This window comes from Oceanicaulis sp. UBA6590 (assembly GCF_002433705.1).
Lineage (GTDB): Bacteria > Pseudomonadota > Alphaproteobacteria > Caulobacterales > Maricaulaceae > Oceanicaulis.
In genome coordinates, this window is record NZ_DJIQ01000062.1 from 56,241 (window position 1) to 110,592 (window position 54,352).

At 63.1% G+C, this 54,352-nt stretch carries 60 protein-coding genes (2 of these 60 only partly in view); 30 read left to right on the forward strand and 30 right to left on the reverse strand.

Annotated features, from left to right (window positions below; genetic code table 11):
- The 5 genes from B2Z70_RS12495 to B2Z70_RS12515 all read right to left on the reverse strand — a co-directional run.
- Positions 1–2,519, reverse strand: the 5' portion of a protein-coding gene (locus B2Z70_RS12495) for a hypothetical protein (RefSeq protein WP_292983652.1). It extends 817 nt beyond the left edge of the window; 2,519 of the gene's 3,336 nt are visible here — the first part of the coding sequence; the start codon lies at positions 2,517–2,519; the stop codon falls past the left edge of the window.
- A complete protein-coding gene (locus tag B2Z70_RS12500; protein WP_040612481.1) occupies positions 2,503–3,231 on the reverse strand; it encodes a MotE family protein in 729 nt (242 codons plus the stop codon). Before B2Z70_RS12500 ends, B2Z70_RS12495 begins: the two co-directional genes overlap by 17 nt.
- A 2-nt stretch (positions 3,232–3,233) precedes the next feature.
- Entirely contained in the window at positions 3,234–3,632 is a 399-nt protein-coding gene (locus tag B2Z70_RS12505; protein ID WP_009801372.1) for a DUF6468 domain-containing protein, read from the reverse strand.
- Positions 3,629–4,663, reverse strand: a complete 1,035-nt coding sequence (gene fliM / locus B2Z70_RS12510) for a flagellar motor switch protein FliM (protein ID WP_371262344.1) — start codon at positions 4,661–4,663, stop codon at positions 3,629–3,631. Before fliM ends, B2Z70_RS12505 begins: the two co-directional genes overlap by 4 nt.
- Positions 4,664–4,799: 136 nt before the next feature.
- Positions 4,800–5,396, reverse strand: a complete 597-nt coding sequence (locus tag B2Z70_RS12515) for a flagellar basal body-associated FliL family protein (RefSeq protein WP_009801374.1) — start codon at positions 5,394–5,396, stop codon at positions 4,800–4,802.
- A gap of 264 nt (positions 5,397–5,660) precedes the next feature.
- Here B2Z70_RS12515 and flgF point away from each other — a divergent pair, with 264 nt between their 5' ends.
- From flgF to B2Z70_RS12545, 6 genes are all read left to right on the forward strand, one after another.
- Positions 5,661–6,395 carry a flagellar basal-body rod protein FlgF gene (gene flgF / locus B2Z70_RS12520; protein ID WP_292983656.1) on the forward strand — a complete coding sequence of 245 codons (735 nt, stop codon included), beginning with the start codon at positions 5,661–5,663 and terminating at the stop codon, positions 6,393–6,395.
- Positions 6,396–6,422: 27 nt separating this feature from the next.
- A complete protein-coding gene (flgG, locus tag B2Z70_RS12525; RefSeq protein ID WP_009801376.1) occupies positions 6,423–7,208 on the forward strand; it encodes a flagellar basal-body rod protein FlgG in 786 nt (261 codons plus the stop codon).
- A 14-nt stretch (positions 7,209–7,222) separates the two neighbouring features.
- Entirely contained in the window at positions 7,223–8,170 is a 948-nt protein-coding gene (flgA, locus tag B2Z70_RS12530; RefSeq protein WP_292983658.1) for a flagellar basal body P-ring formation chaperone FlgA, read from the forward strand.
- 3 nt (positions 8,171–8,173) lie between these two features.
- The gene (gene flgH / locus B2Z70_RS12535) at positions 8,174–8,974 is read left to right on the forward strand and encodes a flagellar basal body L-ring protein FlgH (protein WP_009801378.1); all 801 of its coding nucleotides are present in this window, start codon (positions 8,174–8,176) and stop codon (positions 8,972–8,974) included.
- Positions 8,975–8,982: 8 nt separating this feature from the next.
- On the forward strand, positions 8,983–9,414 hold the full coding sequence (locus B2Z70_RS12540) for a hypothetical protein (RefSeq protein WP_292983660.1): 432 nt from the start codon (positions 8,983–8,985) through the stop codon (positions 9,412–9,414).
- Between the two features lie 171 nt (positions 9,415–9,585).
- Entirely contained in the window at positions 9,586–9,984 is a 399-nt protein-coding gene (locus B2Z70_RS12545) for a hypothetical protein (protein WP_292983662.1), read from the forward strand.
- Between the two features lie 5 nt (positions 9,985–9,989).
- Here B2Z70_RS12545 and dksA read toward each other — a convergent pair whose 3' ends face one another.
- Both dksA and B2Z70_RS12555 read right to left on the reverse strand, forming a co-directional pair.
- Positions 9,990–10,412 carry an RNA polymerase-binding protein DksA gene (gene dksA, locus B2Z70_RS12550; RefSeq protein ID WP_009801381.1) on the reverse strand — a complete coding sequence of 141 codons (423 nt, stop codon included), beginning with the start codon at positions 10,410–10,412 and terminating at the stop codon, positions 9,990–9,992.
- A gap of 162 nt (positions 10,413–10,574) precedes the next feature.
- Entirely contained in the window at positions 10,575–10,994 is a 420-nt protein-coding gene (locus tag B2Z70_RS12555) for a flagellar assembly protein FliX (RefSeq protein WP_292983665.1), read from the reverse strand.
- Positions 10,995–11,225: 231 nt separating this feature from the next.
- On the opposite strand from B2Z70_RS12555, the gene B2Z70_RS12560 reads away from it, so the two are divergent.
- From B2Z70_RS12560 to B2Z70_RS12570, 3 genes are read left to right on the forward strand one after another with little or no spacing between them, the layout of a single operon-like run.
- A complete protein-coding gene (locus tag B2Z70_RS12560; protein WP_009801383.1) occupies positions 11,226–12,329 on the forward strand; it encodes a flagellar basal body P-ring protein FlgI in 1,104 nt (367 codons plus the stop codon).
- Complete coding sequence (locus B2Z70_RS12565; RefSeq protein ID WP_009801384.1) at positions 12,329–12,655, forward strand: rod-binding protein; 327 nt, start codon at positions 12,329–12,331, stop codon at positions 12,653–12,655. The genes B2Z70_RS12560 and B2Z70_RS12565 overlap by 1 nt, the downstream gene beginning before the upstream one ends.
- The gene (locus tag B2Z70_RS12570) at positions 12,652–13,089 is read left to right on the forward strand and encodes a hypothetical protein (protein WP_009801385.1); all 438 of its coding nucleotides are present in this window, start codon (positions 12,652–12,654) and stop codon (positions 13,087–13,089) included. Before B2Z70_RS12565 ends, B2Z70_RS12570 begins: the two co-directional genes overlap by 4 nt.
- A gap of 72 nt (positions 13,090–13,161) precedes the next feature.
- On the opposite strand, the gene B2Z70_RS12575 is transcribed toward B2Z70_RS12570, so the two are convergent.
- Positions 13,162–15,930 (reverse strand): hypothetical protein, encoded by a 2,769-nt coding sequence (locus B2Z70_RS12575; RefSeq protein ID WP_292983669.1) that lies wholly within the window; start codon positions 15,928–15,930, stop codon positions 13,162–13,164.
- A gap of 112 nt (positions 15,931–16,042) precedes the next feature.
- Entirely contained in the window at positions 16,043–16,831 is a 789-nt protein-coding gene (locus B2Z70_RS12580; protein WP_292983671.1) for a glycosyltransferase family protein, read from the reverse strand.
- Between the two features lie 131 nt (positions 16,832–16,962).
- Between B2Z70_RS12580 and pseB the strand changes: the two genes are divergently transcribed.
- Complete coding sequence (pseB, locus tag B2Z70_RS12585) at positions 16,963–18,054, forward strand: UDP-N-acetylglucosamine 4,6-dehydratase (inverting) (protein ID WP_009801388.1); 1,092 nt, start codon at positions 16,963–16,965, stop codon at positions 18,052–18,054.
- Positions 18,055–18,057: 3 nt separating this feature from the next.
- Positions 18,058–18,687 (forward strand): pseudaminic acid biosynthesis-associated methylase, encoded by a 630-nt coding sequence (locus B2Z70_RS12590; protein WP_009801389.1) that lies wholly within the window; start codon positions 18,058–18,060, stop codon positions 18,685–18,687.
- Here the strand turns inward: B2Z70_RS12590 and pseC are convergent.
- The 8 genes from pseC to flbT form a co-directional block, all read right to left on the reverse strand.
- Positions 18,684–19,859, reverse strand: a complete 1,176-nt coding sequence (gene pseC / locus B2Z70_RS12595; protein ID WP_292983674.1) for a UDP-4-amino-4,6-dideoxy-N-acetyl-beta-L-altrosamine transaminase — start codon at positions 19,857–19,859, stop codon at positions 18,684–18,686. The genes B2Z70_RS12590 and pseC overlap by 4 nt on opposite strands.
- Before the next feature lie 123 nt (positions 19,860–19,982).
- A complete protein-coding gene (locus B2Z70_RS12600; RefSeq protein ID WP_009801391.1) occupies positions 19,983–20,816 on the reverse strand; it encodes a flagellin in 834 nt (277 codons plus the stop codon).
- Positions 20,817–21,019: 203 nt separating this feature from the next.
- Positions 21,020–21,403, reverse strand: a complete 384-nt coding sequence (locus tag B2Z70_RS12605; protein ID WP_009801392.1) for a flagellar protein FlaG — start codon at positions 21,401–21,403, stop codon at positions 21,020–21,022.
- A gap of 127 nt (positions 21,404–21,530) precedes the next feature.
- Entirely contained in the window at positions 21,531–22,358 is an 828-nt protein-coding gene (locus B2Z70_RS12610; protein WP_009801393.1) for a flagellin, read from the reverse strand.
- Positions 22,359–22,465: 107 nt separating this feature from the next.
- Positions 22,466–23,290, reverse strand: coding sequence for a flagellin (locus tag B2Z70_RS12615; RefSeq protein ID WP_292983677.1), 825 nt, complete (start codon positions 23,288–23,290; stop codon positions 22,466–22,468).
- Positions 23,291–23,628: 338 nt separating this feature from the next.
- Complete coding sequence (locus B2Z70_RS12620) at positions 23,629–24,453, reverse strand: flagellin (RefSeq protein ID WP_440959889.1); 825 nt, start codon at positions 24,451–24,453, stop codon at positions 23,629–23,631.
- A 221-nt stretch (positions 24,454–24,674) separates the two neighbouring features.
- A complete protein-coding gene (gene flaF / locus B2Z70_RS12625; protein WP_009801397.1) occupies positions 24,675–25,031 on the reverse strand; it encodes a flagellar biosynthesis regulator FlaF in 357 nt (118 codons plus the stop codon).
- 15 nt (positions 25,032–25,046) lie between these two features.
- The gene (flbT, locus tag B2Z70_RS12630; protein ID WP_009801398.1) at positions 25,047–25,448 is read right to left on the reverse strand and encodes a flagellar biosynthesis repressor FlbT; all 402 of its coding nucleotides are present in this window, start codon (positions 25,446–25,448) and stop codon (positions 25,047–25,049) included.
- Positions 25,449–25,614: 166 nt separating this feature from the next.
- Between flbT and B2Z70_RS12635 the strand changes: the two genes are divergently transcribed.
- A complete protein-coding gene (locus tag B2Z70_RS12635) occupies positions 25,615–27,417 on the forward strand; it encodes a tetratricopeptide repeat protein (RefSeq protein ID WP_009801399.1) in 1,803 nt (600 codons plus the stop codon).
- Here B2Z70_RS12635 and B2Z70_RS12640 read toward each other — a convergent pair.
- The gene (locus B2Z70_RS12640) at positions 27,414–28,061 is read right to left on the reverse strand and encodes a class I SAM-dependent methyltransferase (protein ID WP_292983681.1); all 648 of its coding nucleotides are present in this window, start codon (positions 28,059–28,061) and stop codon (positions 27,414–27,416) included. The genes B2Z70_RS12635 and B2Z70_RS12640 overlap by 4 nt on opposite strands.
- A gap of 89 nt (positions 28,062–28,150) precedes the next feature.
- Here B2Z70_RS12640 and pseI point away from each other — a divergent pair, with 89 nt between their 5' ends.
- The 5 genes from pseI to hisF are packed head-to-tail and all read left to right on the forward strand — an operon-like array spanning position 28,151 to position 32,700.
- Positions 28,151–29,212, forward strand: coding sequence for a pseudaminic acid synthase (gene pseI, locus B2Z70_RS12645; RefSeq protein WP_292983683.1), 1,062 nt, complete (start codon positions 28,151–28,153; stop codon positions 29,210–29,212).
- Positions 29,209–30,291 (forward strand): DegT/DnrJ/EryC1/StrS family aminotransferase, encoded by a 1,083-nt coding sequence (locus tag B2Z70_RS12650; protein WP_292983685.1) that lies wholly within the window; start codon positions 29,209–29,211, stop codon positions 30,289–30,291. Before pseI ends, B2Z70_RS12650 begins: the two co-directional genes overlap by 4 nt.
- Positions 30,288–31,286 carry a hypothetical protein gene (locus B2Z70_RS12655; protein ID WP_292983687.1) on the forward strand — a complete coding sequence of 333 codons (999 nt, stop codon included), beginning with the start codon at positions 30,288–30,290 and terminating at the stop codon, positions 31,284–31,286. Before B2Z70_RS12650 ends, B2Z70_RS12655 begins: the two co-directional genes overlap by 4 nt.
- Positions 31,287–31,288: 2 nt before the next feature.
- On the forward strand, positions 31,289–31,921 hold the full coding sequence (gene hisH / locus B2Z70_RS12660; protein WP_292983689.1) for an imidazole glycerol phosphate synthase subunit HisH: 633 nt from the start codon (positions 31,289–31,291) through the stop codon (positions 31,919–31,921).
- Complete coding sequence (gene hisF / locus B2Z70_RS12665; RefSeq protein WP_292983691.1) at positions 31,915–32,700, forward strand: imidazole glycerol phosphate synthase subunit HisF; 786 nt, start codon at positions 31,915–31,917, stop codon at positions 32,698–32,700. Before hisH ends, hisF begins: the two co-directional genes overlap by 7 nt.
- A gap of 331 nt (positions 32,701–33,031) precedes the next feature.
- Here hisF and B2Z70_RS12670 read toward each other — a convergent pair whose 3' ends face one another.
- Positions 33,032–33,763: a WbqC family protein gene (locus B2Z70_RS12670; protein WP_292983693.1), complete on the reverse strand. Its 732-nt coding sequence runs from the start codon at positions 33,761–33,763 to the stop codon at positions 33,032–33,034.
- A gap of 120 nt (positions 33,764–33,883) precedes the next feature.
- On the opposite strand from B2Z70_RS12670, the gene B2Z70_RS12675 reads away from it, so the two are divergent.
- The 6 genes from B2Z70_RS12675 (at position 33,884) to B2Z70_RS12700 (ending at position 40,052) form a co-directional block, all read left to right on the forward strand.
- Positions 33,884–35,116 carry an N-acetyl sugar amidotransferase gene (locus B2Z70_RS12675; RefSeq protein WP_292983695.1) on the forward strand — a complete coding sequence of 411 codons (1,233 nt, stop codon included), beginning with the start codon at positions 33,884–33,886 and terminating at the stop codon, positions 35,114–35,116.
- Entirely contained in the window at positions 35,113–36,336 is a 1,224-nt protein-coding gene (locus tag B2Z70_RS12680; RefSeq protein WP_292983697.1) for a DUF4915 domain-containing protein, read from the forward strand. Before B2Z70_RS12675 ends, B2Z70_RS12680 begins: the two co-directional genes overlap by 4 nt.
- Before the next feature lie 2 nt (positions 36,337–36,338).
- Positions 36,339–37,052 carry a pseudaminic acid cytidylyltransferase gene (gene pseF, locus B2Z70_RS12685; protein ID WP_292983699.1) on the forward strand — a complete coding sequence of 238 codons (714 nt, stop codon included), beginning with the start codon at positions 36,339–36,341 and terminating at the stop codon, positions 37,050–37,052.
- A gap of 91 nt (positions 37,053–37,143) precedes the next feature.
- Positions 37,144–37,986, forward strand: coding sequence for an AAA family ATPase (locus B2Z70_RS12690; protein WP_009801410.1), 843 nt, complete (start codon positions 37,144–37,146; stop codon positions 37,984–37,986).
- A 51-nt stretch (positions 37,987–38,037) separates the two neighbouring features.
- Positions 38,038–38,862: a hypothetical protein gene (locus tag B2Z70_RS12695; RefSeq protein WP_292983702.1), complete on the forward strand. Its 825-nt coding sequence runs from the start codon at positions 38,038–38,040 to the stop codon at positions 38,860–38,862.
- Between the two features lie 2 nt (positions 38,863–38,864).
- A complete protein-coding gene (locus tag B2Z70_RS12700) occupies positions 38,865–40,052 on the forward strand; it encodes a vWA domain-containing protein (RefSeq protein WP_292983704.1) in 1,188 nt (395 codons plus the stop codon).
- Positions 40,053–40,106: 54 nt separating this feature from the next.
- On the opposite strand, the gene B2Z70_RS12705 is transcribed toward B2Z70_RS12700, so the two are convergent.
- Positions 40,107–40,730: a glutathione S-transferase family protein gene (locus B2Z70_RS12705; protein ID WP_009801413.1), complete on the reverse strand. Its 624-nt coding sequence runs from the start codon at positions 40,728–40,730 to the stop codon at positions 40,107–40,109.
- Between the two features lie 102 nt (positions 40,731–40,832).
- Between B2Z70_RS12705 and B2Z70_RS12710 the strand changes: the two genes are divergently transcribed.
- Complete coding sequence (locus B2Z70_RS12710; RefSeq protein WP_009801414.1) at positions 40,833–41,177, forward strand: chorismate mutase; 345 nt, start codon at positions 40,833–40,835, stop codon at positions 41,175–41,177.
- On the opposite strand, the gene B2Z70_RS12715 is transcribed toward B2Z70_RS12710, so the two are convergent.
- Positions 41,174–41,488: an Hpt domain-containing protein gene (locus B2Z70_RS12715; protein WP_009801415.1), complete on the reverse strand. Its 315-nt coding sequence runs from the start codon at positions 41,486–41,488 to the stop codon at positions 41,174–41,176. The genes B2Z70_RS12710 and B2Z70_RS12715 overlap by 4 nt on opposite strands.
- 146 nt (positions 41,489–41,634) lie before the next feature.
- Here B2Z70_RS12715 and B2Z70_RS12720 point away from each other — a divergent pair, with 146 nt between their 5' ends.
- Together B2Z70_RS12720 and B2Z70_RS12725 are read left to right on the forward strand one after the other, a co-directional pair.
- Positions 41,635–41,901, forward strand: coding sequence for a CBU_0592 family membrane protein (locus B2Z70_RS12720; protein ID WP_009801416.1), 267 nt, complete (start codon positions 41,635–41,637; stop codon positions 41,899–41,901).
- A 24-nt stretch (positions 41,902–41,925) separates the two neighbouring features.
- The gene (locus tag B2Z70_RS12725; protein WP_009801417.1) at positions 41,926–42,378 is read left to right on the forward strand and encodes a MaoC family dehydratase; all 453 of its coding nucleotides are present in this window, start codon (positions 41,926–41,928) and stop codon (positions 42,376–42,378) included.
- A gap of 98 nt (positions 42,379–42,476) precedes the next feature.
- Here B2Z70_RS12725 and B2Z70_RS12730 read toward each other — a convergent pair whose 3' ends face one another.
- Together B2Z70_RS12730 and hppD are read right to left on the reverse strand one after the other, a co-directional pair.
- Positions 42,477–42,971, reverse strand: a complete 495-nt coding sequence (locus B2Z70_RS12730) for a MarR family winged helix-turn-helix transcriptional regulator (RefSeq protein WP_009801418.1) — start codon at positions 42,969–42,971, stop codon at positions 42,477–42,479.
- 4 nt (positions 42,972–42,975) lie between these two features.
- A complete protein-coding gene (gene hppD, locus B2Z70_RS12735; protein ID WP_009801419.1) occupies positions 42,976–44,040 on the reverse strand; it encodes a 4-hydroxyphenylpyruvate dioxygenase in 1,065 nt (354 codons plus the stop codon).
- Positions 44,041–44,191: 151 nt separating this feature from the next.
- Between hppD and maiA the strand changes: the two genes are divergently transcribed.
- On the forward strand, positions 44,192–44,836 hold the full coding sequence (maiA, locus tag B2Z70_RS12740) for a maleylacetoacetate isomerase (protein ID WP_009801420.1): 645 nt from the start codon (positions 44,192–44,194) through the stop codon (positions 44,834–44,836).
- On the opposite strand, the gene B2Z70_RS12745 is transcribed toward maiA, so the two are convergent.
- Entirely contained in the window at positions 44,833–45,222 is a 390-nt protein-coding gene (locus B2Z70_RS12745) for a gamma-glutamylcyclotransferase family protein (RefSeq protein ID WP_292983712.1), read from the reverse strand. The genes maiA and B2Z70_RS12745 overlap by 4 nt on opposite strands.
- Positions 45,219–46,433, reverse strand: a complete 1,215-nt coding sequence (locus B2Z70_RS12750) for a DUF418 domain-containing protein (protein WP_040612485.1) — start codon at positions 46,431–46,433, stop codon at positions 45,219–45,221. Before B2Z70_RS12750 ends, B2Z70_RS12745 begins: the two co-directional genes overlap by 4 nt.
- Before the next feature lie 183 nt (positions 46,434–46,616).
- On the opposite strand from B2Z70_RS12750, the gene B2Z70_RS12755 reads away from it, so the two are divergent.
- Entirely contained in the window at positions 46,617–46,937 is a 321-nt protein-coding gene (locus B2Z70_RS12755) for a hypothetical protein (RefSeq protein WP_009801423.1), read from the forward strand.
- Between the two features lie 128 nt (positions 46,938–47,065).
- Positions 47,066–49,171 carry a hypothetical protein gene (locus B2Z70_RS12760; RefSeq protein WP_009801424.1) on the forward strand — a complete coding sequence of 702 codons (2,106 nt, stop codon included), beginning with the start codon at positions 47,066–47,068 and terminating at the stop codon, positions 49,169–49,171.
- A gap of 76 nt (positions 49,172–49,247) precedes the next feature.
- Here the strand turns inward: B2Z70_RS12760 and B2Z70_RS12765 are convergent, their stop codons facing one another.
- The 5 genes from B2Z70_RS12765 to B2Z70_RS12785 are packed head-to-tail and all read right to left on the reverse strand — an operon-like array spanning position 49,248 to position 53,998.
- On the reverse strand, positions 49,248–49,883 hold the full coding sequence (locus B2Z70_RS12765; protein WP_292983715.1) for an ABC-type transport auxiliary lipoprotein family protein: 636 nt from the start codon (positions 49,881–49,883) through the stop codon (positions 49,248–49,250).
- Positions 49,880–50,836, reverse strand: coding sequence for an MlaD family protein (locus tag B2Z70_RS12770; protein WP_009801426.1), 957 nt, complete (start codon positions 50,834–50,836; stop codon positions 49,880–49,882). The genes B2Z70_RS12765 and B2Z70_RS12770 overlap by 4 nt, the downstream gene beginning before the upstream one ends.
- An 8-nt stretch (positions 50,837–50,844) precedes the next feature.
- Complete coding sequence (locus B2Z70_RS12775) at positions 50,845–51,621, reverse strand: ABC transporter ATP-binding protein (protein WP_009801427.1); 777 nt, start codon at positions 51,619–51,621, stop codon at positions 50,845–50,847.
- Positions 51,618–52,772, reverse strand: coding sequence for an ABC transporter permease (locus B2Z70_RS12780; RefSeq protein WP_292983718.1), 1,155 nt, complete (start codon positions 52,770–52,772; stop codon positions 51,618–51,620). The genes B2Z70_RS12775 and B2Z70_RS12780 overlap by 4 nt, the downstream gene beginning before the upstream one ends.
- A 50-nt stretch (positions 52,773–52,822) precedes the next feature.
- Positions 52,823–53,998: an MFS transporter gene (locus B2Z70_RS12785; RefSeq protein WP_292983720.1), complete on the reverse strand. Its 1,176-nt coding sequence runs from the start codon at positions 53,996–53,998 to the stop codon at positions 52,823–52,825.
- 107 nt (positions 53,999–54,105) lie between these two features.
- Between B2Z70_RS12785 and B2Z70_RS12790 the strand changes: the two genes are divergently transcribed.
- On the forward strand, positions 54,106–54,352 hold the beginning of the coding sequence (locus tag B2Z70_RS12790) for a glycosyltransferase family 4 protein (RefSeq protein WP_292983722.1). Its footprint extends 1,055 nt past the window's final position; 247 of the gene's 1,302 nt are visible here — the first part of the coding sequence; it begins with the start codon at positions 54,106–54,108; its stop codon lies off the right edge, out of view.

Here is a 54,352-nt window from a genome sequence, read left to right on the forward strand (position 1 = left end):
AGACGCACGCTCAGACGGCGCGCCTCGGGCGTGTTGGAAAAGCGCGACAGGGCGTTGGTCATGGTGTCGAGCGCCTCGGCGTAACGGCCCGCCTCGGCATACACCTCGCCCAGCATGGTGGAGGCTTCCACTTCCACATCATCGCCGCGCCAGCGGAACCGCAGGCTTTCAAGCATCTCGACCGCTTCATCGAGCGGGATGCGCTCATCAGCGACTTCAAGCCGGACCTTTTCCAGCAGCGCCCGCGCATGCGCAGGGCGCCAGTCAGACCGGCTGAGTTCATCGTAGAGCGCAATCGCCTGGTCGATATTGCCGGAGGCGGCCGCCAGGCCCGCTTCGACCAGCCCCGCCTCCGCACGCGCCTCGGGATCGTAATCCTCGGCGATGACCACGTTCAGCAAGGGTTCGACCGCGCCCAGATCATTGGTCTTGAGCGCGGACATGGCGTGAAGCGCCGTCAGACGCGCGCGCCAGACCGGATCCATGAAATAGATGGCTTCCCGCCCCTGCTCGAAGCGGCGGCGCGCCAATGGCCAGTCGCCCAGCTGGGCGGCCGTTGCCCCCCGCCAGGGCTGGGCGGCCGGGTCGTTCACCAGGACCGGGTTGGAGAAATACCGCTCCGCATCCTCATAGCGCCCCATCATGTAGCTCGCCACGCCCCGCAAGGCGGCGATCTCCGGGGTCGCATCCAGCGAGGGGTTCTCCTCGACCGCCAGTTCGACCAGGCCCAGCGCCTCGGCCGAGAGCTGCCAGCCCAGCTGGAAGCGCGCGAGATTGAGAATGGCTTCCGGGTCCAGACTGGACGCCCGTCTCTGCAGCATCACCTTGCCGTCACGATACGGGCGCTCGCCGCGATAGCTGGCCAGGTCCAGAAAACCGGGCGTGACCGGACGGTCGAGCGAGCCCGAAAGCCCCGGGCTGGCCGCCCGCGTCAGAGCGAGACCCCCGGGCCGGGTCAGATCGGCGCCGCCGGGACGCACCGTGAATTCCAGATCATCGGCCAGGGGTTGCAGCGCCACGCCCTGGGTGGAGGGCAACATGATGGCTTCCACATACTGACGCGGTGAGATGACCCCGTATTTCTCGCCATCACTGGTGAGCACCAGAAGCGTGTCGCCGACGACCGGATCCGTCACTTCGCGCACGCTGCGCGCTCCGCTGAAATTGAAGCGCAGGCGGGCGGGCCGGTTCACGCCGGTTTCGCGCAGCACGCGGATGGGCGCAGGCGGCTGATCCACGGTTTCGCCAAAGGTCAGAACCCAGCTTGTTCCCACCGGACGCACATCGGTCTGGGTGGAAGTCGGCGCCTCGATCCGGATCGCGGTGTAGTCCGGCCCTCTCAGCACGTCATAGCTGCGGATGTGCCGCCCCGCGAGGGCGGACAATTCGCCCACGTCCAGATCCGCCGCAGCGTCAAAGACCACCCAGATCGCCGCGCCGCGCCGGAACACCGCCGCGCCGGGAAGCGACTCCCAGGGGACGCTGAGCACGACATCGGTTCCGTTGCGCCGCGCCTCAAGCGGCACGACGCCCGAGGCTGGAACCGGGTCAACGCGATCCTCGATGACGGGCGCGCCCTCATCGCCCAGTCCCTCTGCAGGGTCTTCCGCGATGGACGGATCGTCCTCGCTCTCGCTCTGAGACGCCTGAGTCGACTGCGCCTCCATCTGGTCTGCATAGTCCGACAGGGCGGCAAGAACGGATTCCGCACCGCCTGCCGCGCCCACAGACACGTCAAACACCACGCGGCCCGGCTCATCAGACCAGACCCGCGCCTCTGCGCCCGGAGACAGCAGGAAGGACAGTGACAGGGATTCCGCATCCCTTTGAGTGACCGCATCAATGAAACGCGGCGGAGACGCCGTGAGCTCAGACAGATTGATCTCGGCGGCGCGTGAAAAGGTCAGCACGGCCCGGTCATCGCCCTGTTCGAGCGAATAGGTGACCTCTTGCGGCCACTGGAAGACCAGTCTCGTGTACTCCGTCGCCTCCCCGACCCGCAGATCGACCGGCAAGGCCGGCGGCGGAGCCGCAGCGGCGGCCGCAGCCGCGGCGGCGCGCGCCTGCGCCTGCCGTTCGCGCTCCCTCTGGGCCAGCTCATAGGGGCTGACGACATCCGGCAGGGGGGTCGCGCCAGGCGGGGCGATATCGATGGCGATGATGTTGTGTGACACCGAGACCCGGCCTTCCAGCGTGCGGTTCAGCGCCAGACGCAGGGTCCGGCCATCGGGATCAAGCCGCGCCATGGCGACATAATCCGGCAAGGCGCTCGTGATCTCGGCCGTGTCCGCCTCAATGGCCTCGGACAGACGCGCCACGAGCACCGCGCCGGCGGCGACCTCGGCATTGGCGGTCAGGCCTTCGCCCTCGCTTTCGGGCAGACTTATCTGAACGCGCGCGGTCGGCCCCTGACGCGACACGTCGATGCGCGCCGGCGCCTGAGCCAGCGCAGACGCGGACATCACGACGCCCAGCGCCGCTCCGGCAAGCAGCTGGAGCCGGTTATCCCGCCGCCGCATCAAGGCGGGCCTCCGCTTCCGCGGTGGTTTCTGGCGGTTCGGCGCGCATGCGCAGCATGTAGGTCAGCTCGGCGGCGAAGCTGGGCTGCATCTCCGCCATGATGGCTGCGAATTTCCGCGCATTGGTGTTCTGAAGCTGCTCGGCGACCAGCAACAAGGTGGTCTGATCGGTTTCCCGCATGGAGGTGAGGATGTCGGCAGCAGCAGGCGGTTCGAGCTGGGAATACACCGCCACGATCGCGTCGATCTGTTCCTGGCGACGCTCGTCCAGCATGCCCAGCAGGCCGCGGACCTCGTCGCGCAGCGCTTCAAGTTCGCTCACCCGGTCATCCACGCGCTGCTCGGCCACGGTCAGCAACTGCTCACGGGTATCAAGCTCGGCCTCGCGCTGGTCCAGAGACCGGCGACGCTCCGCCAGACGACGCTCAAGGCCCAGCTGGGCCGTGGTCGGCGCGGCGCGCAAGGCCGGATTGGCCGAGGGCGGCGGCGCAGCAGGCGGCGCCGGGCCTTCATCAACCTCTTCAGCAGGCTCATCCGCGCCATGTGCGTCATCCCCGCCGCCGCCATGGCCGTCATCGGCCGGCGGCGCGCTCGCCGCTTCGGCGCGTTCGGAAATCAGCGTCGCCGCCTCATCCGCCAGCGACAGGGCCTTCAGGCCCAGCAATCCGCCCAGAACGACGGTCAGCAACATGAGGGGACGAACAGCGGTCATGATCAGCGCAGCGCCTTCAACGCATTCAGCCGACGGCGGGACCGAGTGGCTTCCGGGTCATCGTCCTGGGGCTGCGGCGCCTCACGCCGAGGACGCTGCGTCAGCCGTTCCGCGCTGAGTTCCGCCTCGCCGGACAGGAAGCGCAGCTCATCAGCCAGCTTGCGCGCCCGATCGACCTCCTCGCGCAGACTCTCGCCGCCGTCCCGCGTGGCGCGATCCAGCGCGCTCAGCGTGGCGCGGGCGCGCTCAACCGCATCATTGAGACCCGTGATCGTGCCAACCAGCCCGTCCTGACCGCTGCGCAGGGCGCGCAGGCGCCGGTCCACGCGCCAGCACATGATGACGGCCATCAAGAGTAGAACACAGACAAGCGCTTCAAAGGCGAGACCGGCGAGCGTCATGAGAACCCCATCAAACTTTTCTTCGCCGTCGCGCTGAGCGGACGGTCGAGGCGAACGCCTATGTTGTGCCCGATTCGGCCCATATGGCCGTGCGCCAGGGGAACCGTGCCGCAGCGCAGCTCGATCAGGCCGTCCGGACCGGCGTCCAGCATCAGCGTATCCCCGACCTTGAGCTGCATCACTTCGCCCAGGGGCTTCTGCATCTCGTCGAGCACCGCGCTGACTTCCATCTTGGTGGACCAGAGCTCGGTCGCGAGGTGGCTCTCCCAGATATTGTCGCGGCCGAACTTCTCACCCATGAACTGCTGCAGCAGCATTTTCCGGATGGGTTCGAGCGTGGCGTAGGGCAGCAGCAATTCGATGCGCCCGCCACGATCCTCCATGTCGATGCGCAGCTTCACCAGGATCGCGGCGTTCGCCGGGCGTGCAATGGCGGCGAAGCGCGGATTGGTCTCGACGCGGTCGAGGTCGAAATCCACTTCCGTCAGCGGCGCGAACGCCTGGCGCGCATCGGCCAGCACCACCTCGATCATCCGCTGCACAAGCGTGCGTTCGATCGTGGTGTAGGGACGGCCTTCAACCCGCATGGCCGAGGTGCCGCGGCGACCGCCCAGCAGCACGTCCACGATCGAGTAGATCAGGTTGGAGTCCACCGTCAGCAGGCCATAATTGTCCAGCTGCTTGGCGCGGAACACCGCCAGAATGGCCGGCAGCGGAATGGAGTTCAGATAATCCCCGAACCGGATGGAGGAGATGTTGTCCAGACTCACCTCCACGTTGTCGGACGTGAAGTTTCGCAAGCTGGTCGTCATCAACCGCACAAGGCGGTCAAAGACGATCTCCAGCATCGGCAGGCGCTCATAGGAGACCAGCGCGGAGTTGATGATCGCCCGGATGCCCGAGCGCTCATTGGCGTCGTCATCAGAAACCGAGAAGCCCAGAAGGGAGTCGATCTCTTCCTGATTGAGGATGCGCTCGGGGCCGGAAGACTGGTGCTGGGGCAGGAAGGTCTCGCCGTCCCCGTCGACCATGGCCTCCCATTCGGACGCCAGATCATCGCCGTCATCGCCCAAGGAGTCGAAGTCAGGCTGTTCGCCCGCAGCAGCGGCCTCCCATTCAGCCGCCATCGCATCCTGATCGATTTCGTCGCTCAATTCCGGTCTCCGATTATTGCTGCATCACGAAACTGGGCAGCAGCACGCCGTCCACAGTTTTCGGGGCCAGCACCAGATTGGTGCGGCGGATCAACTCCATCCGAATGCGGTGTGATCCGGTCGATCCGTCAATGTCTTCCACCCGCAAGGCCCGGAAGAATTCCACATATTCGTCGCGCAGGAGCATCTGGACGTCCTCGCGGTGCAGCATCTCGCCCACTTCCGGATCGGAAAAGGCCAGCGCGATGCGCACTTCCAGTAGAACCGAACGATTGTCCGGACCGGACATGTCCACGATCAGCGGCTCTTCAAACTGGAAAAGCTCCGCCAGATGCGGGGCCTCATGACCGTCGCCGCCGCCATGGCCATCGCCATGACCGTCAGCGGAGGCCTCGCCATGCGCCTCGCCATGCTCGCCCTCGGCCGCGGCTTCCTCATCGCCGCCGCCCAGGAAGAACAACGCGCCCGCCACCCCGGCCAGGATGACGAGGATCACCGGCAAGCCGATGAAAAGGATCATTTTCTTGAGGCCGCCTTTCTTGGCGCCCTCTTCACCTTCTTCGCCTTCGACGCCGTCTTCGCGGGTCTCGTCTTCGGTGTCTTCAGCCATGAAGCTGATTCCCTTGGCTTGCGGATTTGCACTGTTCCGCCAACGATTAATCAGTGCTGCGGTTAACGATCCGTTTGGAAACGGCTTCGCTGGGCAGATTTTTCCCACGCCCTGCAGTCAGACAGGCAAGGCTCGCCGCCCAAAGCGCCTGATCTCCCAATCACATTTATATTTTTCAATGCGTTAACCATGGCACGGTGTTTGCCATGAGTCTGGTGTCGCTGCCAGAAGCCGCAGCAATCGCGTTCAGAAGGACTACAGGCGATGGACAACACCATGCTGATCGGACTGACCCGCCAGCTGACCCTGCGTCGGCAGATGGATGTGGTCGCCAACAATATCGCCAACGCCAACACCCAGGGCTTCAAGGCCGAGCGCATGATGCTCGAGCCCGACACCTCCATGCGCGCCCGTCACCAGGATGGCCCCAACCGCGCCCGGTTCGTCGATGAATGGGCGATGGGCCGCGATTTCAGCCAGGGCGCCCCCACCCATACCAGCCGCCCGCTTGACCTGGCGCTGCAGGGCGACGGCTTCTTCATGCTGGAAACGGATGCGGGCGAACGCTTCACCCGCGACGGCGCCTTCACGCTGAGCCCGCAGGGCGAACTCGTCGCAGGCGATGGCGCCCGCGTTCTGGATGCAGGCGGCGCGCCGATCATTCTGGATCCGGCGGCCGGTCAGATTTCAATCGGCGAAACCGGGATCGTCACCCAGAACGGCCAGCAGATCGCCCAGGTGGGCGTCGTCCGCTTCGCCGATCAGGGCGTTCTGAACAAGACCGGCGACAATCGCTATGTCGCCCCTGAAGACGCCGAACGCGTGATCGAGGACCTTCCGCAGGTCAAGCAGGGCTTTCTGGAAAGCTCCAATGTGCGACCGATGCTCGAAATCACGTCCATGATGGAAGTGAGCCGGGCCTACGCTTCGGTCAGCCGCATGATCAAAGACACCGACGAGCTTAGCCGCAAGGCGATCGATCGCCTCGGCCGGCCATAATTTTCTGTTCTGAAGGAGGGCGCTCACATGCGCGCACTGTCTACCGCCGCCACCGGGATGGAAGCCCAGTCACTGGCCGTCGAGGTGATTTCCCACAACCTGGCCAACATGAACACGATCGCGTTCAAACGGCAGCGCGCCGAGTTCGAGGATCTGCTCTATCAGACGATCTCCCAACCGGGCGCCAACTCCTCGAACGCCGGCACCATCGTGCCCACGGGCGTTCAGGTCGGCCTCGGGGTGAACGCCGGTTCGGTCTACCGTATTACCGAACAGGGCGGGATGAGCGAAACCAACAACCCCTATGACGTTGCGATTTCCGGCCAGGGGTATTTTCGGGTTCAGCTGCCGGACGGCAATGACGCCTATACCCGCGCCGGCAATTTCTCCCTCAGCCCCAATGGCGAAATCGTCACCGCAGACGGCTATGCGGTCATGCCCGGCATCGTCATTCCCGCCGAGGCGCGGCAGGTGGTGATCAACAATCAAGGGCAGGTCCAGGTCCTTCTGGACGGCCAGCCCCAGCCTCAGGTCGTGGGCCAGTTCGAGCTCGCCACCTTCCCCAACGAGGCGGGCCTGGAGCAGATCGGCGACAACCTGCTTCTGGAAAGCGCGGCCTCGGGCGCGCCCAATCTTGGCGCCCCGACCGATCCGGGGTTTGGCTCCTTGCGCCAGCGCTTCGTGGAAGTCTCCAACGTGGATGCGGTGACCGAGATCACCTCTCTCATCCAGGCGCAACGCGCCTATGAGATGAATGCCCGCGTGATCACGGCGGCGGACGAGATGCTCGCCACCTCCTCCAACCTGCGCTGAGGACGCGATAGGTCATGCTCCGCACACTCACCCTTATTCTGGCGCTCTCGGCGGGCGCCGCGCAGGCGCAGGAGGTCGCAACGCCCGTGGTGCTCAAGGAGCGCCTGGTCAGCGCCGACGGCGTCATCACCCTGTCCGACCTTTTCGACAATGCCGGCGTCGCCGGCGACGTGCTGCTCGCCCGCGCCCCGGCGCCGGGCCGGTCGATTTCTCTGGACCCCAATTTCGTGCGCGATGTCGCCGCCCGTCAGGGGCTGCAATGGGCGAATGCGGGCGGCGTGCTGCGCGTCACCGTGGAACGGGAGGCCAGGACGGTCAGCGTTTCGGAAATCACCGCGATGATCGAAGAAGCCCTCTTTGTGGAGACCGGGCATGTGCATGCGGTCAATCTGTCCAGTCTGAGGCAGGATCTGTTTGCGCCCGTGGACACGCTTGGCGGACCGGAACTGGTCAGCTTTGACCATGACGCCGGCTCCAACCTGTTCCGCGCCCAGATCGCGCCCTATCCCGGCGGTGATCCGCTGACGGTTTCAGGCCGGGCGCAGCGTGTGGCCGATGTGCCGGTGCTGAACCGGACGATCGCCCGCGGCGACACCATCACCGCCGCCGATGTGGACTGGGTTCGCCTGCCTGAGAATCAGGTCCGCGGTGAAATCATCCTGGCGGAAACCGGCCTTGTGGGCATGACGGCGCGACGCGCGCTGACGGCTGATCGTCCGGTGCGCAGCTACGATGTGGAGCCTCCCGTCGTGGTGGAGCGCGGCGAGCTGGTCTCGCTGGTCTATCGGGTCGGCCCGCTGACCCTGAGCGCGCAGGCGCGCGCCTTGGAGAATGGCGGCGAAGGCCAGTTCATCCGTTTCGTGAACCTTCAATCGAACCGCACGGTCGAAGCCTGGGTCGAAGGCCCGGGCCGCGCGAGCGTTCTCGGCGGCCGGTCCGGCGCGTCATCCGTGGAGTCCTGAGCCATGACCTTCAAACGCATTCTTCTCGGCGGCGCCGTCATTCTGGGCGCGTTTTCACTGACCGCCTGCGCCACAACCGACCGGCTCTCCTATGTGGGCCAGACACCGCCGATGCACGATATCGACAATGCGGCGGCGCTGACAGGACAAGCAGGGGCCAATGGCCCGACCGCGGGTCAGGCGGAAGCCGCCCGCCTCGCGCGCGCCCGCGCAATCGCAGAAGCCCGCGCCCAGAGCAACAATCCCAATTCGCTCTGGCGCGCCGCCAATTCCACCACCTTCTTCGGGGATCCGCGCGCCGCGCATGTGGGCGACATCCTGACGGTGAACATCGACATCTCGGACAGCGCCCAGGTCTCCAACCAGACGACCCGTTCGCGCACAACATCCGAGGATTCGAACCTGACGAGTTTCTTCGGCGGAGAAGCAGCGCTCGACCAGTTCTTCAATGACGCGGTCGACCCGGCGAGCCTCGCCAGCTTCGGTTCGGCCTCCTCCACCCAGGGCGCGGGCAATATCAACCGCTCCGAGAGCATCACGCTGACCGCTGCGGCCATCGTGGTCGACGTCCTGTGGAACGGCAATCTGGTCATCCATGGCCGCCAGGAAGTGCGCATCAACAACGAGGTGCGCGAACTCCTGATCTCCGGCATCGTGCGTCCCCAGGACATTGCCGCGGACAATACCATCGACCATCAGCAGATCGCCGAAGCGCGGATCTCCTATGGCGGCCGGGGACATATTTCCGAAATGCAGCGTCCGCCGGTGGGCCAGGAGCTCTACAATCTCCTCTGGCCTTTCTAGGTGCGCTGATGAGCCTGTCAGTTGAACGGACCGAATATGCTGAAGGCCGCGTGCTGGGCATCCACATGCAAGGCCTGAACAAGGCCGAACACAGCCTCATCAACGCGCCAAAACTGTGCGAACGCGTCAGGACCCATGGGTATGAAGGCCTGATCATGAACTATCAGGGCTGCCGGTTTGATCACACCGTCAGCCAGTTCGCCAAGGTCGCCGAGATACTGAGCGCAGGCATGCCGCCCGCCCTGCGCATCGCCTATGTCTATGACGAGACGAACCTGATGCATGCCGCCTACATCACCCGGCTGATGAAATCAGCCGGCCTGAACGCCAGGGCGCTTGGCGGCTTTGAAGATGCGCTGGCCTTCGCATCCGGGGAGGCGGATGACACGTCCCAGACCGTGAAGGCTCAAGGCCCGACCAAGCCCAACCTGCTTCCCTGAGCCGGCCAGAAGCGCTCAAGACCCCGCACAAGGCGTGACCCTCCCCGGTCACGCTTTTTTTGTGCAAGCCCTGGTCGACCCTCGCTAATCCCATTCACTGTAAGGCTTTATCAAGGACGTATGCGTTAGAAATTCCATAGCGTCCCAGTCATCAGACAGGCAATTCCAAGCATGACACCTTACGGCCTCGAACGCATTGAAATGCCGGAGATCGGAGTATTGCGGTACAATATCACCGGGCTGGAAACCAACGCCGAGACCGAACCCGGACTGGTCAATATCTGCCGTCGCCTGGAAGCGGAACCTCAATGGACGGGCGTCCTGTTCGACCACAGCCAGTCCCAGATCAGTTACACGCTCGCAGAATTCAGCGAGCGCGTGGACTACGCGATCAAGCATTTTCCGCGACGCGTCAAAATCGCCTACGTCTTCAATCCGCAGACCTTCGTCGTCTCGGCGCGGGCGTCCAAGCTGCTCTCAAGCTCCGGCATACAGGCGCAAGCCTTCCCGAACGCCAAGGATGCGCTGGACTATCTCGTGTCGACGGAAAACTGGGTCAGACGGGCCTGACAGCCCTAGTCGTCGCGATGGACGCGCTCTGAACGCTCGTGACGTTCCTGGGCTTCAAGGCTCAGCGTTGCTACCGGACGCGCATCCAGACGCGCCAGGGAGATCGGCTCACCCGTCTCCTCGCAATAGCCGTACTCGTCTTCCTCAATACGGCGCAGGGCTGCTTCGATCTTCGAGATCAGCTTGCGCTGACGGTCCCGGGCCCGCAGCTCCAGAGCGCGATCGGTCTCGGTCGAGGCGCGATCCGCAAGATCGGGCAGAGCGCCGATATCTTCCTGAAGGTTTGATAAGGTCGAACGGCTTTCGCGGAGGATCTCCTCCTTCCAAGCCAGAAGCTTACGCCGGAAATATTCTTTCTGGCGTTCATTCATGAAGGGTTCGGACTCGCTGGGACGGTAGCCCGTCGGCAGCTCAATGCTTGAATCCATAACACTCATGAGACCGTCTCCGTATGCAGCCCCCGCCGGCCTGAGCGCGGCGGAGAATATCGACCGTCAAGGTCAAGTCAATCTGCTCATACGGTTGCAACGTTAATTCAGCAGCGTCATGAACAAGCTGTGACAGACGTATTGACCTTTGTCACAAGGGGATCAGGAGCTTAGCTTGGCCAGCTCGACCGCTGCACGGATCTCCACCTCATCGAGCGCCGCTTCCAGACGCGGGTCATGAGTCGCATCGCGGCGCGATTGCAGGGTCTCCATCAGCTTGACCAGGGTCTCGCGCGGCAGGACGCCGTCGAGCAAGGCCAGCTTGAGATCATCAAGAATATCCAGCAAAGAAAAGGCCCGCTCCGTGGCCTGGCGCTTGCCGGACAGGGCGTCGCCTGCGCCCTGAAGCGCGAGCAAGGCGTCAACCGAGCCGATGGCCGAAGCGCTGCTGAGCGCGGTCGTAGAGACCGGCCCGCCAGAAGAGGCTGCGCCTTCGGGCGCAAATGCGCTGGCGCTGGACGCGGAATCCTTCCGCTTCGCGCTGGATGCGCCCTGCAGGGGTCGGGAGGAATTGACCTTCATGATGCCCTTCGAGTCCTCTCAAAGCATGCGGACAGTGTGCTTAATCAAACTTAATGACTGCTTAAACCGAGCCATGGGCAGGTATTGCCCACCCCGGACAAGCTGAAGGCTGGGCGGCAAGGTTTTCCCACTCCTGGTCATTAAAGATCAAATACTTACGGGCGCCCAAACTGGCATGTTTCTAGCAACAGGATCGATGTAGAAATTTTCTTGTCGGAGAACTCCGCCAGCATGACCCGGCTTTTCGTAACGCTTGCCCTGCTCTTTTGCCTCGCCGCCCCGGTCGCCGAGGCGAATCCGCGAATCAAGGATATCGCGGATGTGGAAGGGGTTCGGGACAACCAGCTGGTGGGTTACGGCCTGGTGGTGGGCCTCGACGGCTCCGGCGATACGCTGCGCAATGCGGTCTTCACCCGTCAGGCGCTGAACTCCATGCTGGAGCGTTTCAACATCAATGTGCGTGAAGCCGACCTGCGCACGGGCAATGTGGCGGCGGTGATCGTCACCGCCGAGCTGCCGCCTTTCGCCATGCAGGGCTCTCGCGTGGACGTCACGGTCTCCGCCCTGGGCGATGCGGACAGCCTGCAGGGCGGCGTGCTGATCGCCACCCCGCTGATGGCGGCCAATGGCGATGTCTATGCGGTCGCCCAGGGGTCCCTTGCTGTCGGCGGCTTCTCTGCAGAGGGTGACGGCGCCTCCATTACCCGCGGCGTGCCCACCAATGGCCGCATCGCCAATGGCGGCGTGATCGAACGCGAGCTCGAATGGGATCTGGCCGGCCAGGCGCAAATCCGCCTGGCCCTGCGCAATCCTGATTTCACCACGGCGCGTCGCATGGCGCAGACCATCAACGCCTATCTGGGCGCGGACGCCGCGGCGGCGCAGAACCCTTCCACCGTCGCGCTGACCCGCCCGCTCTATTTTGACGGCGACATGGTCGCCCTCCTCGCCGAAGTCGAGCAGCTGCGCGTCGAGACCGACATGCGCGCCCGCGTCGTCATCGATGAATCCACCGGCACCATCGTGATGGGCGAGGATGTCCGCGTCTCCACAGTGGCCATTGCCCAGGGCGGTCTGACCATCACGGTGACGGAAAGCCCGGAGGTCAGTCAGGCCCTGCCCTTCGCAGATGGCGGTCAGACGATCGAGGTGCCCCGCACCAATGTCACCGCCGAGGAAGAGCTGCGCGAGTTCGGCGTGCTCAACGGCACGGTCAGCCTGCGCGAGCTTGTGGATGGTCTGAATGCGCTCGGGGTCAGCCCGCGCGACATGATCACCATCCTGCAAAGCATCAAGGCGGCGGGCGCGCTGCAAGCTGAAATCGAGGTGCTGTAATGGACGGACTTCTCGACGCCCAGATGCAGAACGCCATGCTCGCCGCGCGCGGCACGGCGTCCACTTCCCGCCCGAACGGTGCGCAATCACCCGAACAGATGCGCAAGACCGCCGAGGACTTTGAAGCGGTCTTCCTCGCGCAGATGATGGAGCACATGCTGGGCGAGACGACAGAGTCCACTTTTGGCGGCGGCCCCGGCGAGAGCGCCTTCAAATCCATGCTCAATGAAGAATACGCCAAGGTGATGGCCAAGGCTGGCGGCATCGGCCTGGCTGACTCCGTCATGCGTGAAATGCTGGCCCTGCAAGAAGGAGGCGCAGAATGACCGAACTCGCGGCCGCCAACCCGACCGAACGCGCCCAGGCGCTGATCCAGCTGACGGGACGCCTGACCGAACTGCTCGAGCAGGAAACCGAACTGTTTGAAGCCCACATGCCCCACAAGGCGGTGGAGTTTCAGGCCGAGAAGACCAAGCTCGCCACGCTCTATCGCACCGAGACCAAGCTTGCGAGCAAGGACCGTTCGCGGCTGTCCGGCCTTGCCCCCGAGCTGAAGGCGCGCCTGAAAGCCTCCACCCAGACTTTTGAAGCCGCTCTCGCCCGCAATGGCGATGCGGTGGAAGCGCTCAAAACGCTGACCGAAGGCCTGGTGAAGGCCATCGCGGATGAAGCTGCGCGCCAGCAGCAAACAGCCGCCGGGTACGGCCCGGGCGCAAAGAGCGCTGGCGTTTCGGCCCTCGCCTACAACCAGACTGTCTGACCCAGAGACCGGACAGACAAAAGCCCCGGAGCCTGGCTCCGGGGCTTTTTCATGTCTGCAGACGTCTTCGGATCAGAACAGGCCGAGCGTGGATCCGCCGCCGCCGCCCAGCAGACGGTCCAGACCCGCCTGATAGTTCTGGACCTGCGCCGTCAGATAGGAGGGCACGGCTCCGCCGCGCTTGCCCGCTTGCGGCCCGTCCAGAAGCGCTTTCAGGGCCGGGTCCGTCGTCAGGTCGCGATAGGCGCGCTGGATGACCGATTGCGCCTTGGTGAGGGCCTCGAGCGCCTTGGTCGCGGCGTCCTTGCTGGAGATGGACATCGAGGTCGGCAGCTCCATGGCGAAGATCTCGGGGGCGTCAGACGTGCTGTCATCCTTGTCCAGAAGCGAGCCCTTGCCAATGATCGCCCCCTCAGGCAGGCCCAGACCGGACAGCGCGTCACGGCCCTGATCGCCTGCGAAGAGTTCGATCTTCACGCCCTCACGCGGCTTGATGCGCAGCATGTCGCCATTGGCCGAACGGCGCACGTCAGACGTGCCGTCGAGCACCAGAACCGCATTCAGCTTGAAGGTCAGAGACCGCATGGTCTCATCCGCATCAATGGTGATCTTCTTCTTCCGGCCGCCATCCACGGAAATATAGAAATGGTCGCCTTCGCGCACGCTGGAGCGCGCCGTGATCACGCGACTGTCGGCATAGCGCACTTCGCCCGTCGGGAAGCCCAGCTTGTCGAGCGCGTTATCGCCGGTGGGATCCACCACAACCGCATTCGCCTCGGCCAGACCGCCGCGGCCTGACAGCTGCTGGGTGAAGGTCACCGCGCCGCTGGTGGTGTCGAACCCGGCCACAAAGGCGTTCCGGTCCCCGGTCTGGGTCTGCCCCGGCAATGCGCCTGAGGTCTTGCCCGACACATAGGCGACGCCATTGCTGACAGTGACAGAGCTGGCGGAATTGTCTTCGGCCGAGCCCAGGAAGGTGGTGAAATCCACGCTGGCGCTCGGGCCGTCGGAAATCTTCATCAGGAAGGCGTCGCGTCCGCCGGCATTGGCCGTCAGGGGAGCCGAAGGCGCAAAGCCCGCGCCCGCGGCGCCCGCCAGATAGATCGCGCTATCATCGCCCACGGTGACTTCGCCAATGCGACCGCCATCCAGATCGCCCAGGTCCATGGACCACACCGCAGCGCCCGTTCCGTCATCGCCAGCGGCATACTTTGTCAGGACAGCGCGGCCTTCAACCTCGCTGGCGATGATAAGGCCGCCATCGGCCGCCTGGGCGATGGACTGGGCGCTGTCTTCCCCCGCGCTGGCGCCTGCCGCACGCGTATAGATGACATTGCCGTCGCCATCGATGGCGCGCAGATAGCCGTCGGACTTGCCCGCATTGACCACGCCGCCCAGGGGGGCGTCGGTCTGACCCGCGACATAGATGGTCCCGTCTGCGCCGACGCTGACCGCCGTCGCGCTGTCATCCTGATTGCCGCCAAAACGCTTGGTCCATTGCTCGACGCCATCGGCGGAGAATTTGGACACCAGCGAGTCCGAACCGCCCAGCTGGGTCGTGTCGCCCAGCTCGCCCTCGATGGACCCGGCGACGACGACATTGCCATTGGCGTCCAGTGCAATGGACGCGCCTTCCGCGCTGCCCGCAGCGCCCAGCGTCCGGGCCCAGACCTGCTTGCCGGTCGTGTCATAGCGCATCAGGATCAGATCCTGTTCGCCCTTGATCGTCTGACCGGCCACGCCATTGGAGGCATAGCCCACCACATACAGGCCGCCATCTGCGCCCTGCACGGAATCAAGGATGCGCAACGGATTGGATTCGGTCTTGGTGCGGGTCTCGGTTTCGCCCTCTTCGCCGCCCGGCACCGCCACATCTTTCGTCGTGACGCTGCCTTCGGCCTCGATGCGACGCATGAACGCCGCCTCGCCGCCATTGGCGATATCGACATACTTGGTCAGCTGTCCGCCCGCGCCCTCGCGGTCGCCGGACACCCCGACCATATAGACCGCCGGATTGCCGCTGGCGGGCTCAAAACTCAGGGTCTCCGTCAGAATGCCCTTGATCTTGAAGCCGAAATCATTGCCAGGAATGATTCCGTTCTCGTCCTTCTCGCCAATCTTCACCCGCTCGATCCGGCTCAGCATGCCGGCGGCTTCAAGCTCGGTATTGATGTAATCGGCGACATTGTCGAGCGTGCGCGGGGTCGCGCCCATATTCGCCAGATCAATGGCGACAGGGGTGCTGACGCCGGACTTCTTCACATTGATGGTGAAGGAGACATCGCCCTGGAAATTGTCCACTTCCGCATCAAATGCGCCCGAGTGGACAATACCGGTCGTGTATTCGGAAACGCCGCGGGAAATGGCGAGCGTGCTCTCCGCCTTGGACAATTCCTCACCCTTGAGGACGGTCACGCCTTCAAGATCGAGTTCGCCAAAGAAACTGTTGAGCTGCTCAAGCCCTTCCTGGAACCGGCGGTTCAGGAAATCACGGCGCGTGTCGGTGGTCGTCTTCTCGGTCGCTTCCGCCCCGAGCGCCTGCAAACGACGCAGGCCCTGATACATGGCGAAGAGCTGTTTTTCGTCCTCGCCCACATCGAGCTTGGCGAAATCACCCAGCTTCTTGTCAAAGAAGACGCCGTTTGCGAGGGCGCTGCGCTTGAGCACATCCAGCGCCTCGATCTCGCCGCGGGCATCCCAGGGCGGCAACACCTCGCTCGACCGGGACTGGCTGGCGTTCTGGGCATTGGACGCAGAGGAGGAGAACGCTGTCGTCCGCGACAGCGCCACTGCACTCTGCGCGCCATACCAGGCGCTGAGAAGGTTGGACGAAATGACCATCGTCTACAGCCTGAATCCCGAACGAACGACGCACCTTTTGCATCGAAAGGCAGATTACGCCCCGACGAGCAAACAAATCGTTAGGATTTAGAGTAAACGCCCCGGCAAGCCTTTATGCGGCGAAGGGAAACCGCATGGGGCGGGTTTCAACGCTGGCGCGCTCAGAGGACACCAGGCGTGCATAATCCACCCGGTCGGCATTAAGCTCGCTCAGATCAGGGCGCCGCAGGCAGAGCGCCGCGATTTCCGCTGCGCTCGCCATCAGGGCCTTGCCTCCCAGCTCGGCGAACAGCGCCTGCAGGAAGGCGGCGTCCTCCGGCGTCTCAAGCATCCAGCGCAAATGCTCCAGCCCGCCGCCCGGCCCGGTCAGGTTGGCGCGGGTCAATCCGTGATGGCGGCGGATCCAGCCGGTCACCGAGCGGCGTTCGGCCAGCGTATCGGCCCTGCGATCGGCTTCCGCCAGGAGAATCGCTGAAAACGCTTCACAATCAAGCCCATGAGGAAAACGCGCCGGCATGGTGTTGGAGGCGTAATCCGCGCTGGCGTCAGTCAGAAGCGCCAGAACGCCTCCAGCGATCACCGGATCGATCAGCGGGCACTGGCTGGTGATGCGCACCACGGTTTGCGCTTCCGCCTCCCGCGCCGCCTGAGCCATCAGTCCCAGAGGGTCAGCCGCAGGGCCGCGCACGACCATGACGGCGCAATCTGCGGCCTCTTCAGCGACAAGATCATGGTCCCGATCATCCGGCGCCGCACAGACGACAAGGTCTACGCCGGGAATGCGGCGAGCGCGCTCCAGCGTGCAGGCCAGTGCAGAGCGGTCGCCCAGGAAGACAAGCTCGCGGTCGGGCAAGGCGTTAAGGCCGCCCCCCGCCTGTACGATCACTGTCGCGCCCATCATGTCCCCCGAGGCTGGAAAGCTGTCGCTTCCTTCGAATCCCAGTATCAGTTTTACCCGCCTAACGGGCCGTTAACCGACACCACTGATCGTGGCCTGAATACTTGATCCATGAATGATGGAAAGTCGTCTCGATGAGCCAGCCGCCGAATAGCCCGAAACGCGCGTCTGATGACGTGGATCGCCTGTTTCTCGGGCGCGACTTTCGCAGCCCCCGCATCGACCTGAATGGCAAGACCATCCTCATCACGGGGGGCACGGGTTCTTTCGGGCATCATTTCGTCCAGACCGTCATCAACGAGTACAAGCCGAAAAAGCTGATCGTGTTCTCGCGCGACGAGCTCAAGCAGTACGAGATGGCCCAGCGCTTCAATCCCGAAGAGCACCGCTTCATGCGCTATTTCATCGGCGATGTGCGCGATGAGGGCCGGCTCGACATGGCCATGCGCGGCGTGGATGTCGTGGTTCACGCGGCTGCGCTGAAACACGTGCCGATCGCGGAGTACAATCCGTTTGAATGCATGCGCACCAATGTGTTCGGCGCCGAGAATGTCGTCCGCGCGGCGATCAAGCGCGGCGTGAAGCATGTGTGCGCCCTGTCCACCGACAAGGCGGCGAGCCCGATCAATCTGTATGGCGCGTCCAAGCTGGCGTCTGACAAGATCTTCACCGCGGCCCAGCATATGGGCGGGGAAGACGGCCCGACCTTCTCGGTCGTGCGCTATGGCAATGTGGTCGGCTCACGCGGGTCGGTCGTGCCCTTCTTCAAGAAGCTGGTAGCCGAAGGCGCAGACCATCTGCCCATCACCGATCCGCGCATGACGCGCTTCTGGATCACGCTCGAGCAGGGCGTGAACTTCGTGCTGTCCGCGCTGGAAATGGCCAAGGGCGGCGAGGTCTTCGTGCCCAAGATCCCGTCCATGAGCACGGTGGATCTGGCTCGCTCCATCGCGCCGAACCTGCCGCACAAGATGGTTGGCATCCGCCCCGGCGAGAAGCTGCACGAGGTCATGGTGCCGGCGGACGATTCCCGCGCCACGGTGGAGCTGGAGGATCGCTATGTGATCCTGCCGCACAATTCAGAACGCCTGCGGGCGGAATGGTTCGCTGACGGCGCCGTGCCGGTGCCCGAAGGTTTTGAATACCAGTCCGATTCCAACCCCGAGCGCCTCGATGCGCGGGCGCTGCAAAGCATCCTCAACGAAAAACTCGCCCTGAAGGCCTGATCCATGTCCCATGATCCCGTGAACACCTGGTCGGGCGAATTCGGCGACGAATACACCCAGCGCTGCAGCCCGGAGGAATTCCGCATCCGGGCGCGCACCCGTCTGTGGTCGCGCTGGCTGGACGCCTTTGGCACGCGTGAACCGCAGACGATTTGCGAAGTCGGTTGCAATCTGGGGCTCAATCAACGCGCCCTCCAGCGCCTGTGCGACGCCGAGCTGTTCGCGATCGAGCCCAATGACAGCGCCCGCGAAACCGTGATCAAGGATGGCGTGCTGCCCGAGAGCCATATCCGCGCTGGCCGCGGCGAGGATCTGCCCTTTGACGACGCGAGCATGGATCTGGTCTTCACCAATGGCGTGCTGATCCACGTCCATCCTGACAATCTCGGTCAGGTCGCCGACGAGATGTATCGCGTCTCCAGGCGTTTCATCCTGGTGTCGGAATACTTCAATCCGGATCCCGTCGAGCTCGTCTATCGCGGCATGACCGACCATTTGTGGAAGCGCGACTTTGCAGGCTTCTTCCTGGACCGGTTCAAGGACCTTGAAGTGGTGGCTGACGGCTTTGCCTGGAAACGCACCAGCGGTCTGGACAACCCCACCTGGGCGCTGATGGAAAAGCGTCCCGCCTAAAGCCCCAGAACGACCTTCAGCGCTGAAACCACCCGCTCCGGGTCTTCGTCCGCCATCATCGGATAGAGCGGCAAAGACAGCGTGCGCGCGTAATGATGCTCGGCTCCCGGCAATGTCCGCTCCCCGTTCAGCCGCACATAATAGGGGTGCTGGTGCACAGGGATGTAGTGAACCTGGGTCCCGATACCCTGCTCGCGCAGCTCGGTCATCACCTGGGCGCGCGGCTTGCCGAGGGCCTGAAAATCGATCCGGATATTGTAGAGATGCCGGCAGGGATCAACGCCAGCGCGCCCGGCAGACGGCGCCAGGAGCGACCCCTGCCCCTCCAGCAAATCGTCATAGGCGCGCGCCAGCTGGCGTCGGCGGGACGCGAACAGCTCCAGCTTGTTGAGCTGGGACAGTCCGAGCGCCGCATTGATGTCGGGCATGCGGTAGTTCCAGCCCAGCGCCTGCATCTCATACCACCAGGGCTCGTCCGCGCCTGCGGACCGTTCGAACCGGTCAGCCTCGCGCACGACGCCGTGAGAGCGTGTCAGCGCCATGCGCTCGGCCAGCGCCGCATCCCGTGTCGTCACCATACCCCCCTCCCCGCAGGCCAGCGTCTTGACCGGGTGGAAGGAGAACACGGCAGCGTCAGAATGCGGGCATGCGCCCGTGGGCGAGCCGGCCTCATCCAGACTGCCGACCGCGTGGGAGGCGTCCTCGACGACCGACAGGCCGTGCGCCCGCGCCAGCTCAGCAAGTGCGGGCATGTCACAGGGAACGCCGGCCAGATGGACCGGCGCGACCAGGCCCGGACGGCCCACCAGTTGCTGCAGCGCCTCAGACAGCGTGTCCGGCGTCATCAGTCCGTTATCGGGATCCACGTCGCACACGATGACATCCGCACCGCAATACCGTGCGGCGTTGGCGGTGGCGACAAAGGTGATCGCGGGCACGATGGCGCACTGGCCCGGCCCCAGCCCCAGCGCGTCATAAGCCAGGTGCAAACCGGCCGTGGCCGAGTGACAGCTCACGGCGTGGGGCGCCTGAACGACAGTCGCGAACGCGCGCTCGAAAGCGGAGACGGCAGGTCCCGTCGTCAGATAGTCCGACTTGAGGCAGGTCGTGACGGCTTCGATATCCGCGTCGTCAATCCACTGGCGTCCGTAAGGCAGAAAGCCGTCGCTCATTCCATCCGCTCCCTGAGGCTTCGCATCAGAGTGTGCTGAGTCCGCCCCGCCCTGAAAACAACAAACCGCCCGACATCGGGAGAAGTCGGACGGTTCGCCGTGGTGGTGATGTCAGAAAGGCGATTAGCCGCCGAAAAGATTGAGGATGATCTGAGGCTCGGAGTTGGCGATCGACAGCGCCTGAACGCCCAGCTGCTGCTTGACCTGAAGGGCCTGCAAGCGTGCGGATTCCTTGGCGAGATCGGCGTCCACCAGATTGCCCACGCCTTCGGTCAGACTGTCAGTCAGCTTGCCCACAAAGGTGCGGTGGGCTTCCATCTTCTTGAGGTCTGAGCCCAGATTGGCCAGCGCCTGGTTCACATTGTCGAGGCTGGTCTGGATGGCGCTGACCACATTGCCCGCAAGCGTTACGGTCCCGAGGCTGGCGTTATTGGCCAGGGTGATGATGGCTCCGGAGATGGACAGGTTCTGGCCTTCAAGCGTCACGGACCGCGTCGCGTCCGCATCGGCGAGGAAGGCAATGCCGTTCGTCAGGGAGCCATTGAGCAGGTTGGCGCCGTCGAATTCGGCGTTGGTCAGGATGACCTGCACCTGATCCAGCAGCTCCTTGAAGTCGCTGTCATAGGCCTGACGGGAGAAGGTGTCGATTGAAGGGTCCAGCGCCGCGGTCGCCTTCTCCCGCATCTGGATGAGAAGGTCTGAGATGGACTCCCCGGCCGCGATGGCCACGTCGCCGATCGAGACCGCCCGGTCGAGCGAGGACTTCACCGAGCCCAGTGCGCCGATATCCGAGCGCATGCCCTGCGCCACAGCGTACACCGAGGAATTGTCCTTCGCGCCCGCAACGCGCAGGCCGGTGTTGATCTTGTTCTGAACGCCCTGGATGTCCTCATTGGTCTTGTTGAGGTTCTGCAGGGCGATCATCGCCGAGGTGTTGGTGTGGACGCTGAGCGCCATTGGTCTTCTCCCGATTGCAATTCTGCGCCGCATTCGACGGCCGCTCATCACAGTTAGGAGCAATCCATGGGCCAGTTCGGCCAGAGCGCTCAAGTCGCAATTAAAACAATGCTTTGAATCAAAATCTCGTCGAGCTGCGATCCGCAGCCGACGACCTGCATGGTTAATTTTTGCCGATGCGCCGGTTCAAATCTGCCGACAGGTCAGACCCGCTCATCCACCACGCCGCCCTGCTGGTCCTTCAGGAAGGCGATCAGGTCGAGATACTTCTCTGGCGGCCAGCGCCGCATGACCTCGCCGGTCTCCGGATCGAACAGGCGGTAGATGAATTTACCGCTCTCTTCTTCGCGATCGATCTGCAAACGGGTCCGAAGGCTCGCATTCACACGATCGCGCAGCGACTCGATGCGTTCGAGGTCTGCGGATTTCTGAACCACGGCCGAGCCCTGCTCGGCGACCGACTTGTCGGTCTCTTCTCCGCCGATCTGGCCCCGTTTCGACAGCGAGGCGACAGCCTTCTCTGACGGATCAGGTTCAGGGGCGACGCCCTGGGCGTTGGTAACCGGTAAGATGTTGCCGATATTCATGTTCTTCTCGTCGACGCTTTGGCGGCGTCGGCGCCTCCTACTTTCTCCCTATGCTCTCTGACATGTCACCTGGGAAAGTCGGCCGGGGCGGAACCCCACGTTACACCCCGGCCGATTTCACTATGGATTACCGGAAGTAACCCAGGATGTTGCTCGGCGCAGAGTTCGCGATCGAGAGCGCCTGGGTACCCAGCTGCTGCTTGACCTGCAGCGACTGGAGACGGGCGGATTCTTTCGCCAAGTCTGCGTCGACCAGGTTGCCGATGCCTTTTTCCAGAGAGTCAGACAGTTTGCCCACGAAGGTCTTGTGGACTTCCAGAGACTTCGAGCCGGTGCCCAACTTGGCCAGAGCCGTGTTGAGGTTGTCCAGCGAGGTTTCAATGGTGGCAACCAGACCGGAGGCCGCGGCGGCCGTGGTGAACGACGCCGTCGCCGCCACAGTCACGTTGGTGCCGCCCAGCGACATGATTTCCTGACCCACATTGAGGGTGTTGGAGCCGTCAGCATTGGCCAGAGCCGAGATGCCGCCGGTTTGCGTGCCGTTGATCAGGTTGGTGCCATTGAATTCGGCATTCGCCACGATGGTGCCGATCTGGTCACGCAGCGCCTTGAAGTCTTCGTTCAGGGCATTGCGCGATGCGGTGTCCAGAGAGGAGTCCGCGCCAGCCAGCGCCTTTTCCTTCATTTCCACCAGAAGATCGGAGATCGCTTCACCTGCAGCCAGAGCCACGTCCACAGTGGACTGCGCCAAGTCGAGAGACTGACCCACCGCCTTGTAGCCCGCCACGTCGGCGCGCATCGACTGGGCGATGGCGAACACGCCGCCATTGTCCTTGGCCGAGCTGATCGCCAGGCCGGTGTTGATGCGCTGTTGAACCTGCTGCAGATCCTTGTTGGTCTGGTTCAGGTTCTGGAGGGCGACCATGGCCCCCGGGTTGGTATTGATCGTCGCCATTTCTTGGCTCCTTCAAAATTTCCGTTTCTACGGGTACGACGCACTTTTTGTGCGACACTTCCGAAGGCGGGCCATTTTCTATGAGCCCGCCTCCGAAGCCTTAGGGATTACCGGAAGTAACCCAGGATCGAGCTCGGCGCAGAGTTCGCGATCGAGAGCGCCTGCGTGCCCAGCTGCTGCTTGACCTGCAGCGACTGAAGACGGGCGGATTCTTTCGCCAGGTCTGCGTCGACCAGGTTGCCGATACCGCGCTCCAGTGCGTCAGACAGTTTGTTGACGAACGTGGAGTGGATCTCCAGAGACTTCGAGCCGGTGCCGAGGCGGGCCAGCGCGGAGTTCAGATTGTCCAGAGAGGTCTCGATCGCAGACACCGCAGCATTCGCGGTGGTCGTCGTGTTGATGACGCTCGCAGCGGACAGAGTGATCGTGGTGCCGGTCAGGCTGAGGTCTTCCGCACCAATGGTGATGGTGTTGGAGCCGTCCGCATTGGCCAGCGCCGTGATGTCGGTCGCGCCATTCTGGATGAGGTTGGTGCCGTTGAACTCCGCGTTCGCCACGATGGTGCCGATCTGGTCACGCAGCGCGGTGAAGTCTTCGTTCAGGGCATTGCGGGACGCGGTGTCCAGCGAGGTGTCTGCAGACGCCAGCGCCTTCTCTTTCATTTCGACCAGCAGGTCGGAGATGGCTTCGCCGGCGGCCAGCGCCACGTCCGTGGTGGACTGGGCCAGATCCAGCGACTGGTTGACGGCCTTGTAGCCCGCCACGTCTGCACGCATCGACTGGGCGATGGCGAACACGCCGCCATTGTCCTTGGCCGAGCTGATCGCCAGGCCGGTGTTGATGCGCTGTTGAACCTGCTGCAGATCCTTGTTGGTCTGGTTCAGGTTCTGGAGGGCGATCATGGCCCCCGGGTTGGTATTGATCGTCGCCATTTCTTGGCTCCTGTAACGTTTCTACGTTTGATGTGACGTGCTTTTTGCGCGTCAGACCTTCTGGTCCGAGTTCTAAGGAGCAAAGCTGGGGCCAGATTCACCCTTTGCTGCAGGATCACCCCCTAAGCCATTGATTGTTCGTCGAGCGGCACATGGAAATCCGTTTACCCTACGCGGGCAGCGCGGCAGTTCTTGCCGGCTCGAGCAGGCAAATATTGCCGGGCGCGGCACTTTTTGCCGACAGAGGCGCGTCGCCAGACGTTTGATTTGGTTAATGAAATATTGAAGCAAAGAAAAAGCCGGGATTGCGGCAGCAATCCCGGCCCGATCCGTTCGCCCTAGCCGAAATAGGACAGAATCGACTGCGGCTGCTGGTTGGCGATCGAAAGCGCCTGAGTGCCCAGCTGCTGCTTGACCTGCAGCGCCTGCAATTCAGCAGACTCCTTGGCCAGATCCGCATCGACAAGATTGCCGATCCCGACTTCCAGAGCGTCGGAAAGTTTTGTGACAAACGTGGAGTGAATCTCCAGCGACTTGGATTTGGTGCCCAGACGCGCGAGCGCCGAGTTCACCGAATCCAGCGTGGTGCCGATCTGAGAGGCGATATTGCTGGCCTGGGTGGCGGTCGCGAACGACGCCGTGGCCGACAGGGACACGATCGAGCCGGAGAGCGACATGTTTTCCGCACTCACGGTGATGGTGTTCGAGCCGTCCTGATTGGCCAGCGCCACGAATGAGTTGGTCGAACCATCGATGAGGTTCACGCCGTTGAACTCGGCATTGCTGACGATCGTGGAAATCTGCTGACGCAGGGCTTTGAAGTCTTCATTCAAAGCACTGCGGCTCGCCGTATCCAGGGATGCGTCTGACGCCGCCAAGGCCTTCTCATTCATCTCGATCAACAGATCCGAGATCGCTTCGCCGGCGGCAAGCGCAACGTCGAGCGTCGCTTCGCCCCGGTCCAGAATCTGACCGACAACCCCATAGCCTGAAACCTGGGAGCGCATGCGCTGGGCGATGGCGTAGATGCCGCCATTGTCCTTTGCGCTGGACACTTCCAGACCGGTGTTGATCCGGTTCTGTGTGGTTTGCAGGTCCATATTGGTCTTGTTCAGATTTTGGAGCGCGATCATGGCTCCAGAGTTGGTGTTCACAGAAACGATCATTGTGGGGTTCCTCCGTTCTGGAAGCGAACGGCCTGTTCTTGGCCGGCGGACATTTTGTCCCGCTCTAGCCAGAGCAATCCCCATGCCGCGCACTGCGCGGGTGCGGCATAAATTACGGTATATTTTTCAGATGCTTGAAATTAGCCCGCGCGGGCGCAAAGCCCTTGCACCCCGATCGGCCCGGCAATTTCGACCGGCTGGGTAAAAATGCCGCTCGATCAGCCCCCCGAGGGGGAAAGGCCCTGCATGATGGTGCGGTTGATATCGATCAGCGTTTCGACATCGGTCTCGCCGCGCATCGCAGCGCTCGTCTCCTTGGAGACAAAAATGGACAGCGAGATGATCCCGGCGCGCAAGGAGTCGGGCAGATTATTGTGAGAGCTTGCGCAATCCGCCGCAAAGGCGGACCAGACCCGCCGGTTCCGGTCCAGCGCTGCAACGCGCTGGCGAATCTCGGACTTGGGCGCATCCCGCACTTCCATGAGCCCGCGCGTCACCTCGCCCAGCAGGCGGTACTCCGTCTGACGCGGATCTTCTGTGCGCGAAGATGCGGTTTTATAGGCCTGGTACGACATGAACGCTTCGCCTCTTTAAGCCCCGTCCGGTCCAGCCAGAAGCTTGGCTTCGTACTGGATCAGCTTCCGGCAACGCAGCAACGCCTTGTAGAACTCCCCCGCCATGACCTCGCGGCTTACTGACACGCATTCGGACAGGACTTCCGACGAGCCCACGGCGTTCATGAACTCTGTCATACGCAGGACGAACTCGTCATATAATCCGTCCTGACTGGTTGATGAGAGGTACATCATCATGACCGGGAAATAGATGCGCTTGGCCGGGGTATCGACTTCATGCTCCTGCATGATGTCCTTTTCCCGCAGGACGCTGGCCTTGTTCTGCAGCACCAGGGTCGCCCGGCGGTCCCCGTTTTCAACGACGGCGCCGTTCAGAACGAACTTCTCACCCGGCTTCAAAGAAAGCTTTAGCGGCATGGCTGGTCTGACCCTTCATCGTCGGCGCGGCCCGACGGTCACCGACCTCGCCACTCAAGCAGGACAGAGTGAAGAAACCGTTGCTGAGCCGCAGTCGCTCATTATTAGCACAACCTTAATCGAACCATCCGTTGCTGGCCTCGTAAACTGCAAGGGATAATGCGTGATGAGCGAATTGCTCGATCTTGAAGCTGAGCTGGCGGCTGGAGAAGAAGAGGCCGTGCGCATCATTCAGGGCCGGCGCGACGAAGCCGCCTCCACAGAAGTTCAGCGCGCCCTGTCCTCGGCCAAGAGCAAGGACGACAATCTGCCCCCCAAGGCGATCGGCCTGCTCAAGCGCGCCATGAAGATTGTCGATGATGATCGCGCCGCAGCGGCGAAAGCCGCCAAGCTGTGTCTGGATGCGGTGGATATTGCGCCGGAAAGCTCTCTGGCGAACCATGCGCTCGCAATCTGTCTGGAAAGACTCGGGCGCCTGGCCAAGGCGCTGCAATTTTACGAACGCGCTTGGCAGTTCAATCCGCACAATTCGGAGATTTATCTCAACCTGGCCATGCTGGCGTGGAAGCTGGACATGCTGCCGGCGGCAGAAAAATTCCTGCGGCTGTTCGTGCAGATGGCGCCCAACCACCCTGCGGGGGTGATCAATCTGTCCGGCGTCCTGCGAGATCAGGGCAAGTTCGAGGATTCCATCGAGATTCTGCGCGCAGCGATCTACGCCAATCCCGAGGAGAAGGATTTCTGGAATTCTCTCGGCACGACGCTGCTCGAAAAGGGCGAACCCGATCAGGCCCTGACCTTCTATGCCGAAGCGTTGCGTCTGCAGCCCGACTTCGCGCGCGCCCACCATAACACCGCCTTCGCCTATGAGCTCCTGGGCGAACCGGAAAAGTCCGCCCATCATTTCCGCGAGGCCCTGAAGACCGCCGCCTCCCAGAAGGACGTGATCATCATGTCCCATGGACTGGCCCAGTCCCTGCTGGCGCTCGGCGAGCTTGAAGAGGGCTGGGAGCTCTACAAGAGCCGGCTGGAGCCCGAATACTCCCAGGTCACCCATTTCCTGATCGACGCCCCCCGCTGGGATGGCGATGACGTCGATGCATTGCGCGGCAAGAAGGTGCTGTGGGTCGGCGAACAGGGGCTGGGCGACGAGATCCTGTTCCTGCAGCTCGGTCGAGACCTCATCGACGCCATCGGCCCGGACGGCCAGCTTTACATCGCCGTCGAAAAGCGACTGATGAGCATGGTTCAGGCCACCTATCCCGAAGCCATCGTCGGCTCCCACCGCACCATCAAGCGCGAAGGCAAGGATTTGCGCGGCGTGACGGGCTTTGAAGACGGGCTGAAGTTCGATTTCTGGACGCCCTTCGGTCAGCCCGCACGCGCGTTTCGGACCTCGCTGGACTCTTTCGCCAAGACGCCGACACTTCACCCGCCGCAAGCCGACGTGGATCACTGGCGTGAAAAGCTGGCGGAACTGCCCGAAGGCCTCAAGGTCGGGATTCTGTGGAAGTCGCTGAAGATGGACGCCAAGCGCTCCAAGCACTTCTCGGCCTTCGAACTGTGGAAGCCTGTCCTCAAAACGCCCGGCGTCACCTTCGTGAACCTGCAGTACGGGGATGCGGAAGAGGATATCGCCTTCGCCAGGTCAAAGTTCGGCGTGGATGTGCACACGCTGGACGGCATCGATCTGAAGAATGACCTCGATCAGGTCACGGCGCTGGCAAAGGCCTGCGACATCGTCATCGGCCCCACCAACGCCACCACCTCGCTCGGCGCCGCGGCCGGCGGCAATATCTGGTATATCCACCCCCATGGCCGCATCTGGAGCCATATGGGCGCCGGCCGTTCGCCCTGGTTCCCCACGGCGCGATCCTTCTTCGGCAAGGGCTATGCGGACTGGATCGCGATCCTCAAACAGGTCGCGCGGGCGCTGGCTGAGGAAGTCGAAGCCGCAAGAGCCGCCTAGGCCGGCTTTGTCAGGTGAAGCTGAAAGGCCGCTTCGTCATAGACGGGGCGGCCATTTTGCAGCTCGGCCCCAGCCACGCGAACCCTGCGGCGGTCAAAGACCTGATCAATATCGAAGCCCTTGAACAGCGCCTTCAGTTCTTCCAGATCGTAGAAAACGCGATGGCCGAAGACCGGATCCTCCGAGCCGTCCCCCATCCGGGCATAGCCGTGATCAGTGCTGGCGATTTCGAAGAAGGCCCGCCCGCCCGGTTTGAGCGCTGTGAGCATTTCCTGCACATAGGCCGCCGCCAGGGCTTTCGGAATATGCTGCAGCGTAGCGCGCTCGATGATGACGTCGATGGATTGCGGAGCGAGCGCCAGCGCATCTCCGCTGACAAACAGGCCCAGACGCCCATAGGTCTGACGCCCCTTGATCAGGGCCTGCTCGGACACGTCGCATCCCAGAAGCGCCGCATCCGGATACAACCCGCGCAGGAAGCCGAGATTCTGGGCATTGCCGCAGCCGAACTCGAACACGACGGCGTCCGGATCTCGCGCCAGCGCAATCAGGGCGAAGACCGTGGCGTCGGTATAGGGCACGCGCGTCTGGGAGGTCTTGTAAAACGCATCCCATTGACGGGCATTGTGGGCGCTCAGGCTCATCTGACGCGGTCTCCATCTGGCTTCATTCTTAATGAACCAAGACTCCCCATAACAGTAAACAAGCCCCCTCAACCGGCAGGAGCGTTGTCATGGCCGCCCCCTCTTCCGTGTTTGACCAGATCGAGGATACGAGCCGCCCGCCCGTCATCGTGGCGGAATTGTCGGCCAATCACAGCGGGGATCTGTCACGCGCGCTCGAGATCATCGATGCCTGCGCCGAAGCCGGCGCGGATGCAGTGAAGCTTCAGACTTACACCGCCGACACCATCACGCTCGACCATGACGGTCCGGGTTTTGTGCTGAAAGGCGGGCTGTGGGACGGGCGCAAGCTCCATGACCTCTATGAAGAGGCGCACACGCCCTGGGACTGGCACGCCGCCCTGTTCGAGCGCGGTCGCAAGCACGGCATGGAGGTGTTCTCCTCCCCGTTCGATTTCACAGCTGTGGACTTTCTCGAACAGTTCGAACCGCCCGCCTACAAGATCGCATCCTTTGAGCTGATCGATCTGCCGCTGATCGCCTATGCGGCGCAAACGCGGCGTCCGCTGGTCATGTCCACCGGTATGGCGACCTGGGACGAGATCATCGAAGCGGTGCTGACCGCGCGCCAGGCCGGGTGCGAGCGCCTGTGCATCCTGCATTGCACCTCGGGCTATCCGACCCCGATCGAACAGGCGGATCTGAGATCCATACCGGACCTGATCACCCGTCTGCAGCTTCCCATTGGACTCAGCGACCATACGCCGGGCATCGCGGCGCCGGTGGCGGCGACCGCGCTTGGCGCACGGATGATCGAAAAGCATGTCACCATGCGCCGCTCGGATGGCGGGCCGGACGCCGCCTTCTCGCTGGAGCCGAATGAGTTGGCGAGCCTTGTGAAAGAAACCCGCAACGCCCATGCCGCGCTTGGCGGCGTGCGCAAGGGCCTGGCCCAATCCGAAGTCGGCTCGCGCACCGTGCGCCGCTCGCTCTATGTCACGCGCGACATCAAGGCGGGGGAAACCCTGAGTGAAGACAATATCCGCTCGGTGCGTCCGGGCGGCGGTCTGCATCCGCGCGAATGGACGAAGGTGCTGGGCCGCACGGCGGCGCGCGATCTCAAATTCGGCGATCCGCTGGACTGGTCAATGATCACTGACGGGACCGCATGACAGAACGCGCAGAGCAAGCCATCTCCCAGGCGTTTGACGGCGGACAGGCCATCCTGTTCGGGCGGGCGCGCTCGGCGCATCTGGCGCTGTTTGAAGCGCTTGGCCTGCATGGCCGCTCCTGCATCCTGATCCCGTCGAACGCCTGCCCCAGCCTTCTGGCTTGCGCCTGGGCCAGCGGCGCTGAGGTCCGTCTGGCGCCCGTCAGCGCCGAGACCGGCGTGAACGCAGACGCGGCCCTCGCCAGACAGCTTCGTATCCTGTCCCGACCGGGGCGGAGGGGCGCGGTGCTTCTGACCCATCTTTACGGTTTCCGGCTCGACTTCACGCAGACCCGCAAGGCCGCGCAGGAACTGGGCTGGATCGCCATAGAGAACGATGCGAACGCCTCAAGCTTTGCGCCGAAGACGAAACTCGAGGATGCCGCGCGAATAGTCAGCTTTGGTCCCGGCAAGGTGCTGGACGCAGGATCCGGCGGCGCCGTGATCACGCGTGACGCCAGGCTGGCCGATGAACTCAGACGGATCGCCTCGCGCTATCCGGCTCTGGATGACTGGGCCGAGCGTGACGAGGAGAGGCTGATGCTCGATCGCCGCGCCCTGCGCAATGCCGGGCGCTCTTCAGACATCGAGGCCACCCTCGTCCGGGAACTGCGCCAGCTTCGCTTCAGCTTCGACCCGGAGGCGGAAGAGCCGCTTCTGGGCGCCCTTGCCCACTTGCCGACCCGGCTGGCCGAGCGTCAGGACCGCCGTGACAACTGGATCGAGGCCCTGAGCGGTCTGGAGCCCCAGCTTCAAATCGTTGACCTGAATCAGACCGCGCCCTGGCGATTGATCGTACGGGCCAACCCGAAGGTGAGAGACCCCGTGGTGAACGCCCTGCGCAAGGCCGGCATCGATGCGGGAACCAATTACCCGTCGCTTTCCCATTCCTTCCCTATGCTGACCCGAGAGGACGCGCATCCTGATGCGGACGCCTGGAGCCGGTCAGCCATCAATCTCTGGCTCGATGCGCGGTATGATGCGGCGAGAATCAACACGGCGCGCACCGTGATCGAGACCGAACTGGAGGCGCTGACATGACTTCGCTGATCATCCGCGTGGACGCCCTGCACGAGACCGGACTGGCTCACGCAGCGCGCTGTTCGCGGCTGCTGGAGCTCCTGCCCCAGCGCCCGACGGTTCATGTGCTGGGCCAGGGAGAAGCGCTGTCGGACTTCTTCCCCTATGACAAGATCGTACCGCTCAAGGGGCCGGTGGATGTCTTCCTCAAGGCGCTGGTCATTGAAACCGAGGCCCAGGCCGTCCTCGTCGACCAGCCGACGAAAGACCCGCTCCTGTGGTCCGCGCTCGAGGCTATGCCACAGCTCAAGCGCATACTGATTGATGATTTCGGGTCGGATGCGCCGGCAGACCTCGCCATAAACGGCACGGTCATTTCCGATTATCACGCCTATCCCAATCTGCGGGACGGCGGGCAGGCGCTGTGTGGCGGAGACTACGCCCTGATCGCGCCGGTCTTCGCCAAATCCCGTCACGATGCGCCCCGCAAAGGCCCCGTCATTGCGGTGTGCGGCGGCGGCGAACGCGCGACAGATTGGGCGATGATGCTGGCGGAACACGGCCCGGCGCTCGCAAAGCCCCATCCCTTCATCATCATCGTGGGATCGAGCTTTCCCGACTTTGAGGCGCTCCGCCAGATGGCGGTCTATAATGGCGGCATCGCCAAGAAGGGTTTGCCGGTTCATCAGCTCGCCAGCCATCTGGCCCGCGCGCCGGTCGCGATCATGACCGGCGGGATGGTGGTCTACGAGGCCCTGGCCGCCGGAACGCCCGCCCTCGTCTTCCCGCAGCTTGAAAACCTGATCCTCGAAATCGACTGGTTCGCGGACCATGGCGCCTTGATCAATCTGGGGCATGAGAGCGGGGACAATCTCGAGCAGCTCTCCTCGCACCTCAACAGCTTGCTCAAGAACGAAGACGCCATTCAGGCGCTCAGTCACAAAGGGCCCGAACTGATTGACGGGCTGGGCATGAGCCGCGCCGCCGAGGCGATCAGCGCCTTGCTCGAGATTTAGTCATGACCATCGCGATCATCGACTATGGCATGGGCAATCTGACCTCTGTCCGGAACGCGTTGGCCCATCTCGGCGCTGATGTTGTGATCAGCCATGATCCGGGCGTGCTGCGCGCCGCCAAAGGCGTGGTGCTGCCCGGCGTCGGCGCCTATGGCGAAGGCATGGCGCATTTGCAGGAGCTGGGTCTCGCCCAGCTGCTGAAAGACGAGATCGCAGGCCAGCACCGCCCGCTTCTGGGCATTTGCCTTGGCATGCAGCTCCTGCTCGATGAAAGCTCGGAACACGGCCAACACGCAGGTCTTGGGATCATTCCCGGCAAGGTGCGCCGTCTGGCTCCGCCGCCCCATGATCCACCCTATCGCGTGCCGCATGTAGGCTGGAACCATGTGGAGGCGAGCAAGACCGACGGCCTGTTCAAGGGCCTACCCGAGAACGAAGCCTTCTACTTCGTCCATTCCTTTGTCTGCGAACCTGAGCGCCCCGAAGACGCTGCAGGCTGGTCCGAGCATGGCGAGCGCTTTGTCTGCGCGCTGGAGCACGACTCGGTCTGGGCGGCGCAGTTTCATCCCGAAAAGAGCCACAAGGCCGGCCTTGCCCTGCTGACCAACTGGCTGGAGTTCGTCGCCTCATGCTGATGCCGCGCCTGATCCCGGTCCTTCTGCTGATGAACGGTCAGCTGGTCCGCTCGGAAACATTCACCACCCACCAGATCATCGGCGATCCGCTGCACGAGGTGGCGCGCTTTAACGAGTGGAAGGTGGACGAGCTCATTTATCTCGACATCTCCCGCACCGCCGGACTGGCGCAAGGCCGCCGGGATGCCGGCAATCGCGCCTATGCCGACGCGATGGAAGTGCTCGAAGCGGTCGCCAGCCATTGCTTCATGCCTTTGACCTGGGGCGGGCATGTGACCTCGCTCGATCAGGTGCGCGACATCTTCAAGCGCGGCGCCGACAAGGTCGCGATCAACACCGCCGCCTATGAAACGCCCGATCTCATCACCCAGGTCTCCAAACGCTTCGGCGCGCAGGCCATGGTCGTCAGCATCGACGCGCGCCAGATCGAGAATGGCTATGAGGTGATGACCCAAGGCGGACGCACCGCAACGGGTCGTGATCCGGTGAGCTGGGCGAAAGAGGCGGAAGACCGCGGCGCGGGCGAGATCCTCCTGCAGAGCCTAGACCGTGATGGACGCGGCACGGGCTATGACACCACCCTGATCGAGCAGGTCTCACAGGCTGTGACCATCCCCGTCATCGCCTGTTCGGGGGTCGGGGTGTACGAGCACTACGCCAAGGGCCTCAAAGCCGGCGCGGACGCTGTCGCCGCCGCCAATATCTGGCATTTCAAGGAGCTGGCGGACCGGGGCGGCAAGCGCGCTTTGCAACGCGCCGGGTTCGATGTGCGGATGTAAACGCCTTTACCCCTCTCAAAGCGTCATTCACCGGTTTATCCGGTGAACCCATGCCGTGACCTATCATACGACCAACCGGCATGGATCCCCCGCATGAAGCGGAGGATGACAGGCTGAGGACATTTAAAAATGTTCTCTTTCTCGGCTAAGGCCGGGACCCAGAGATCATGGAACGCCGCATATCCGTCTCTGGGTCCCCGCCTGCGCGGAGAAAGAGGTAAAATGACACGCCCTCGTCATCCTGACGAACGTCAGGACCCAGGGGATGGCAGGGCGTCGTATTTCCGGCTCTGGGTCCCGGATCAAGTCCGGGATGACGAGAAAGAGTTCTCTAGCCAGACGCCAAAGCCGCCTGCGCCACGCCCAGATGCCGTGTCATCTCTCCGCACCCGCGCACGAGCTTCGCCGTGTCCGGGCCCAGATTGAACAGGGCGTCAACGATGGACAGGTTGGGGATGAAGGCCTTGCCCTGGCTGTATTCAGGCGGCGTGAACGCCTGCCAGTAATGGGTGACGCCCTTGGCGGAAAACCCCGCCTCATCCACATAGCTCGCAGCCCCCACATTGGAGACATAGGCGTCGGCGTCGGCCGCATGACACAGGGAAATGAGCCGGTCCTGGCTCTCGCCCTCATGGTTCAGCTCGGCGCTGTCGATAATCTGCGCCTCAAGCTCCAGGACGGCGCAGACATGCCGGATCAGCGCACAGTTGAGGTCTGACAGGTTTTCGTACTCCGCCTCGATCAGCGCCTCGATGGCGGGAAAATACCCGTCGAAATGGGGGCGCTTTCCATAGACCTGTTTCAGCGTGGTCAGATGCTTCTTGCGCCAGGGCTCATCGGCGATTTCGGTCTGGCGGATCGTGCGGCTGAGATCGCCGGATTTCTTCACCGGCACCGACAGGAAGATCGCGTCCTTGCCATTGCGCACCCGGTTGCGTTGCTGCCAGCTATGGCGCTGGAACTGCACGTCGGGCAGCAGCACGAAGACATCGCTCAGGGCGATCTTGTGAAACAGGATCAGCCCCGGCAGATAGACCGGCTGGTGTGCGCTCAGGGTTCGCAAGGGCCCACCCTTCCCGTTTGTGGTGCATCGCTTGGGCTAAACTTAACGATTCAGGCGTTTTGTTAGCCTTAAGCACGGCGATGATTCGTCTCCGCTACGCTCCAGCCTGAGGGAAGCGCCATGAGTGTCCAGTTCTGCAAGACCTGTTTTTATCCCAGCTCGTCAGCGGCGCCGCTGACCTTTGACGAAAACGGGGTGTGCTCGGGCTGCCGTGTGGCCGGCCAGACGGTGGATATCGACTGGGACGAGCGCTGGACCATGCTCGAGGAGCTGGTCGACGATTATCGCAACCCCAAGGGCTATGACTGCGTCATTCCCGTAGGCGGCGGCAAGGACAGCTATTACCAGACCCATCTGGCGGTGAAAAAGCTGGGCCTGCGCCCGCTTCTCGTGACCTATCACGGCAACAATTTCCTGCCCGAAGGCGAGTATAACCTCCAGCTCATGCGCGAGGCCTTCGGCGCGGATCACATTATCTATCGCCCCGGCCTGGACGTGCTGATCAAGATGAACCTTCTGGGGTTCAAGCTGCATGGCGACATGAACTGGCACAATCATGCCGGCATCAAGACCTATCCGATCAAGCAGGCTGTCCTGCATGACATCCCGCTGATGCTGTGGGGCGATCATGGCTGGGTCGATCTGGGCGGCATGTTCTCTTACTCGGACTTCCCCGAATTCACCGCCAAGACCCGCAAGGAACACGACCTTCACGGGCTGGACTGGGATGATTTCACTGATGAGGGATTGGAGCGCCATGGGCGTCCGGACCTGAAAATGGGCCTGACCGAGAAGGAGCTCGACTTCGCCGTCTACCCGTCTGACGAGGAGATCGACCGTGTCGGCGTGCGCGGCGTGTATCTGGGCTTTTACGAGAAGTGGAACGGCAACAAGTGCGCTGCCGTGGCCGAGGCCGAATATGGCTGGAAGAAAGCCGAATACCCGTTCGAGCGCACCTACCGGAAAATCTCCAATCTCGACGACATGCACGAGAACGGAATTCACGACTATCTCAAATTCATCAAGTTCGGCTATGGCCGCGCCACCGACCATGCCAGCCAGGACGTGCGTCTGGGAGTGATGGACTACAAGACCGGGCTCGAAATGGTCAGAAAGCATGACCATGTCAAACCGCGCCGCGATCTCGAGCGCTGGCTGAAATATGTCGATATGAGCGAAGCCGAGTTCGACCAGATCTGCGACACCTTCCGCGATCCGCGCGTCTGGCGCATCGAGAACGATCAATGGGTCAAGGATGATGTCTGGGGCGGCGCGTCGAGCTATGGCCCGGTGCATCTGGAGCCCAATGATCCGCGTCGCGAGCAGTACATGGTCAAGGGCGCCGAGGTATGAGCCACACCAATACGACCGAATTCACGACCTTCGCGGATGTGAACATGCGCGGCCGGGGCCGTCCCATCGTGCTGGCGGGCGCGGGCAATATCGCCGACAAGACCCTGCGCCGGATCAAGGGCGTCACTGGTATTGTCGACAACAACCCCAATCTTCATGGCGAGACCCAGGCCGGGCTGAGCATTCGCCGTCCTGACAGCCTGCAGGAGGCGACGCCCCGCCCATTCGTGGTGATCTGCACCACATCCTTTGTGGAAGTGGGTGAACAACTGGCCGGGATGGGCCTTGTCCCCGGTCAGGATTTTGTCGTCAGCCCCGTGCTCAACGATCTGCGTATCATCGCGGAAATGGAGAGCCTGGAAGAAACCGTGCTGTTCACCTGTGGCCTGCCGCCGCTTGATGATCCCGAAGCGGGCGGCGGGCTCTATGAGCTGACCATTGCCGGCGCGAAGCACAGTTTTCGCAAGGTGTTCAAGGGCAATTTCCACGGACTGCGCCCCCATGGCGAGCACTTCATCGCCATTGATGATGAGCGCGGCCTGATCACCTTTGATCGCGATTACACCATCCTCAAGGCCTTCGCCCTGCCACAGGGCGCGCGCTGTCATGGCGTGAGCTGGTCCGAGGAGAAGCGGCAATACTTCATCGCCTGCTCCTATCTTGATGCGATCCTCGTCTATTCAGAAGATGGCGACGAGATCGACCGCATCCCGATCAGCCCCAAACAGGCGCGCTCCGGCTCGGCGCAACACCATTGCAATGACATTCTGGTGCTGGGCGACAGCGTGTACCTGTCCATGTTCTCCGCCACTGGCAACTGGAAGCGGGACGTTTTTGACGGCGTGGTGCTGGAATACGATCTGGCCGATCGACGCTGGGTCGGACCGGTCATCTCGGACCTCTGGATGCCGCACTCAATCGACTTCGTGGACGGCTCGCTGGTGGTGCTCGATTCCCTGCGCGGACGCCTTCTGAAGAACAACGCCCAGAGCGTGGGGCAATTTCCGGGCTTCGCCCGCGGCCTCGCCCATGACGGCGCGCGCTTCTTCATCGGTCAGAGCCGGAACCGGAACTATTCCGCCGCCATGGGCGTGAGCCAGAACATCGCCATCGACACCGCCATCACCGTGTTTGACGAACACACCAAGGTGTCCAAGAGCTTTCACCTGCCCTCCACGGTGTCGGAAATCCACGGCATCGCGCTGAACACAAAGCGCTGAGCATGAAGATCGCGGTCATCCCCGCCCGCGGCGGCTCCAAACGCATTCCACGCAAGAATGTCCGCCCCTTCCACGGCCGGCCCATGATCAGCTGGCCGATCTCAGCCGCGCTTGAGACGGGCCTGTTTGATCATGTGGTGGTCAGCACCGATGATCCTGAAATCGCGGAGGTCGCAAAGGCCGCCGGCGCCAGCGCGCCCTTCCTGCGTCCGGCGGAGCTTGCGGATGACTTTACCGGCGTCATTCCCGTCATCGCCCACGCCATGGCGGCGATGGAAGAGGTCACCGGCCACGCGCCGGAGCTGGTCTGCGCGATCTACGCCACCGCTCCGTTTCTGAGCCCGGCGGACCTGGCGCGCGGACATAACGCTCTGGTTGAAGCGCCAGAGCAGGATTACGCCATCTCGGTCACCCCCTTCGCCTTCCCGGTGCAGCGCGCGCTGAAAGCTGTCCACAGCAAAACCGGGCCCGGTCTTGCGCCCATGTATCCTGAATTCATCAGCTCACGGTCGCAGGATCTCGAAGAGGCCTTCCACGACGCCGCACAGTTTTTCTGGTGCCGCCCCAAGGCCTTGAGCAAGCAGGCTCCGGTCTTTTCACCTCGCTCCATACCGATCATGATTGCACCTGAACGCGTTCAGGATATTGATACCGAGTATGACTGGCGCCGCGCCGAGCTTATGTTCGAGGCGCTGCGCAAGGATGACGCGCGCTAGACCCACCGCTAGAGTGCACACGAATGCGCTGCAACCGGTCGTGGGGGACGACCGGACGAGAGAGAACACAAAACAGGGAAAACACCCGATCATGCGTTTTGAAGGCACCAAGGATTATGTGGCCACCGAAGAGCTGGCCGCTGCAGTAAACGCCGCCATCATTCTCGAACGCCCGCTGCTGGTGAAGGGCGAGCCGGGCACCGGCAAGACCGAGCTGGCGCGTCAGGTCGCGGCCTCGCTCGGCGCGCCGCTGATCGAGTGGCACATCAAGTCCACCACCAAGGCGCATCAGGGCCTTTACGAGTATGACGCCGTGGCGCGCCTGCGCGACTCCCAGCTGGGAGACGACAAGGTCCACGACGTCAAAAACTATATCCGCAAGGGCAAGCTGTGGGAGGCGTTTGATTCCGATGTCCGCCCGGTCCTGCTGATCGACGAGATCGACAAGGCCGATATCGAATTCCCCAACGACCTCCTGCAGGAGCTCGACCGGATGGAATTCTACGTCTATGAGACCGGCGAGACGATCAAGGCCGAGCAGCGTCCCATCGTGATCATCTCGTCCAATAACGAAAAAGAACTGCCGGACGCCTTCCTGCGTCGCTGCTTCTTCCACTTCATCGCCTTCCCTGACGAGGAGACGATGGAGCAGATCGTCAATGTCCACTTCCCGGGCATCAAGGGCGATCTTCTGGCCGAGGCGCTGGAGATGTTCTTCGAGGTGCGCAGCGCGCCGGGCCTGAAGAAGAAGCCCTCCACCTCCGAACTGCTGGACTGGCTCAAGCTGCTGCTCGCCGAGGATATTGATCCCGCCATCCTGCGCGAACGCGACACCCGCAAGCTGATCCCGCCGCTCCACGGCGCCCTGTTAAAAAACGAACAGGATGTTCAACTCTTCGAGCGCCTGGCTTTCATGACGCGTCGGGAAGGGTAAGGCTCGGATCATCAGAGCCTTTACCGAGTTCCCAGACTGAAAGCCATGTTTATGAAGCCTCTCCTCCTCGCCGCCGCCCTGAGCCTGTCAACACAGCCGGACCCCAGCTTCATGGAGCCCCTGCGCGGCGCCATGCAGGCGATGTTCGCCAGCCAGTACGACCAGGCTGAGGACCAGGCCCTGCTGGCGCTGGACGCGGCGCCGGACGCGCTGTCGCAATACCGGGTCCGGCACATGCTGACCGATATCAATGCGCGTCAGTCCGATTGGGAAGAGGCCGCGATGCACGCAGCCGCCGGCCGGGACATCCTGAGCGAAATGGGGGAGCTGCCGCCTCCTCTCGCGGCCAACCCCGCCCATCTCGCCGCCGAGCAATGGCGCGGCGTGGCCATGGCCGGCGGAGACGGGACGGCGCTGACCGGGCAATTCGTCAGCCTGCATCCCGAGAATGCGGGTTGGCATGCGGACGCCAATACGGCGGTGCATGACCAGCTCAGCTGCGCGATGATGGAGGACGGCTTCCTGCTGTTCGACATCTACGAAGCGCCGGGTTGCCAGTACTGGTCTCTCGATGATTTCGGCCTGCGGGTGCAGTTTGTGGACGCTGACGACAGCCCCGCGGCGATGGACGCCCTTCTGAACGCCATTCCCGAGGCGCGCCGCGAGAGCTGGACCGAGCTTGAAAGCGCGGATGGCGTCAACATGTATGAGCGCGTGTTCGAACATCCCGCGCCGACCGGCGTGCAACGGGTGGTTCTGGGGACGCGCACCCATGACGGCGCCCTGGCCGCGTATATGATGCGCTATCCGGCAGCAGACCAGGACGCGGCGCGCGCCGATCTGTTCGCCCTCGTGGACACCTTGCTCGCGGAGTAGCCATGGCCCTTTTCCACCGCTTCTTCACCGATCTGCGCGCCGCCAAGATTCCGGTCTCCACCCGGGAATATCTCACCCTGCTCGAAGCCCTGAAAAAGGGCGCGATCGAGCAGGAGGTGGACAGCTTCTATGCTGTCAGCCGGGCGGCGCTGGTCAAGGATGAGCGGAATTTCGACAGGTTCGACAAGGTCTTCGCCCATCATTTCGAAGGCATCGAGGCCCTGGGGGATCTCTTCAAGTCTGACGAGATCCCCGAGGACTGGTTGACCGCCCAGATGAAGCGCCATCTCACGAAAGAGGAGATGGAAGCGCTGCAGGAAATGGACTTCGACCAGCTCATGAAGACGCTCCAGGAGCGCCTGAAAGAGCAGGAGAAGCGCCATGAGGGCGGCAATAAATGGATCGGCACCGGCGGCACCAGCCCCTATGGCAATTCGGGCTGGAGCCCGAACGGGGTGCGGATTGGCGGCAAGTCCAAGAACAAGAAGGCCAGCAAGGTCTGGGAAAACCGCCGGTTCAAGGACCTTGATTCCGAGCGTGAGCTGGGCACCCGCAATCTGAAGGTGGCCTTGCGCCGTCTGCGCCAGTTCGCCCGTGACGGGGCCGAGGAAGAGCTCGATCTTGAGGGCACCATCCGGGCCACCGCCAACAAGGGCTATCTGGATGTCCAGATGCGGCCCGAGCGCCGCAATGCCGTGAAGGTGCTGGTGTTCTTTGATGTCGGCGGGTCCATGGACCCCTATATCGACCTGACAGAACGCCTGTTTTCGGCGGCGCGGGGCGTGTTCAAGAATCTTGAGTATTTCTACTTCCACAACTGCATCTATGAGGGCGTGTGGAAGTCCAATCTGCGCCGCCGCACCGAAACCCGCTCCATGTGGGACGTGCTGCACAAATACCCCAGCGACTACAAGGTCGTGATCGTGGGCGATGCCGCCATGTCGCCCACCGAGATCACCCATCCGGGCGGGTCTGTCGAGCACTGGAACGAGGAAGCCGGCGGGGTCTGGCTGCGGCGGATCAAGGAAACCTATCCGCACATGGTGTGGCTGAATCCCACGCCCGAAGGCTGGTGGCCGCATACCTATTCGGTTCAGCTGGTGCGCGAGATCATCGGTGATGAGCGCATGTTCCCGCTCACCCTGTCCGGCGTCGACAAGGCGATGAAGGAACTGGCCAAGCGGCGCTAGACACAAGAAAGTGGCGGTTGAACCGCCCCTTTTTCAATGCCCGTTCAGCTCGCCCTATTCGGGGTCGCCATGCACGGCCGCCTGACCGTGCTCGATCCCCAGCGCGCTCTCCACCCGGCGCACCCAGCCGTTCACGGCCGGAAACTCCGAGAGGTCAAAGCCGCCCTCATCGGCGACGCGGGTATAGGCCACCAGCGCAATGTCGGCCGCGGTCATTTCCTCGCCCACCATGAAGCTCTGCGAGATCAGGTTCATCTCCATCACCCCGAGCGCGCGGCGCCCCTTGGCATAAAGATCCGGATCAAGATCGGCCTCGTTCGCGCCCTTGAAGCGCAGAGCGCTGCGACGCACCGCGATATAGGGCTCGTGGGAGTATTGCTCCCAGAACAGCCATTGCATCATCACCGCGCGCTTGAACGGATCGGACGGGATCAGCGCGGTGCCATCCAGCAGGTAGAGCAGAATGGCGTTGGACTGCGCCAGGGTGCGGCCGTCCTCATGGCGCAGCACCGGCACCTGACCGGCCGGATTCAGCGCCAGGAATGAGTCGCTGCGCGTCTCTCCGCCGAAAATGTCCACTTCAACCCACTCATGGGGCACGCTGGCGATCTTCGCCGCCCACAGGGTCTTCAGACAATTGCCGCTTTCGATGTTGCCATAAAGGGTGACGGGCTGCATGACGCTCTCCAGAAAACCTGATCCCGTTTTAGCTGCACCCTCGCGCGATGCAATGCGACGAAGGGGTTTGGAGCGCTGGAAGTTCAGCCTATAAACGCCGCCATGACCTCACAGACGCCCCCTCATTTCGATCTCGATGACCTCAATGCCCGCACGGCGCCGGAAGCCTGCGAGACCATGATCGAGGTGCGCGATGGCGTGGACCGCATGGACCGGGCGCTGGTCGCTCTGATCGCCGAGCGCTCGCGCTACATGCAGGCCGCCGCCCGGATCAAACCCAGCCGGGATGTCGTCCGTGATGAAGACCGGATCGAGGATGTGGTCGCCAAGGTGCTGAAAGCGGCGGACGCCGCGGGCCTTCCCGCCGAGATCGCCGAGCCGGTCTGGCGCGAGATGGTCGAGCAGTCGATCGCCTACGAATTCAGGGTCTGGGACAAGACGCGCTAGCCGCGCACCGCCGCCATGGCGTTGCTGGCGCGGTCCGCTGCGGTCTCGACCGCCTGCATCGCCTCCGCATCCTTGTAACGCCCTTCGGCCAGCTCACACGCCTCGCCGAGCTCCATGGCGCCGACCCCGCGTGATGCGCCCTTCAGCGTATGCGCCGCTGTGCGCCACTCCGCCTCGCTCGTCGCCGCCTTCATGGCGCTGATGCAGGCTTCCATCTGGCTGGACAGAAGGCCGAAGAGCTCTGCTTCAAGCGCGGTGTCACCGGCGGTGTATTGTTCGAGATGGTCTCGATCCAGTACGGGTGCGCTCATGACGCCTAGGCCCTCCTTCCAGTCAGTGACGCCAGCCTAGGCGGAGGGCCGTTAACAGACTTTCACGCAGCAGTGAGGCTTGTTCAGCGTCTGTCAGGGCAGTAAGGCCAGTCCGGACCACCATTCGTGTACGAGGACGCCCTTTCATGACGCTGACAGACATCATCGGACTGATGGGCGTGGCGTGCGTGCTGTCGGGCTATTTCCTGCTGCAGATCGAGAAGGTGAAAAGCGATGGTCTCGGCTATCTGCTGCTCAATCTGTGCGGCGCGCTCCTGCTGATCGTCTCGTTGATGGTGACGTTCAATCTCGCCAGTTTCGTGATCGAGGTCTGCTGGCTGTCCATTTCCATATTCGGTCTTGTGAAATGGGCGCTGAAGCGGCGCCGGAGCCAACAGTCTCTTGACGGTTAAGGGCTTTAGCGTTCAAGTGACGCCATGAGCTTGCTAGACACATACAAGGCCCGCGTGGGCCAATCGCACTCGTCGGACTGGTTTGAGGTGACTCAGGATCAGGTCAACGCCTTTGCGGACGTGACCAGGGACCACCAGTTCATCCATGTGGACCCGGAACGCGCCCGGACGGAAAGCCCCTTTGGCGGACCGATCGCCCACGGCTTCCTGACCTTGTCCATGCTCAGCCATTTCGCCGAGCAGGCGCTGCCGCCTTTCGCCGAAGGCGTGATCGGCATCAATTACGGCTTCGAGAAGGTGCGCTTCCTGACCCCCGTGCGGGTCGGTTCAAAGGTGCGCGGCACGTTCACGCTGGCCAGCGTCACCGAACGCAAGCCCGGCCAGCTTCAGCTGGTTCAGGACGCCGTTGTGGAGATTGAAGGGTCCGAGAGCCCGGCTCTGATCGCCCAATGGCTTAGCCTGGTCGCTCAGGGCTAAAGCCTTTCCTGCGAGAGCGGGACCCGGCTTCGCGGTTCGGAGGCCCCGCCCTCAAGGCCTGGAGCCTGTCAGGTCGAATAAGATCGACCAGGGCGGTTCTATCGGTCGAACGCCTGCCCGACTTCATCCAGTTGCGCTTCCAGCTTGTCGAGCAGACTCATGAGCTGGTCGCGCTCCGCATCGGTAAAGGCTTCGAGCAGCTTCTTTTCATAGTTCAGGGCCAGAGGGGCGACTTCAGCGTAGATCGCCTGCCCCTCCGCGGTCAGCGACACATCGCTGGCGCGCCGGTCCTGCTTGTTGCGGATACGCATAACAAGTCCGCGCTCATCCAGCGCCCGGATCGCGCGACTGACGCTCACCTTGTCCATGGCGGTCGCCTCGCAAACCGCCTGAGCCGTCATCGCGGCCCCTTCGCCCAGCACCGCAATCACCCGCCACTCCCAGATCGTCAGTCCGAACCGGGCCTGATAGGCCTTGGCGATCAGGCTCGACGCCTTGTTGGACGTCACCGACAGGCGGTAGGGCACATAGGACGGCAGGCGAAGGCTTGCGCCCTCGCCTGCGTCCGGGGTTATGCGGGCGTCTTCCGCCAAGTGCTTATTGCGCCGGCTCGGTCTTGATCACGCCGCGGCGGATCTGGTCGAGCTCGATGGATTCAAACAGGGCTTTGAAATTGCCCTCGCCGAAGCCTTCATTGCCCTTGCGCTGGATGATCTCGAAGAAGATCGGACCGATATTGGTCGTGGTGAAGATCTGCAGCAGCAGGCCATCGCCGGTTTCGGGATTGCCGTCCACCAGGATGGAGTTCTTCTTCAGACGTGCGAGATCCTCGCCATGGTTCGGCACGCGCTCGTCCACCAGCTCGTAATAGGTCTCCGGGGTCGACTGGAACACCACGCCATTTTCGCGCAGCTTCTCGACAGTCTCGTAGATGTTCGGCGTGGTCAGGGCGATGTGCTGGATGCCTTCGCCATTGTATTCACGCAGATATTCGGAAATCTGGGACTGGTCGTCGGAGCTTTCGTTCAGCGGAATCTTCAGCTTGCCGCACGGGCCGGTCATGGCGCGCGACAGAAGGCCGGTATGCTGGCCCTTGATGTCGAAATAACGGATTTCGCGGAAGTTGAAGACGTTCTCGTAGAAGCTCGCCCACTTGTTCATATTGCCGTTGATGACGTTGTGGGTCAGGTGGTCGAGCACCTCAAGGCCCACGCCGCCGGTGTCCTCGGCGCCCGGGAGAGCTTCGAACAGATCGTCATAGATCGTTTTCTCGCCATAGGTGTCGACCAGATAGAGGACCGAGCCGCCGATGCCGACGATCGCCGGGATTTCATCAGTCCAGACACCGTCGCCAAACGGCTCCGCGCCGCGCTCGATGGCGTCGGCATAGGCCTTCTTGGCGTCCTGCACACGGAACGCCATGGCGTTCGCGCTCGGGCCGTGCGCCTTGCGGAAATCCGCCGCCTGGCCGGTCTCTTCCTTGTTCACAAGGAAGGTAATGTCGCCCTGCTTGTAGCGGATGATGTTCTTGGTCTTGTGCTTGGCCACGGCGGTGAAGCCGAGGCTCTCAAACAGCGCTTCGAGCTTTTCCGGTTCCGGGCTCGTATACTCGACGAACTCGAAGCCGTCGGTGCCCAGCGGGTTCTCAAACAGATCGGCCATGGGGCGCTCCCTTAAATCAATCGTGATGCGCCGACAGGCTTGATCAGCCCGGTTTCGGCGCGCATCGTCGTGTGGCGGAAGATAGTATCATTTGCAACTAAATTCACCCCCTATCTCAGCGAACAGCCCCCAAACTGCGGAGAATTGATCCATGAAACTGGTCCTGCACGGTTATTTTCGCTCCGGCACCAGCTATCGCACGCGCCTTGCGCTGAACTGGAAGGGCGTCCCGTATGAGTATGTGGGCGTGAATCTGGTGGAGGGCGAACAGCATTCGGACGCCTACAAGGCCAAGAATCCGCAAGGTCTCGTCCCAGCGCTCGAAGTGGATGGGGAGATCCTGACCCAGTCGGTGGCGATTCTTGAATGGATCGAGGAGACCTTCCCTGACCGCCCGCTGCTGCCCTCTGATCCGATCAAGCGTGCGAAAGTTCGCGCCTTCGCAGCCGCCATCGGCTGTGACATTCATCCGCTGCAGAACCTGCGCATCCTGAAAAAGGCGCGCGAACTGGCTGGTGATGATCCCGAAGCCGGCCCCGCCTGGGCGCGTCACTGGATCAGCCTCGGGTTTGAGGCTCTCGAAAAGCTGGCGGAACAGGGGGATGGCCAGAACGGCTTCCTCTTTGGCGACGGGCCGACGCTGGCGGAAATCTATCTCTTGCCGCAAATGTTCAACGCCCGCCGCTTTGGCGTCGACCTCACGCCCTATCCTCGGCTCGTCGCCGCGGACGAGGCTGCGCGCGCCCAGCCCGAATTCGAGCGCGCCGCGCCCGAGAACCAGCCCGACGCGGTCTAGCGTTTGAACCAGTCCCCGCTCTCGATCAGCCGGGCGCCCTCGACGCCCAGCACCCAGACATAGACCCAGGCGTCCCGGTCCGGCTCGATGAGCCGGACCTTGCGCCGCTCATAACGGGAGCGGGCCGGGTCCTCGGGCCAGTAATCCTCGAACGCGTCCACGCGCGGAATCACCGACGGATCCCGGACCTCGAAGATTTCACCGATCACCTGCCCCTTACCTTCCACAAGGCCGGGATAGGCGCCCAGATCATAGAGCTGCCCGCGCAGCGTGCAGGGACCGAGCGGGGCGAAGGCCTCTTCCAGTCCGAATTGTGCGAAGCCGCTTTCCCCCGCCCTCAACAGGCCATAGACCGCGAAAGCGTCCCCGGTCCGGACGCTGTTCATGCCTCGGATTTCTTCATGAAGGGCTGGAGCTTGCCATAGCTGAGGCTCCGCCACAGCCACTCGAACGGACCAAAGCGGAACACGCTGAGCCAGATCGGCGAGACGATGAGCTGGATGATCCAGATCAGGATGACCAGCCGCGCCTGGTCAACGCGCTCAAGCTGGCCGAACAGGCCCAGGCCAACGCCGCCCACCGTCAGGAAGACCATGGTGATCGTCTGAGTGAGATAGTTGGTGAAGGCCATGCGCCCCGCCGCAGCCAGCGGCAGGCGCGCCAGCTTCAGCCAGGGCGCCTTGCAGGCGAGATTGATCAGCGCCGCATAGCCGAAGGCGACAAGCAGGCTGCCGGCGTAATTGGTGGCGGTGTGAAGCCAGAGCGTGTCCAGGGCGAAGTCATGGGCGATCGCCTGTTGTCCGCCCCAGGCGACGATGGGCAGGCCGACGCCCAGACCGATGGCGGCTGCGATGACGTAATTTCGAACGCTCCACCGGCCGAGCAGAAAGCCGAGCTTGAAGAGCGCCATGCCGACCAGCATCACGCCGACAATCCGGCCGCCGAAGAACCCGAACATCAGGATATTGCCCAGGCCATTCAAGGCGTTGGGAATACGGCTCTGCAGATAGCCGCTCTGATAGGCGTTCACGAGATCGGCCAGCTGCTCATCGGTATAGGCCATGCCCACATCCACCGCTGTCATGTTTTCGGGCAGCAGGACGAAGCTGGCGAAAATCGCCACCATCAGGAGCCCTGACAGCGTAATCCAGAACAGGCCCCAACCGATCAGCTTGGCGGGCGACATGCGCCTGAAGAAGACGATGATGAACCCGGCCAGCGCGTAGGTGACGAGGATATCGCCGAACCACAGCCCGAACATGTGGATGAGACCGATCACCAGCAGCCAGGTCATGCGCGAGAAGTGCAGCTTGCGTGAGGCGTCCGGCTCATCGCCCACCATCAGCATCACCCCGGCGCCGAACAGGGCCGAGAAGATGGTGATGAACTTCATCTCGAAGAAGACGTGCGTGAGAAACCAGACGGTCAGATTGGCGCCGGACACATCCATGTGCGCCGGCGGATAGACATAGGCGTTGGACGCCATGGTGAAGGCCTGGACATTGACCATCAGGATCCCCAGCACGGCGAGGCCGCGCAGGACATCAAGGCTTTCAAAGCGGTCCTTCACGGCCACTGGTGCTGTATGCTGGTTCACGACGCCCCCCGTCTTCCTGTTCAGAGCCCTCAAGCTCGACGCATTTTGACCGATGCGCAAGACTGTTATCCGCCCCGAACCGGGCTTGCTTACCAAGAGTTCATGAAAATCCCGCCCCTGTGAACTTGTATCCCGGAGGCGCTCGGCGCATAGATTTTTTGCGCATACATATCCGGTTCTGTCATGACGCTTCTGGTCGACATCGCACACATGATCCTCGCCGCGACCCTGTCCTTTCTCGGACTGGGATATGAGCGCGCGCAGGACGCCCATGCCGTCCAGGTGTCCCCCAAGGAAATCCGACAGGACATGGAAGGCGCCTTGCTCTCGCCGGCGACGTTGTCTGTCACGATCCAGAACGCCCAGAGCCTGTGCAGCCCGAACCTCGTGATCCAGGCCGACGCCGCCTGTTCACAGGAGCGTCCCCTGAACGCCACGGCGCAATTCATTATTCTTAATGATTGCGAAACCATACCGAGCCGACCGGCGCTTCCCACGCTTTGAACGACTCAGCATCTGGCTTTAAACACGAGGTCTGAACAAACAGGCCTGCAGAGCTGCGCGTTTCTGTTAGGATAGCCAATTCACGGCGGTATCCGCATGTGCGAACGCGCCAAACCAGACGAGACGTCATGGCTGCCAACGACTCGAAAGAGACTGAAAAGCTTGAGGAAAGCGTGATCACCGAAGCGTCCGGCGGCATGCTGGACACGGTTAACCGCAAACCCCTCGCTCCCTTGATGGATGCGCCAGCACCCAAGACCGAAGGCGGCGGATGGCTGGCCTTTGGCGGCGCGGCCTTTGGTCTTCTGTGGTTTGGCGGCGCCGCGGCCTATCTGGCCGGCTATACGGACTTGACGGCGCTGAGTCCGGCGCAGCTGGCCGGCCTGTCGGTCTTCGCCGCCGCGCCGGCTCTGTTGTTCGTACTGGCGGGGCTTCTGGGGCGTGAAGTCTCGCGCGCCGGGTCCCGCGCCCGGCGGCTGGACGCCGCCGTCCTGCGCCTGGCGACCCCGACCGAGCATGCCGAAGAGGACGCCTCGCGCCTCGCAGACGCCATCACCATGCAGGTCGATCGGGTCAACAAGGCGATGGAAAGCGCCCTGGCGCGTCTTGCGGCCATGGAAGAGGTGATCACCCACCATGCCGAAAGCCTGGAGGACGGCTCCACCCGCGCCCGTGAGCGCGCCGAGCAGCTGACCCGGGAACTGCGCGAGGAACGCCTGCGCCTCAATGACGTCTCCGAAGGGCTCGATGACAAGGCGGCGATGATCGCCGCCGCCATTCAGGACCAGTCCAAGATGGTCGCCGCCGCCGCAGAACTGGCCGACGCCAAGGCGGCTGCGGGCGAACGCCTGATCAAATCGGGCGCCGAACGCCTGAGCGCCGCAGGCCAGGCCGCCGAGGAGGCTGGCGACCGCGTGGCGCTGTCGCTGGATGCCCGGGCGACCGAATTGCGCGATTTCTCCGACATGCTGCGCAACCGCACGGACGGTCTGGAAGAGGCCTATCTCAAGCATCGCGACCGCTTGCAGGACGTGACCGAAACCCTGCGCAAGGAGCAGGAGAAGATCGGCGCGGCGCTCGACTTCCACAAGGCCGAGCTGGAAACCATGACGCGCAAGGCGCGCGATGGCGCCGAAATCCTTGAAAGCACCGCCAAGAATTCCGGAGAGGTCTTCCTGGACGCAGTCGACAAGGCGCTCGGCCAGGCCAAGGATCTGGCCAATTCCCTGTCTGAACGCAGCGAGGAGGCCGCCCGCGCCCAGGAGCGCGCGCTGGACCGCATGCGCGACGCCGCCCGGGCCGCACGTGAAGCCGCCGAGGAAGCGGGCGAGAGCCTCAAGAAACAGGCTGATGACGCAGAAGCGGCGCTGGAGCGCGTCAGCGAAAGCGGGTTTGAAGTGGCCCGACGCTCGGACGAGGCCTATCAGGCGCGTCTGCGAGAGGCCGAGGATCTGACCGCGCGAGCGGAGAAGGCCGCCGAGGAAGCCGCCGAGGCTGTGCGCAAACAGCTCTCTGAAACCCTCGACGCCGCGCGCCGCGAAAGTCGGCGCATCGAGGACGAGCTGTCCGGCCTGCGCAGCAAGCTTGAAGACGCGCCGGATGCGGCCCGCGACGCCGCCAAGGCCATGCAGCGCACACTGGAAGACGGACTGGCGCAGCTCAATGAGACCGCCCAGACCGCATCCGACCAGGCGCGCGATATTGATGCGCTCTTCCAGTCGCGCATTCGCCAGAACTATGAGCTTCTAAGCGACTTCATCCTGCGTATGGGCGCCGTGGCGGGCGGACACAAACCGCTGGATCTCAACATCAATGAGCTGCCCGATCCGCTGAGTGCGCGTCGCAAGGACGAGGATGCGCCCAGAAAGGACGGCATCGACAAGAAACCGACCTCCAAACGTCTCGAGAGCGAGAAGCGCGACGAGGACTGGGAGGCGGCCAAGGTCGAGGAGCGCAAGGCCGAACGCGCTCGCCGCAAGGATGAGACCAAACCGGCGCTTCGTTCGATTGAACCGGATCGCAGTCGCGAGGATGAAGAGAGTGAAGAGGCCGACTTCGTCGATGACGAGGACGATCCCGTGCGCGACAGCATCCGTGACGGCGTCGCCAAGGCGCGCAAGGAAGCCAGCTGGCGCTGGCGTGACCTGCTGGCGAACATGGATTCAGACTCAGGCGACACGCCGCCCGCCAACAAGAATGGCGACAAGCGCAATCGCGGCGGTCGGGACAACTAGAGCCCACTTCAGCACGCACAAGAAGGCCGGCTTCCATCAAAGCCGGCCTTCTTCGTTTAAGATCAGGCTCCGGGCGTCAGCAGCCGCTATCGGCGCACACCACTTCGGCGGACCACTGCGCCAGGGAACGCGCGGTATCATTGGTCGCTTCGCTGAAGGCGGCGATCAGTGCGCTCTGACGGTTGTCGCTGGCCCGCACGCTGACATCAAACCGCCGCGCCGCCGCAAGCGTCCGCTCTTCGCGATCGATCAGACGCGCCATCACGCGCATCTGGATGACCGGCGCCCGGCTCGGCCCCTGATCATATTCGGCCTCGAACCGGCGCAGTTCGATCTGCAGGCGATAGCGCCCATCCACGCCGTCTTCGGTGCGCGCGGGGATCAGCTCCGGCGTTTCGCTCTGCAAGACGTCCAGGATGCGGTCCTGCACCATCACCGGCGCCGGCGACAGCCAGGCTGCGCCCGCCATATAGGCCAGCTCGCCCTCACGCAGCAGCGCGACCCGGTCCACGGCCAGCCCGCGCGGCGCCGTGATGCGCTCGATCACCAGCGTCTGGGCGTTCGCGGACGGCGCCTGTTCCTCATCCACCAGAGCGTTGAGGCGATAGAGCGAAACAGGTTCGCTTTCCGGCAGCAGGGAAATACAACCCGGCGTCGCCACAAGGCTGATCGCCGCGAGCGCGCCCAGCGCGTTTTTGCTCATCGTGCTCATCGCGGCACCTCCACTTCAGCGCCTTCAGGTTCGGCGATAAATCCGGCCGGATCCGCCTCCAGCTCCAGGGCGACACGTTCCAGCGCAGCCACCAGAGAGCGCAGATCCCGCAAGGTCGCGGTCAGCTGGGTCAGGCCGTCTTCGGAAAACTCTTCCACGCCGGGCCGGATCGCTGTGAGTGCGTCATAGGTTTCCTGCGCGGTGCGATCCACTTCCTGGGCCGCCGCTGCGGTATCCAGCGTCGCGGGGGTCAGGTCATTGACCACATAGCGCTCGGTCACTTCGGCGAATTGCTGCATGGCGCTGGCGGCGACGGACACATCATCTCCAGCCTGGCGGATGGAGTGAAGCGCGGCGCGGGCCTCAGACATCAGCAGCTCCCGCTCGGCCAGATTGCCGGTGATCGTCTCGATATGATTGAGCGTGTTCGTCAGGCTTTCGAGATTTTCGTCGCTCAGCAGGCGGCTCACCCGAACAAAGCTGAGCTGGGCGGATTCCAGAAGGCTTTCGCCCCCTTCCACCAGTTGATCGATCTGGGCCTGTGTGGCGTAGATGCGCGGCGCGCGATCGCCCTGCCGGCTTTCCAGCCGGGCGGCGTCCGGCGAGCCTGCGGAAATCTGGATGTAGGACAGACCGGTCAGCCCCTGAGGTTCAAGCTGGGCTTCGGAGTCCGACTTCACCGGGGTTTCCACATTCACACGGATGCGCGCAATGACCTGGCCCGGATTGTCCGGATTCAGTCCCAGTTCGGTCACCTCGCCGACCTGGATGCCGTTGAAGCGCACTTCGGACGCCGGTCGCAGACCGCGCACGGCGCCATCAAAGACGACATCGTACTCGCGGAACTCCTTGTCGAGCGACGCGCCCGAGAGCCAGAGCGTGAGCATCACCCCCGACACCGTCAGGAAGACGACGAAGAAACCGACAATCGCGTGATGGGCTTTGGTTTCCATGACCTGTCCTAGTCCTCGGCCGCTTGTCTTAACACGGCGCGTCCGCGCGGACCGCCAAAATATTCCTGGATCCAGGGGTGCTCATTGCGGGTCAGCTCCGACAATGGCGCATTTGCAATCACGCGCTTGTCCGCCAGCACCGCCACCCGGTCGCAGATCGCATGCAGGCTATCAAGGTCATGAGTGATCATCACCACGGTCAGCCTGAGCGTGTCCGAGAGCTCCTTGATCAGACTGTCAAACGCGCTCGCGCCGATCGGATCAAGCCCGGCGGTCGGCTCGTCCAGGAACAGGATGTCCGGGTCGAGCGCCAGCGCCCGGGCCAGGCCGGCGCGCTTCTTCATGCCCCCAGACAGCTCGGCCGGGAACTTGCCGCCCGCCTCGCCAGCCAGGCCGACAAGTCCGATCTTCAGGTCGGCGAGCTCCTTCATCAGGCTCGCCGGCATGCGCAAATGCTCCCGCATCGGCGCCATGACGTTCTCCTGCACGGTCAGCGATGAAAACAGCGCGCCCGACTGGAACAGGACGCCCCAGCGTTTTTCCAGCGCCAGCCGGTCCTTGCCGCTGAGCCGGGACATGGCCTGGCCGCGAAAGTAGATCTCGCCGGCGTCAGGTTTCTTCAGACCCAGTATGGTGTTGACGAGCACGGACTTGCCGGTGCCGGATCCGCCGACAATGCCCAGAATCTCGCCCTGACGCACTTCAAGGTCGAGATTGTCGTGAACCACATGGGAGCCGAACTGGCTGCGCAGGCCGCGCACTTCGATCAGGGGAGCATCGGTCATATGTCGAGCTCCAGATACATCATGGCGAACAGGGCATCGATGACAATGACGGCGAAGATCGCCTGCACCACCGAGGTGGTGACGCGTTTGCCCAGGCTTTCGACATCGCCGCCCACCTGCAGGCCATGACGACAGCCCACAATGGCGATGACCAGACCGAAGACCGGCGCCTTGGACATGCCCACGAGGAAATGCTTGAGGTCGATCGTGTCGTTGAGGCGCGTCAGGAAAAAATTGGGCGAGATGTCCAGCGTCATCCAGCTCACCAGCATCCCGCCGAACACGCCCGCCACCATGGCCGACAGCGTCAGCAGCGGCGCCATCACCACACAGGCGATCACGCGCGGCAGGACGAGCACTTCATAGGGGTCGAGCCCCATCACCTTCATGGCGTCGATTTCCTGCTGCATCTTCATCGAGCCGATGGCGGCGGTGAAGGCGGAATCTGATCGCCCAGCCAGCAGGATGGCGGTGATGATGACGCCAAACTCGCGCAGCACCGCAATCCCCACCAGGTCCACGGTGAACACCGAGGCGCCGAAGGTCTCCAGAAGGCTCGCGCCCATGAAGGCGACCACCGCGCCGATGAAGAAGCTGAGCACGGAGATGATGGGCAGGGCGTCCACGCCCGCCGTCTCCATCAGATGGATCGTGGAAGTCCAGCGCATCTTGGTGGGATTCACCAGCACGCTCAGACCGGTGGTGAAGGTGCGCCCGAAGAAGGCGAAGGACTCAACCGTTTCCTTCAGGCCGTCCTCGACGCCCTGTCCGATCCGCGCCAGCGTGCTGATCACGCCCCGCGGCTGGATCTCGTCCTCGGGACAGTCGGCGAGACGCTGCAGCATTTCGCCCATCATCCGGCGGGCGATCTGATGCTCGCCGATGAAATGGCGGTCTGCATCGGGTTCACGGCATCGGCTCAGGGTCCGGCCCAGCACATAGGCCCCGGCCGTATCGATGCGGCCCAGCCCGGACAGGTCAATGACCAGATCCTTGGGGTCGGTCTCGCTCTCGATGCGACGCAGGCGACGATCAAATCGTCCCACGGCCTCCATCAGCCAGTCGCCCTTGGGCTCGACGATCAGACGGGCGCCGTCCTGACGCGTGGTCAGCTCCGCCGGCTGACGCTCCTGGGCGATCGCTGCTGTCATGGTCCCCGTCTTCCCCTGCATCCCTGACGATAACCGGGAGTATGGCCCCATTATGTCTGTGTTCGCGACGATTGCACGAGCCAGAGTGCGAAGATCAATCCCAGACCGGAGGGAAGGGCCATGAGGGCGAACCCGCCCACGCCAAACGCCTTGAACGCAAAGCCGGAGGCATAGGCCGCCAACGCCAGCACCAGACCGCCTGAAAACGCCGAGTTGATCGCCTGGGCCATGGAGGCGAACCGTTGCGGACTGTGGTCTGCCGCGTATCGCAGGAACCCCAGATAAGTTGCGCTGAAGCTGAGCGCATGCAGCAGCTGCAGGGGGAAGAGGAGCCAGAGCGGCGGTGAGGCCGCAAGCGCGAGCCAGCGCAGGATCGAGGCCGCGCCTCCGAGCGCCAGCATGAGAGCCGGACTGAGCCGCCCGAGAAGCCGTCCTGAAAAGGTCAGGAACACGATTTCAGCGCCCACCCCGGTCGCCCAGAGCAAGCCCACTGCGCTTGAGGGCACGCCTTCGGCGCGCCAGGCGACTGCGGAAAACCCGTAATAGAAGCCATGGGCGCCCTGGATCAGGGCCGAAGCGGCGAAGGCCAGCGGCAGACCGTTCGAGATCATCGCGCGCAGCACGCCATGGGACTCGTCCGGGGCTGGCAGGCGATGATGGGGCTGGTTGCGTCCGACCGGCAGCATCAACGCCGTGAGCACCGCGAGCGCCGACCCGACCAGCGTCCAGCCCAGGGCCGCCTCGCCGCCCAGCTGTCCGATCAGCCAGCCTGCGCCCACATTGCCCAGGATGAAGGTCGCCGAACCAAACGCGCGGGGCGGCCCGAAAGCGAACTTCTTGCGGGTGGATTGCTGGATCGCGAAGGCGTCGATGATCGGCATGATGCCGGTGAAGGCGCCCCCGGCGATGCCCGCCAGCACGATGATCGCCCAGGGGTTTGTCGCAGGCACGAAAGCGGCGAAGGCGAAGAAGGAGACAAGGGTATAGGTCAGCACCGCCCATTGCTTCTTCGGCGCCCGATCCGCCAGCATCGCGCCGAGCGGCGCTGCGATCATGCGCCCCGCCATGGACGCCGCCGCGGCCGCGCCGATCATTTCCGGACTCAGCCCCCGCGCTTCATACCAGACGGGCATGTACGGCAGGTAGGCGCCGAACCCCAGATAGAAGGCGCCATAGAACAGCGCGAAGCGCACGGGGCGCGGAATCTGGACCAGCAATGCGAACATGGACTTGGCTTACCCTGAGCGCGGACAAGAAGAAAGCATGCAAGACGGTGGAGTGAACACTGTTTGCTCTTGGTTTCCGGAGCGGCTGGCGATAGCTTCGCGCCCTCATGAGAGACGCCGTCCCAGATCCGACCCAGACCCGCTCCGCGCGCCTGCGCGTGCTGGTCTCCAGTTATCGCTCTGCGCCCCATGTGGGCGGTCAGGGCGTATATGTCCGCGCCCTGTCGCGCGCCCTCGCCGATCAGGGTTGCGAGGTGTCGGTGATTTCCGGCCCGCCCTATCCCGATCTTGACCCGGATATCGGACTTATCGAACTGCCGTCTCTGGATTTGTTCAGCGTCGATAACGCCTTCC

Excerpts from the sequence above, each read along its gene's own strand:
- B2Z70_RS12580 (WP_292983671.1), bottom strand. The coding sequence starts at position 16,831 with ATGATGGGCGCGACAGTGATCGTACAGGCGGGGGGCGGCCTTAACGCC.
- B2Z70_RS12700 (WP_292983704.1), top strand. The coding sequence starts at position 38,865 with ATGGCCCTTTTCCACCGCTTCTTCACCGATCTGCGCGCCGCCAAGATT.
- B2Z70_RS12635 (WP_009801399.1), top strand. The coding sequence starts at position 25,615 with ATGAGCGAATTGCTCGATCTTGAAGCTGAGCTGGCGGCTGGAGAAGAA.
- B2Z70_RS12775 (WP_009801427.1), bottom strand. The coding sequence starts at position 51,621 with ATGACCGATGCTCCCCTGATCGAAGTGCGCGGCCTGCGCAGCCAGTTC.
- pseB (WP_009801388.1), top strand. The coding sequence starts at position 16,963 with ATGAGCCAGCCGCCGAATAGCCCGAAACGCGCGTCTGATGACGTGGAT.
- pseI (WP_292983683.1), top strand. The coding sequence starts at position 28,151 with ATGGCCGCCCCCTCTTCCGTGTTTGACCAGATCGAGGATACGAGCCGC.
- B2Z70_RS12605 (WP_009801392.1), bottom strand. The coding sequence starts at position 21,403 with ATGAATATCGGCAACATCTTACCGGTTACCAACGCCCAGGGCGTCGCC.
- hisH (WP_292983689.1), top strand. The coding sequence starts at position 31,289 with ATGACCATCGCGATCATCGACTATGGCATGGGCAATCTGACCTCTGTC.
- B2Z70_RS12770 (WP_009801426.1), bottom strand. The coding sequence starts at position 50,836 with ATGGAAACCAAAGCCCATCACGCGATTGTCGGTTTCTTCGTCGTCTTC.
- B2Z70_RS12695 (WP_292983702.1), top strand. The coding sequence starts at position 38,038 with ATGAAGCCTCTCCTCCTCGCCGCCGCCCTGAGCCTGTCAACACAGCCG.
- B2Z70_RS12780 (WP_292983718.1), bottom strand. The coding sequence starts at position 52,772 with ATGACAGCAGCGATCGCCCAGGAGCGTCAGCCGGCGGAGCTGACCACG.
- B2Z70_RS12555 (WP_292983665.1), bottom strand. The coding sequence starts at position 10,994 with ATGAAGGTCAATTCCTCCCGACCCCTGCAGGGCGCATCCAGCGCGAAG.
- pseF (WP_292983699.1), top strand. The coding sequence starts at position 36,339 with ATGAAGATCGCGGTCATCCCCGCCCGCGGCGGCTCCAAACGCATTCCA.
- dksA (WP_009801381.1), bottom strand. The coding sequence starts at position 10,412 with ATGGATTCAAGCATTGAGCTGCCGACGGGCTACCGTCCCAGCGAGTCC.
- B2Z70_RS12760 (WP_009801424.1), top strand. The coding sequence starts at position 47,066 with ATGGCTGCCAACGACTCGAAAGAGACTGAAAAGCTTGAGGAAAGCGTG.
- B2Z70_RS12785 (WP_292983720.1), bottom strand. The coding sequence starts at position 53,998 with ATGTTCGCATTGCTGGTCCAGATTCCGCGCCCCGTGCGCTTCGCGCTG.
- hppD (WP_009801419.1), bottom strand. The coding sequence starts at position 44,040 with ATGGCCGATCTGTTTGAGAACCCGCTGGGCACCGACGGCTTCGAGTTC.
- B2Z70_RS12710 (WP_009801414.1), top strand. The coding sequence starts at position 40,833 with ATGACCTCACAGACGCCCCCTCATTTCGATCTCGATGACCTCAATGCC.
- B2Z70_RS12765 (WP_292983715.1), bottom strand. The coding sequence starts at position 49,883 with ATGAGCACGATGAGCAAAAACGCGCTGGGCGCGCTCGCGGCGATCAGC.
- B2Z70_RS12715 (WP_009801415.1), bottom strand. The coding sequence starts at position 41,488 with ATGAGCGCACCCGTACTGGATCGAGACCATCTCGAACAATACACCGCC.
- B2Z70_RS12615 (WP_292983677.1), bottom strand. The coding sequence starts at position 23,290 with ATGGCGACGATCAATACCAACCCGGGGGCCATGATCGCCCTCCAGAAC.
- B2Z70_RS12725 (WP_009801417.1), top strand. The coding sequence starts at position 41,926 with ATGAGCTTGCTAGACACATACAAGGCCCGCGTGGGCCAATCGCACTCG.
- flgH (WP_009801378.1), top strand. The coding sequence starts at position 8,174 with ATGACCTTCAAACGCATTCTTCTCGGCGGCGCCGTCATTCTGGGCGCG.
- B2Z70_RS12755 (WP_009801423.1), top strand. The coding sequence starts at position 46,617 with ATGACGCTTCTGGTCGACATCGCACACATGATCCTCGCCGCGACCCTG.
- B2Z70_RS12560 (WP_009801383.1), top strand. The coding sequence starts at position 11,226 with ATGACCCGGCTTTTCGTAACGCTTGCCCTGCTCTTTTGCCTCGCCGCC.
- B2Z70_RS12640 (WP_292983681.1), bottom strand. The coding sequence starts at position 28,061 with ATGAGCCTGAGCGCCCACAATGCCCGTCAATGGGATGCGTTTTACAAG.
- B2Z70_RS12545 (WP_292983662.1), top strand. The coding sequence starts at position 9,586 with ATGACACCTTACGGCCTCGAACGCATTGAAATGCCGGAGATCGGAGTA.
- B2Z70_RS12745 (WP_292983712.1), bottom strand. The coding sequence starts at position 45,222 with ATGAACAGCGTCCGGACCGGGGACGCTTTCGCGGTCTATGGCCTGTTG.
- B2Z70_RS12575 (WP_292983669.1), bottom strand. The coding sequence starts at position 15,930 with ATGGTCATTTCGTCCAACCTTCTCAGCGCCTGGTATGGCGCGCAGAGT.
- flgA (WP_292983658.1), top strand. The coding sequence starts at position 7,223 with ATGCTCCGCACACTCACCCTTATTCTGGCGCTCTCGGCGGGCGCCGCG.
- flgG (WP_009801376.1), top strand. The coding sequence starts at position 6,423 with ATGCGCGCACTGTCTACCGCCGCCACCGGGATGGAAGCCCAGTCACTG.
- B2Z70_RS12690 (WP_009801410.1), top strand. The coding sequence starts at position 37,144 with ATGCGTTTTGAAGGCACCAAGGATTATGTGGCCACCGAAGAGCTGGCC.
- B2Z70_RS12590 (WP_009801389.1), top strand. The coding sequence starts at position 18,058 with ATGTCCCATGATCCCGTGAACACCTGGTCGGGCGAATTCGGCGACGAA.
- B2Z70_RS12505 (WP_009801372.1), bottom strand. The coding sequence starts at position 3,632 with ATGACGCTCGCCGGTCTCGCCTTTGAAGCGCTTGTCTGTGTTCTACTC.
- B2Z70_RS12565 (WP_009801384.1), top strand. The coding sequence starts at position 12,329 with ATGGACGGACTTCTCGACGCCCAGATGCAGAACGCCATGCTCGCCGCG.
- B2Z70_RS12720 (WP_009801416.1), top strand. The coding sequence starts at position 41,635 with ATGACGCTGACAGACATCATCGGACTGATGGGCGTGGCGTGCGTGCTG.
- maiA (WP_009801420.1), top strand. The coding sequence starts at position 44,192 with ATGAAACTGGTCCTGCACGGTTATTTTCGCTCCGGCACCAGCTATCGC.
- B2Z70_RS12680 (WP_292983697.1), top strand. The coding sequence starts at position 35,113 with ATGAGCCACACCAATACGACCGAATTCACGACCTTCGCGGATGTGAAC.
- B2Z70_RS12500 (WP_040612481.1), bottom strand. The coding sequence starts at position 3,231 with ATGACCGCTGTTCGTCCCCTCATGTTGCTGACCGTCGTTCTGGGCGGA.
- fliM (WP_371262344.1), bottom strand. The coding sequence starts at position 4,663 with ATGGTCGACGGGGACGGCGAGACCTTCCTGCCCCAGCACCAGTCTTCC.
- B2Z70_RS12600 (WP_009801391.1), bottom strand. The coding sequence starts at position 20,816 with ATGGCGCTCAGCGTCCACACCAACACCTCGGCGATGATCGCCCTGCAG.
- hisF (WP_292983691.1), top strand. The coding sequence starts at position 31,915 with ATGCTGATGCCGCGCCTGATCCCGGTCCTTCTGCTGATGAACGGTCAG.
- B2Z70_RS12515 (WP_009801374.1), bottom strand. The coding sequence starts at position 5,396 with ATGGCTGAAGACACCGAAGACGAGACCCGCGAAGACGGCGTCGAAGGC.
- B2Z70_RS12540 (WP_292983660.1), top strand. The coding sequence starts at position 8,983 with ATGAGCCTGTCAGTTGAACGGACCGAATATGCTGAAGGCCGCGTGCTG.
- B2Z70_RS12655 (WP_292983687.1), top strand. The coding sequence starts at position 30,288 with ATGACTTCGCTGATCATCCGCGTGGACGCCCTGCACGAGACCGGACTG.
- B2Z70_RS12650 (WP_292983685.1), top strand. The coding sequence starts at position 29,209 with ATGACAGAACGCGCAGAGCAAGCCATCTCCCAGGCGTTTGACGGCGGA.
- B2Z70_RS12570 (WP_009801385.1), top strand. The coding sequence starts at position 12,652 with ATGACCGAACTCGCGGCCGCCAACCCGACCGAACGCGCCCAGGCGCTG.
- B2Z70_RS12705 (WP_009801413.1), bottom strand. The coding sequence starts at position 40,730 with ATGCAGCCCGTCACCCTTTATGGCAACATCGAAAGCGGCAATTGTCTG.
- B2Z70_RS12610 (WP_009801393.1), bottom strand. The coding sequence starts at position 22,358 with ATGGCGACGATCAATACCAACCCGGGGGCCATGGTCGCCCTCCAGAAC.
- flbT (WP_009801398.1), bottom strand. The coding sequence starts at position 25,448 with ATGCCGCTAAAGCTTTCTTTGAAGCCGGGTGAGAAGTTCGTTCTGAAC.
- flgF (WP_292983656.1), top strand. The coding sequence starts at position 5,661 with ATGGACAACACCATGCTGATCGGACTGACCCGCCAGCTGACCCTGCGT.
- flaF (WP_009801397.1), bottom strand. The coding sequence starts at position 25,031 with ATGTCGTACCAGGCCTATAAAACCGCATCTTCGCGCACAGAAGATCCG.
- pseC (WP_292983674.1), bottom strand. The coding sequence starts at position 19,859 with ATGAGCGACGGCTTTCTGCCTTACGGACGCCAGTGGATTGACGACGCG.
- B2Z70_RS12675 (WP_292983695.1), top strand. The coding sequence starts at position 33,884 with ATGAGTGTCCAGTTCTGCAAGACCTGTTTTTATCCCAGCTCGTCAGCG.